58 protein-coding genes and 2 tRNA genes (2 of these 60 running past the window's edge) are annotated in these 56701 nt (G+C 67.8%); 27 read left to right on the top strand and 33 right to left on the bottom strand.

Annotation, left to right across the window (positions count from 1 at the left end; translation table 11 throughout):
• The 3 genes from JK358_RS30810 to JK358_RS30820 form a co-directional block, all read right to left on the bottom strand.
• Positions 1-1534, bottom strand: the 5' portion of a protein-coding gene (locus JK358_RS30810) for a serine/threonine-protein kinase (RefSeq protein ID WP_201954662.1). The gene continues 587 nt to the left of window position 1, outside the view; only the first 1534 of its 2121 coding nucleotides appear in the window; it begins with the start codon at positions 1532-1534; its stop codon lies off the left edge, out of view.
• Between the two features lie 259 nt (positions 1535-1793).
• Positions 1794-2186, bottom strand: a complete 393-nt coding sequence (locus tag JK358_RS30815) for a VOC family protein (RefSeq protein ID WP_201954664.1) — start codon at positions 2184-2186, stop codon at positions 1794-1796.
• A 22-nt stretch (positions 2187-2208) separates the two neighbouring features.
• The gene (locus tag JK358_RS30820; RefSeq protein ID WP_201954665.1) at positions 2209-2802 is read right to left on the bottom strand and encodes a hypothetical protein; all 594 of its coding nucleotides are present in this window, start codon (positions 2800-2802) and stop codon (positions 2209-2211) included.
• A gap of 197 nt (positions 2803-2999) precedes the next feature.
• Between JK358_RS30820 and JK358_RS30825 the strand changes: the two genes are divergently transcribed.
• Positions 3000-3875, top strand: coding sequence for an enoyl-CoA hydratase-related protein (locus tag JK358_RS30825; protein ID WP_201954667.1), 876 nt, complete (start codon positions 3000-3002; stop codon positions 3873-3875).
• Here the strand turns inward: JK358_RS30825 and JK358_RS30830 are convergent.
• A complete protein-coding gene (locus JK358_RS30830; protein ID WP_201954670.1) occupies positions 3846-4439 on the bottom strand; it encodes a TetR/AcrR family transcriptional regulator in 594 nt (197 codons plus the stop codon). The genes JK358_RS30825 and JK358_RS30830 overlap by 30 nt on opposite strands.
• The gene (locus JK358_RS30835; protein ID WP_201954672.1) at positions 4436-6046 is read right to left on the bottom strand and encodes an FAD-binding oxidoreductase; all 1611 of its coding nucleotides are present in this window, start codon (positions 6044-6046) and stop codon (positions 4436-4438) included. The genes JK358_RS30830 and JK358_RS30835 overlap by 4 nt, the downstream gene beginning before the upstream one ends.
• 199 nt (positions 6047-6245) lie before the next feature.
• Between JK358_RS30835 and JK358_RS30840 the strand changes: the two genes are divergently transcribed.
• The gene (locus JK358_RS30840) at positions 6246-6530 is read left to right on the top strand and encodes a hypothetical protein (RefSeq protein WP_201954673.1); all 285 of its coding nucleotides are present in this window, start codon (positions 6246-6248) and stop codon (positions 6528-6530) included.
• A gap of 8 nt (positions 6531-6538) precedes the next feature.
• Here JK358_RS30840 and JK358_RS30845 read toward each other — a convergent pair whose 3' ends face one another.
• The gene (locus JK358_RS30845; protein ID WP_307817818.1) at positions 6539-7606 is read right to left on the bottom strand and encodes a fatty acid desaturase family protein; all 1068 of its coding nucleotides are present in this window, start codon (positions 7604-7606) and stop codon (positions 6539-6541) included.
• Positions 7607-7896: 290 nt separating this feature from the next.
• Here JK358_RS30845 and JK358_RS30850 point away from each other — a divergent pair, with 290 nt between their 5' ends.
• The gene (locus JK358_RS30850) at positions 7897-8352 is read left to right on the top strand and encodes a MarR family winged helix-turn-helix transcriptional regulator (RefSeq protein WP_201954677.1); all 456 of its coding nucleotides are present in this window, start codon (positions 7897-7899) and stop codon (positions 8350-8352) included.
• Entirely contained in the window at positions 8345-10150 is a 1806-nt protein-coding gene (locus JK358_RS30855) for an AMP-dependent synthetase/ligase (RefSeq protein WP_201954679.1), read from the top strand. The genes JK358_RS30850 and JK358_RS30855 overlap by 8 nt, the downstream gene beginning before the upstream one ends.
• A 47-nt stretch (positions 10151-10197) precedes the next feature.
• Here JK358_RS30855 and JK358_RS30860 read toward each other — a convergent pair whose 3' ends face one another.
• Positions 10198-11100: a LysR family transcriptional regulator gene (locus JK358_RS30860; RefSeq protein ID WP_201954681.1), complete on the bottom strand. Its 903-nt coding sequence runs from the start codon at positions 11098-11100 to the stop codon at positions 10198-10200.
• 122 nt (positions 11101-11222) lie between these two features.
• Here JK358_RS30860 and JK358_RS30865 point away from each other — a divergent pair, with 122 nt between their 5' ends.
• Positions 11223-11519 (top strand): DUF1330 domain-containing protein, encoded by a 297-nt coding sequence (locus tag JK358_RS30865; RefSeq protein WP_201954683.1) that lies wholly within the window; start codon positions 11223-11225, stop codon positions 11517-11519.
• 551 nt (positions 11520-12070) lie between these two features.
• Here JK358_RS30865 and JK358_RS30870 read toward each other — a convergent pair.
• Positions 12071-12802, bottom strand: a complete 732-nt coding sequence (locus JK358_RS30870; RefSeq protein WP_201954685.1) for a DUF6301 family protein — start codon at positions 12800-12802, stop codon at positions 12071-12073.
• Positions 12803-12896: 94 nt separating this feature from the next.
• Here JK358_RS30870 and JK358_RS30875 point away from each other — a divergent pair, with 94 nt between their 5' ends.
• A complete protein-coding gene (locus JK358_RS30875; RefSeq protein WP_232852176.1) occupies positions 12897-14162 on the top strand; it encodes an IS256 family transposase in 1266 nt (421 codons plus the stop codon).
• Between the two features lie 631 nt (positions 14163-14793).
• On the opposite strand, the gene JK358_RS30880 is transcribed toward JK358_RS30875, so the two are convergent.
• Positions 14794-16230, bottom strand: coding sequence for a hypothetical protein (locus JK358_RS30880; protein ID WP_201954687.1), 1437 nt, complete (start codon positions 16228-16230; stop codon positions 14794-14796).
• A gap of 507 nt (positions 16231-16737) precedes the next feature.
• Here JK358_RS30880 and JK358_RS30885 point away from each other — a divergent pair.
• Together JK358_RS30885 and JK358_RS40700 are read left to right on the top strand one after the other, a co-directional pair.
• Complete coding sequence (locus tag JK358_RS30885) at positions 16738-17271, top strand: ribonuclease FAU-1 family protein (protein ID WP_201954689.1); 534 nt, start codon at positions 16738-16740, stop codon at positions 17269-17271.
• A 357-nt stretch (positions 17272-17628) separates the two neighbouring features.
• Positions 17629-18162, top strand: a complete 534-nt coding sequence (locus JK358_RS40700) for an ADP-ribosylglycohydrolase family protein (protein ID WP_201954863.1) — start codon at positions 17629-17631, stop codon at positions 18160-18162.
• Here JK358_RS40700 and JK358_RS30895 read toward each other — a convergent pair.
• The 3 genes from JK358_RS30895 to JK358_RS40165 form a co-directional block, all read right to left on the bottom strand.
• Positions 18118-18194, bottom strand: a tRNA-Arg gene (locus JK358_RS30895). The two genes, JK358_RS40700 and JK358_RS30895, sit on opposite strands and share 45 nt — an antisense overlap.
• A 69-nt stretch (positions 18195-18263) precedes the next feature.
• Positions 18264-18337: transfer RNA gene (locus JK358_RS30900), tRNA-Leu, on the bottom strand.
• Between the two features lie 87 nt (positions 18338-18424).
• Complete coding sequence (locus JK358_RS40165) at positions 18425-18547, bottom strand: hypothetical protein (protein WP_269811944.1); 123 nt, start codon at positions 18545-18547, stop codon at positions 18425-18427.
• A 228-nt stretch (positions 18548-18775) separates the two neighbouring features.
• Here JK358_RS40165 and JK358_RS30905 point away from each other — a divergent pair, with 228 nt between their 5' ends.
• Together JK358_RS30905 and JK358_RS30910 are read left to right on the top strand one after the other, a co-directional pair.
• The gene (locus tag JK358_RS30905) at positions 18776-19249 is read left to right on the top strand and encodes an ImmA/IrrE family metallo-endopeptidase (protein ID WP_201954693.1); all 474 of its coding nucleotides are present in this window, start codon (positions 18776-18778) and stop codon (positions 19247-19249) included.
• Positions 19250-19253: 4 nt separating this feature from the next.
• Positions 19254-20285, top strand: a complete 1032-nt coding sequence (locus JK358_RS30910) for a DUF6545 domain-containing protein (RefSeq protein WP_201954694.1) — start codon at positions 19254-19256, stop codon at positions 20283-20285.
• Here JK358_RS30910 and JK358_RS30915 read toward each other — a convergent pair whose 3' ends face one another.
• Complete coding sequence (locus JK358_RS30915) at positions 20286-20753, bottom strand: helix-turn-helix domain-containing protein (protein ID WP_201954695.1); 468 nt, start codon at positions 20751-20753, stop codon at positions 20286-20288.
• A 184-nt stretch (positions 20754-20937) separates the two neighbouring features.
• On the opposite strand from JK358_RS30915, the gene JK358_RS40495 reads away from it, so the two are divergent.
• Complete coding sequence (locus tag JK358_RS40495; protein ID WP_201954696.1) at positions 20938-21885, top strand: winged helix-turn-helix transcriptional regulator; 948 nt, start codon at positions 20938-20940, stop codon at positions 21883-21885.
• Here the strand turns inward: JK358_RS40495 and JK358_RS30925 are convergent.
• From JK358_RS30925 to JK358_RS30985, 13 genes are all read right to left on the bottom strand, one after another.
• Positions 21840-22553, bottom strand: coding sequence for an alpha/beta hydrolase (locus JK358_RS30925; RefSeq protein ID WP_307817819.1), 714 nt, complete (start codon positions 22551-22553; stop codon positions 21840-21842). The two genes, JK358_RS40495 and JK358_RS30925, sit on opposite strands and share 46 nt — an antisense overlap.
• A gap of 90 nt (positions 22554-22643) precedes the next feature.
• Entirely contained in the window at positions 22644-23291 is a 648-nt protein-coding gene (locus tag JK358_RS30930) for a TetR/AcrR family transcriptional regulator (protein ID WP_201954697.1), read from the bottom strand.
• A complete protein-coding gene (locus JK358_RS30935; RefSeq protein WP_201954698.1) occupies positions 23281-24144 on the bottom strand; it encodes an alpha/beta fold hydrolase in 864 nt (287 codons plus the stop codon). The genes JK358_RS30930 and JK358_RS30935 overlap by 11 nt, the downstream gene beginning before the upstream one ends.
• A gap of 42 nt (positions 24145-24186) precedes the next feature.
• Positions 24187-25437 (bottom strand): acyltransferase family protein, encoded by a 1251-nt coding sequence (locus tag JK358_RS30940; RefSeq protein ID WP_201954699.1) that lies wholly within the window; start codon positions 25435-25437, stop codon positions 24187-24189.
• Between the two features lie 2 nt (positions 25438-25439).
• Positions 25440-26378 (bottom strand): SGNH/GDSL hydrolase family protein, encoded by a 939-nt coding sequence (locus JK358_RS30945; protein ID WP_201954700.1) that lies wholly within the window; start codon positions 26376-26378, stop codon positions 25440-25442.
• A 41-nt stretch (positions 26379-26419) separates the two neighbouring features.
• On the bottom strand, positions 26420-26803 hold the full coding sequence (locus JK358_RS30950) for a hypothetical protein (RefSeq protein WP_201954701.1): 384 nt from the start codon (positions 26801-26803) through the stop codon (positions 26420-26422).
• Between the two features lie 61 nt (positions 26804-26864).
• Positions 26865-27971, bottom strand: a complete 1107-nt coding sequence (locus JK358_RS30955) for a DUF3419 family protein (protein ID WP_307817820.1) — start codon at positions 27969-27971, stop codon at positions 26865-26867.
• Between the two features lie 31 nt (positions 27972-28002).
• The gene (locus JK358_RS30960) at positions 28003-29577 is read right to left on the bottom strand and encodes an MFS transporter (protein ID WP_201954702.1); all 1575 of its coding nucleotides are present in this window, start codon (positions 29575-29577) and stop codon (positions 28003-28005) included.
• Positions 29574-31052: an FAD/NAD(P)-binding protein gene (locus JK358_RS30965; RefSeq protein WP_201954703.1), complete on the bottom strand. Its 1479-nt coding sequence runs from the start codon at positions 31050-31052 to the stop codon at positions 29574-29576. Before JK358_RS30965 ends, JK358_RS30960 begins: the two co-directional genes overlap by 4 nt.
• Before the next feature lie 39 nt (positions 31053-31091).
• Positions 31092-32195 carry an acyl-CoA dehydrogenase family protein gene (locus JK358_RS30970; RefSeq protein WP_232852177.1) on the bottom strand — a complete coding sequence of 368 codons (1104 nt, stop codon included), beginning with the start codon at positions 32193-32195 and terminating at the stop codon, positions 31092-31094.
• A gap of 40 nt (positions 32196-32235) precedes the next feature.
• Positions 32236-34854 carry an aminotransferase class III-fold pyridoxal phosphate-dependent enzyme gene (locus JK358_RS30975; protein ID WP_201954705.1) on the bottom strand — a complete coding sequence of 873 codons (2619 nt, stop codon included), beginning with the start codon at positions 34852-34854 and terminating at the stop codon, positions 32236-32238.
• A 25-nt stretch (positions 34855-34879) separates the two neighbouring features.
• Positions 34880-35920, bottom strand: a complete 1041-nt coding sequence (locus tag JK358_RS30980; RefSeq protein WP_201954706.1) for a 3-oxoacyl-[acyl-carrier-protein] synthase III C-terminal domain-containing protein — start codon at positions 35918-35920, stop codon at positions 34880-34882.
• A 1-nt stretch (position 35921) separates the two neighbouring features.
• Positions 35922-37997: an AMP-binding protein gene (locus tag JK358_RS30985; protein ID WP_201954707.1), complete on the bottom strand. Its 2076-nt coding sequence runs from the start codon at positions 37995-37997 to the stop codon at positions 35922-35924.
• A gap of 299 nt (positions 37998-38296) precedes the next feature.
• Here JK358_RS30985 and JK358_RS30990 point away from each other — a divergent pair, with 299 nt between their 5' ends.
• From JK358_RS30990 to JK358_RS31000, 3 genes are all read left to right on the top strand, one after another.
• Complete coding sequence (locus JK358_RS30990) at positions 38297-39775, top strand: amidase (protein ID WP_201954708.1); 1479 nt, start codon at positions 38297-38299, stop codon at positions 39773-39775.
• 110 nt (positions 39776-39885) lie between these two features.
• Entirely contained in the window at positions 39886-40749 is an 864-nt protein-coding gene (locus tag JK358_RS30995) for an SDR family oxidoreductase (RefSeq protein ID WP_201954709.1), read from the top strand.
• Positions 40750-40892: 143 nt separating this feature from the next.
• Positions 40893-41087 carry a hypothetical protein gene (locus JK358_RS31000; RefSeq protein WP_201954710.1) on the top strand — a complete coding sequence of 65 codons (195 nt, stop codon included), beginning with the start codon at positions 40893-40895 and terminating at the stop codon, positions 41085-41087.
• Here the strand turns inward: JK358_RS31000 and JK358_RS31005 are convergent.
• The gene (locus JK358_RS31005; protein ID WP_201954711.1) at positions 41052-41438 is read right to left on the bottom strand and encodes a VOC family protein; all 387 of its coding nucleotides are present in this window, start codon (positions 41436-41438) and stop codon (positions 41052-41054) included. The genes JK358_RS31000 and JK358_RS31005 overlap by 36 nt on opposite strands.
• A 135-nt stretch (positions 41439-41573) precedes the next feature.
• On the opposite strand from JK358_RS31005, the gene JK358_RS31010 reads away from it, so the two are divergent.
• The 5 genes from JK358_RS31010 to JK358_RS31030 all read left to right on the top strand — a co-directional run bounded on the left by JK358_RS31010 (position 41574) and on the right by JK358_RS31030 (position 45608).
• The gene (locus JK358_RS31010) at positions 41574-42356 is read left to right on the top strand and encodes a class I SAM-dependent methyltransferase (protein WP_307817821.1); all 783 of its coding nucleotides are present in this window, start codon (positions 41574-41576) and stop codon (positions 42354-42356) included.
• Positions 42357-42445: 89 nt separating this feature from the next.
• Positions 42446-43051: a TetR/AcrR family transcriptional regulator gene (locus JK358_RS31015; protein ID WP_201954712.1), complete on the top strand. Its 606-nt coding sequence runs from the start codon at positions 42446-42448 to the stop codon at positions 43049-43051.
• Positions 43052-43145: 94 nt separating this feature from the next.
• Positions 43146-44126, top strand: coding sequence for a flavin monoamine oxidase family protein (locus JK358_RS31020; RefSeq protein ID WP_201954713.1), 981 nt, complete (start codon positions 43146-43148; stop codon positions 44124-44126).
• Between the two features lie 96 nt (positions 44127-44222).
• Complete coding sequence (locus JK358_RS31025) at positions 44223-44540, top strand: DUF222 domain-containing protein (protein ID WP_307817822.1); 318 nt, start codon at positions 44223-44225, stop codon at positions 44538-44540.
• A 141-nt stretch (positions 44541-44681) separates the two neighbouring features.
• Positions 44682-45608 carry a DUF808 domain-containing protein gene (locus JK358_RS31030; protein ID WP_201954715.1) on the top strand — a complete coding sequence of 309 codons (927 nt, stop codon included), beginning with the start codon at positions 44682-44684 and terminating at the stop codon, positions 45606-45608.
• 259 nt (positions 45609-45867) lie between these two features.
• On the opposite strand, the gene JK358_RS31035 is transcribed toward JK358_RS31030, so the two are convergent.
• The 3 genes from JK358_RS31035 to JK358_RS31045 all read right to left on the bottom strand — a co-directional run bounded on the left by JK358_RS31035 (position 45868) and on the right by JK358_RS31045 (position 47155).
• Entirely contained in the window at positions 45868-46272 is a 405-nt protein-coding gene (locus JK358_RS31035; RefSeq protein WP_201954716.1) for a PPOX class F420-dependent oxidoreductase, read from the bottom strand.
• Between the two features lie 30 nt (positions 46273-46302).
• Positions 46303-46779 carry a DUF1772 domain-containing protein gene (locus tag JK358_RS31040; protein ID WP_201954717.1) on the bottom strand — a complete coding sequence of 159 codons (477 nt, stop codon included), beginning with the start codon at positions 46777-46779 and terminating at the stop codon, positions 46303-46305.
• Between the two features lie 175 nt (positions 46780-46954).
• Positions 46955-47155, bottom strand: coding sequence for a DUF4236 domain-containing protein (locus tag JK358_RS31045; protein ID WP_201954718.1), 201 nt, complete (start codon positions 47153-47155; stop codon positions 46955-46957).
• A gap of 320 nt (positions 47156-47475) precedes the next feature.
• On the opposite strand from JK358_RS31045, the gene JK358_RS31050 reads away from it, so the two are divergent.
• Complete coding sequence (locus JK358_RS31050) at positions 47476-48159, top strand: hypothetical protein (RefSeq protein WP_201954719.1); 684 nt, start codon at positions 47476-47478, stop codon at positions 48157-48159.
• Between the two features lie 11 nt (positions 48160-48170).
• On the top strand, positions 48171-48749 hold the full coding sequence (locus JK358_RS31055) for an NAD-dependent epimerase/dehydratase family protein (protein WP_201954720.1): 579 nt from the start codon (positions 48171-48173) through the stop codon (positions 48747-48749).
• Here JK358_RS31055 and JK358_RS31060 read toward each other — a convergent pair.
• A complete protein-coding gene (locus tag JK358_RS31060) occupies positions 48736-50460 on the bottom strand; it encodes an N-acyl-D-amino-acid deacylase family protein (RefSeq protein WP_201954721.1) in 1725 nt (574 codons plus the stop codon). The genes JK358_RS31055 and JK358_RS31060 overlap by 14 nt on opposite strands.
• A 148-nt stretch (positions 50461-50608) precedes the next feature.
• On the opposite strand from JK358_RS31060, the gene JK358_RS31065 reads away from it, so the two are divergent.
• Positions 50609-51259: a hemerythrin domain-containing protein gene (locus JK358_RS31065; protein ID WP_201954722.1), complete on the top strand. Its 651-nt coding sequence runs from the start codon at positions 50609-50611 to the stop codon at positions 51257-51259.
• A gap of 12 nt (positions 51260-51271) precedes the next feature.
• Here JK358_RS31065 and JK358_RS31070 read toward each other — a convergent pair whose 3' ends face one another.
• On the bottom strand, positions 51272-51556 hold the full coding sequence (locus tag JK358_RS31070) for a YciI family protein (RefSeq protein WP_201954723.1): 285 nt from the start codon (positions 51554-51556) through the stop codon (positions 51272-51274).
• A gap of 35 nt (positions 51557-51591) precedes the next feature.
• The gene (locus tag JK358_RS31075; RefSeq protein ID WP_201954724.1) at positions 51592-52134 is read right to left on the bottom strand and encodes an amino-acid N-acetyltransferase; all 543 of its coding nucleotides are present in this window, start codon (positions 52132-52134) and stop codon (positions 51592-51594) included.
• A 75-nt stretch (positions 52135-52209) separates the two neighbouring features.
• Here JK358_RS31075 and pgsA point away from each other — a divergent pair, with 75 nt between their 5' ends.
• The 5 genes from pgsA to pspM form a co-directional block, all read left to right on the top strand.
• The gene (gene pgsA / locus JK358_RS31080) at positions 52210-52935 is read left to right on the top strand and encodes a CDP-diacylglycerol--glycerol-3-phosphate 3-phosphatidyltransferase (RefSeq protein ID WP_201954725.1); all 726 of its coding nucleotides are present in this window, start codon (positions 52210-52212) and stop codon (positions 52933-52935) included.
• The gene (locus JK358_RS31085) at positions 52925-53464 is read left to right on the top strand and encodes a CinA family protein (protein ID WP_372440762.1); all 540 of its coding nucleotides are present in this window, start codon (positions 52925-52927) and stop codon (positions 53462-53464) included. The genes pgsA and JK358_RS31085 overlap by 11 nt, the downstream gene beginning before the upstream one ends.
• Positions 53465-53545: 81 nt before the next feature.
• The gene (locus tag JK358_RS31090) at positions 53546-54028 is read left to right on the top strand and encodes a helix-turn-helix domain-containing protein (protein WP_201954727.1); all 483 of its coding nucleotides are present in this window, start codon (positions 53546-53548) and stop codon (positions 54026-54028) included.
• Between the two features lie 184 nt (positions 54029-54212).
• A complete protein-coding gene (locus JK358_RS31095) occupies positions 54213-55031 on the top strand; it encodes a PspA/IM30 family protein (protein ID WP_201954728.1) in 819 nt (272 codons plus the stop codon).
• A 1260-nt stretch (positions 55032-56291) separates the two neighbouring features.
• Positions 56292-56701 carry the 5' portion of a phage shock envelope stress response protein PspM gene (gene pspM / locus JK358_RS31100; RefSeq protein ID WP_307817823.1) on the top strand. Its footprint extends 409 nt past the window's final position, so only the first 410 of its 819 coding nucleotides appear in the window; the start codon lies at positions 56292-56294; its stop codon lies beyond the right edge, outside the window.

The raw sequence follows: 56701 nt of genomic DNA on the forward strand, positions 1-56701 counted from the left end.
CGACCACGAAGACCGCGTGCGTACTGCTGTCGACGGCGATGCCGATGGAGTTCTTGCCGGTGGGAATGGTGGCCGTGACGGTGTTGGTGGTCAGGTCGAGTACCGAGACGGTGCTGCGATTGCCCACCGGCGCAACGGAGTTGAGGACGAAGGCCGTCCTGGTGGCCGGATCCACCGCCACGCCCCGGGGATACTCGCCGACCGGGACCGTGGTGGCCACCGTATTCGTGCTGGTGTCGATGACCGTGACCGTGTTGTCGACACTGTTCACGACGTAGGCGCGCTGGGCCTGCGCGTCGATGGCGATATCGCCGTCGCTGCCGTTGCCGACCGGGATGGTGGCGGCCTGGACGACACCGGCTCCGTCGCTGGGGCCGCCGTCTCCGCCGGACAGCGCGTCGACCGCGAGGACGGCTCCGCCGGTCGCGATGACCGCGGCGACGGCAGCCGCGACCAGGGGCTTCCGATTCCGTTGCGGGGGGGTCGTTTCCGTTCGTGACGTGCGCGTGGACGTACCGCGCGGCACCCGGGGCACCGCGGTATCCGTGCGGGGCGCGGCCCATTTCAGGGGGGTCTGTGCGCGGGCGGGCGCGGGTGGCGCGGTCCGCCGCGAGATGGTCGCCGGTGTGGTCGGTTCCGGCGCGCTCGTCAGTGCGGTGGTGAGTGCCGCGACTCCGGACACTCCCGTGCCGGTGCTCCCGGGGCGGACGGCTGCCCGTGCCGCGGCGGCGAATTCGGTGCAACTGCTGAACCGCTCCCCGCGGTCCTTGGACATGGCCCGCAGGACGACTTCGTCCAGGGGGCCCGGAATCTCGGGGCGTAGTTCGCTCAATCGTGGCGGCGGCCGCCCGATATGCCCGGCCACCACCTGTCCCGGGCTCAGCGCATGGAACGGCGCGACCCCGGACAGCAGCGCGAAAAGTGTGCAGGCCAGCGAGTATTGGTCGGTGCGAGCGTCCACCGATTCGCCGAGCAGCTGTTCGGGGGACGCGTAATCCAGTGTGGCGGTGAAGGTCCCGGTGGAGGTGACGGCGGTGGTGGCGGTGAGCAGCCGCGCGATGCCGAAATCGGTGAGGATGGCCCGTTCGGCCCGTCCCGGTTCCGCTTCGGACAGCAGGATGTTCGCGGGTTTGATATCCCGGTGCAGGATGTCGCGGCTGTGCGCGTAATCCAGGGCGGCCGCGGTCTCGGAGATGATCCGCACCGCCCGTTCGGGCGTGACGGCGTTGCCCGCGAGTTTGGAGGCGTCGCTGCCGTGGATGTACTGCATGGCGATCCACAGCAGATCATCGTGTTCGCCGCAGTCGTACACGCTCACGATCCCGGGATGATCGAGCCGCGCCGCGATCTCCGACTCCTGCTCGAATCGCCGCCGCAGATCCGGATCCGCCGAAATATGTGTGTGCAGCAGCTTCAGCGCGATCAGCCGGGGCAGCCGAGGGTGCCGAGCCAGGTAGACGGTGCCCATTCCTCCGGTCCCCAGCACCCCCTGGATGGTGTACCCGGCGAACGAGTCGCTTTCCACCAGCTGCACCGTGGCCCCCTTGTCCAATTCACGCGCGCAGCCCACAACTGTCTGGTACGGGCCTTCACTAGGCGCGGTCGCATCGTACAGTCTCCGGGAGGTAACTCGCGCGTAGTTCCGGGCCGGGTGAAGCCACCAAATCTCTTGCCCGCGGCTGTGACTCGAACCAGTTGCCCGGCCCTCCCGATCTGGGGCGTTACACAGTTCCGTCCGGTGTCACGAATGTGTGCTGCCGCCACGCTGTCTCATGTCCGGCAGCAGACTCCGGTCAGCCGCCGCGCCGCGCCGCGACCAGGCGGCCGATGGGCAGGCTCAGGCAGAAGGGGTGTCCGGCCGGGTCGAACAGGACCCGGCACACCTCCGGATTCGCCTGGTGCGCAGCCGGACTCGCCCCCAGCGCGATGGCGGCGGCCTGCGCGGTCTCCAGGTCGTCTACCGCGAGGTCGAGGTGGATCTGCTTGGGCGGGTTCTCCTCCGGCCAGGTGGGCGGGCGGTAGCCCGGCACCCGGTGGGCGGTGAGATAGCCCTCGGGCAGCTGCACGATGATGAACTTCTCGTTCGTGAGCACGGGGGTGCCGCCGAGCATGCCGGCCCAGAACGCGGCCAGGGTGTCGATGTCGTCGCAGTCGAGGGTGATGGATCCGAGTCGCGCCACAGCCACCCTTCGATCCTAGCGACGCGGGCTAGGGCAGGATGTTCGGAATGATCTGCGGGGCCTGCTGACCCACGGCCGATCCGAGCAGCGAGCCGCCGTAGTAGCCGACGTAGGTGCCGATCACGCCGCCGATCACCGCGCCGCCGACGACCGCGATCGGCAGGGCGATCCCGGCGGTCGGCAGGGCCAGGGCGGTGCCGAGCGCGCTGCCCAGCGAGCCGCCGATGACCGCGCCGCCGACGCCGCCGATGATCTGCCCGGCGGTCGATCCGATGACGGTGGCGTTCTCGATCGGCGTGGCGATCGGCGCGGCATAGGCGACGGGCGCGAGATTGCGCACCTCGGCCCCCGGCGCGATGTGCTCCTCGGTCTCGAACGGCTCCACCACCGGATTCGACACGGCCGCAGCGGGAACGAAGCCGGGCAGGGTCGCGGCGATCGGCTGGACGGCCGCGTCGGCCCGCTGGACGACGCCCGCCGACAGCACCGCCGGCGCGGGCGCGGCCTGCACGGTCGCGGTCGCCGCGAATCCGGTCGTCACCCCCACGGGCAGCGCCGCTGCCACGGGAATCGCCCACCGAGCCCTGCTCCGCTCGCTCACCGCACGATGCCGACCTGCCATCCGCTCATCCTTCCGGGTCACCGACTGTCGACCCACTATCGGCGACTTCCGCGACGGCGCAACGGGACTGTGATCGGCTTCTCCTCCGGACCGGCGGTGATATGAGCGCGGCGCGACACCATTGACCCTGCCTGTGAGATGTTGAGACACTACGGGTTCCATTGTCTTGGAGCGTCTTGCAGTGAGGAGTGGCAGGGATGGGCACAGGGTCCTATTCGACGATCACCTACGCGGTGGCGGAGTCCATCGCGACCATCACCTTGAACCGGCCGCACGCGCGCAACGGTTTCACCCTGGCCATGGCCGATGAGCTGGGCGCGGCGATCACCGCCGCCGACCTGGACGACGAGGTGCGGGTCGTGCTCCTCACGGCGGCGGGTGACTACTTCTGTGTCGGAATGGATTTCGCGGAGCCGTCGATCGGCGACACCGAGGATCCGGATTGGGACGAGCCCTCCACCCGCGTCGCCCGCCCGATGGTGAACGCGAACAAGCCGGTGATCGTCGCGATCCAGGGCCCCGCCGTCGGTGTCGGCATCTCCATGACCCTCGCCGCGGATTTCCGGCTGGTCAGTGAGCGGGCCAGATTCGGTTTCGTCTTCGCGCGCCGCGGGTTGTTCCCGGAGGGCGGTTCGACCTGGTTCCTGCCGCAGCTGGTGGGTTTGGCCAAGGCCAAGGAGTGGATGCTCACCGGCCGCGTCTTCGATGCCGACGAGGCTCTCGCCGCCGGGCTGGTGACCAGCGTGCACCCGCCCGAGGATCTGTTGCCCGCCGCCTACGCCCTCGCCCGCGACCTGGCGGTGCATATCGCGCCCACTTCGGCTGCCGTCATCCGGCGAGCCCTGGTGGCCATGACCGCGCACGGCTCTCCGGAGGCCGCCTTCGCGCTGGACCGCCGCACCATCCCGCACGCCGCCAAGAGTTCCGATCTGGCCGAAGGCATTTCCTCCTTCCTGGAGAAGCGCCCACCCCGCTTCACCGGCGTACCGCGCACCGACCTGCCGGAGCTGGAGGACTGGCTGGGTTTCGAACGCCCGCGCGGCTCACTGCCGGATCGCGGTGATCACCCGTAGGCAGCGTTCGGTCATGGCGTCGGGGGAGTGGTGCGGATGCTCACCCCACCAGGCGACGGTGGTGGAGACGATGCCGAACCACAGCGCCACCAGCAGTGAATGATCATCCGGATCGGAATCGGCTGCCGCGCTGAGGATTTGACCCACACCCTGGGATCCCATGGCATTGAGTTCCTGCTGATACCGCCGTGCGGTCAGGTGCGCGTCGCTCTCGCGGGGCAGGGTGGTGTCGTAGATGAGCGTCCATCTGCGCGTATGTCCGTCGAGCGCGTGGAAGATGGCCGACAGCGTCGCGATCGCGCGATCCGGTACGCCGGAGGCGGTTTGCGCGGCGGCGACGGCCTCGGTGAGCACCCGCCCGGCCCGGTGCACGCAGGCCGCGTGCAGGCCGTCGCGGGAACCGAAGTACGTGTAGATCAGCGGCTTGGAAACGTCTGCGGCGGAAGCGATCCGGTTCATCGACGCGTGGGCGTAGCCGTGCGTGCCGAACTCGTCGGTGGCGATATCGAGGATCTGCTGTTCGCGTTGTTCCCGCGGAACGCCCTTGCTGCCCGCGCGGCTCATCGTTTCTCGGGGTCGACGAGGACGCCGGGATTGAGGATGCCCGCCGGATCGAGCGCCGACTTCGCCGCCCGCAGTGCGACGGCGAAGGGTTCGGGCCGCTGCCGGTCGTACCAGGGCCGGTGATCGCGTCCGACCGCGTGATGGTGGGTGATGGTGCCGCCGCGGGTGTGCAGGGCCTCCGAGACGGCGGCTTTGATCTCGTCCCACTGTTCCACGGTGCGGCCCCACTGTCCGGCGGCGTAGATGCCGAAATACGGTGCGGGACCGTCCGGATACACGTGGGTGAAGCGGCAGGTGAGCAGTCCGGTGACGCCCGCCGCCTGGAACGCCGCGGACGCCGCCGCCTGCACCGCGGCGCGCAGGGCGTCGAAATCGGACCAGGTGCAGGCGGTTTCGAAGGTTTCGGTGATCATCGACTGCGCGGCCAGCGCATCGCGCTGATACGGCATGCGCAGGAACGAGTTTCGCCAGGTGCCCGCCGTATCGGAGCGATCCCGTTCCGCGGTGGCCTCGCTGCCGCGCACGTCGTCGGGTGCGGTGCCGCCGTGGTCGCGGCAGATTTCCAGGGCGCGCCGCAAGGATTCGTCCACCGGATGGTCGGCGGATTCGAATCCGAGCACCAGCACGCCGCCCTGGGTCGCGGTGCCCGCGTTGAGGAAGGCCTCCACCGGATCCAGCAGCCGGCAGTTGGCGGGGAACAGCCCGGCCTGTGCGATCACGCGGGTGGCGTCGACGGCCCTGCCGTAGTCGTCGAAGACGACCGAGGCTCCCGCCCGCCAGCGCGGCCGCTCCTGCACCCGCATCCACGCCTCGGTGATGACGCCCAGAATGCCCTCCGAGCCGAGGAACATCCGATCCGGCGACGGTCCCGCACCCGAGGCGGGCAGCCGCCGTGACGCGCTGACGCCGACCGGCGTGACCACCCGCAGGGATTCGACCATGTCGTCGATGTGGGTGTACACGGTGGCGTAGTGCCCGCCGGCCCGGGTCGCGAGCCAGCCGCCGAGCGTGGAGAATTCGAACGACTGCGGGAAGTGCCGCAGGGTCAGCCCGTGCGGTCGCAGCGAATCCTCCAGTGCCGGACCGAGAATGCCCGCCTGGATCCGTGCGGCCCGGCTGACCCGATCGATCTCGGCCACCGTGTTCATCCGCCCGAGGTCCAGGGCGATGGTGCCGGCGAACTCGGTGCCGCAGCGTGGTTCGACGCCGCCGACCACGGAGGTGCCGCCGCCGAAGGGGACGGCGGCCACTCCGGTGCGCGCGCACCAGTCCAGGATGTCGATCACGTCCTGTTCTCCGTGCGGCCGCACCACCAGATCGGGCACATGATCGATGCGCCCCAGCAGATTTCGCACCACATCCCGGAACGCCTGCCTGTGCCCGTGCGCGAGCCGGTCGACGAGATCGTGAGATCCCAGCTGGGCCAGTGAGTCCGGCAGTTGGACGCGCGGTTCCGGTACGGCCAGATCGCGGGGATCGGGGGCCTCGTGCACGCTCAGATCGGCGTCGGGCAGCAGCGCCGCCACCCGTTTCGTCAGTGCCGCGCGTTCGGCTCCGGTCACCGCGTCCTCGACGGTTCCCCATCCCCACCACGACCGTGTAGCCATCCGCGCGACCTCCACCTCTCGAATTGACCGAAGAGTAAATTAACCGCGAGTCAATTGGCAATGCGCTGTCCGGAATTCGCGCCGTGCGCGCTGATTCGTAGCCGAGTCGATGCGAATAGGTTTTCGCTATCACCGCAGGTGAGGCGTAGCGTAGTCCTGTCAGATCTTGGTTATGTCAGTGAGTGGTGGGATCAGGCCCGTGTTTCCGAAGTCCGGGCGGTGGTGGCTCGGCACCGTCCTGAATCAGCTCTCCCGATCGCCCGGAGTCAGTGCCGCGGTGGTGTTCCTGGTGCTCGACGACGGCACCGAAACCTTCACCTTCCCGCGCCTCAACTGGGCGGTGGTCATGATCGCCCTGCTCACCATCCTCGGCGCGGCCGCCGCCGTCATGATCATGGTCAGCGCGGCGCATTTCGACGACGCACCGCCGCCGGTGCCCACCGCACCGACGGCCTGTGAACCGTTCTGCCCCGTGACCCCTTGAGCCGCCCGCTATTTCGCCGCGTGCCTGCCGACGGAGTCGAGGTGGCGCAGCGCGTGCCGATAGGAGTCCAGCACCCCGGTCTGCACGTACGGCACCCCGAGCCCGGCGCAGAAGTCCACGACGATCGGTTGTGCTCGGTGCAGGTTCGCCCGCGGCATGGTCGGAAACAGATGATGCTCTATCTGATAGTTCAATCCGCCGAACACCAAGTCGTTCAACCAGTTTCCGCGCACATTGCGTGAGGTGAGCACCTGACGCCGCAGGAAGTCGACCTGATCGTCCGCCGAGAGAACTTCCATCCCTTTGTGATTGGGCGCGAAGGTGCATCCCATGTAGAACCCGAACAACCCCTGCTGCACCGCGATGAACACCAGCGCCTTACCCGGAGGCAACACCAGGAACACCAGCGACAGATAGCCGACGGTATGTGCCAGCAGCATCATCCCCTCCAGCACGCGATGCCGGATCGGCCAGCGCAGCACCGCCCGCACACTCGAGTAGTGCAGGCTGCCCGCCTCGAGCAGCAGCATCGGGAAGAACAGCCACGCCTGATACCGGAATATGAACCGCCGCCACCCTTTTCCGGCCAGCGCCCGCGCCCCCGAATGCGCGAGGATCCCCGACACATCCGGATCCGCGCCCTCGGTATTGGGATGGGCATGATGCCGATTGTGATTGCTGGTCCACCACCCGATGCTCAGCCCGATCGCGAGATTCCCCGCGATCAGGCCGTACAGGTAGTTGGCCCGCCGGGTCCGGAAGATCTGCCGATGCCCCGCATCGTGCCCGAGAAACGCGAACTGCGAGAACACCGCCGCCAGCACCACCGCGCACCCCAGCGACCACCACGAGTCCCCGAGAGCCGAAAACGCCACCCACGCAGCCACATACACCCCGCCGGTGGCAGCGGTCTTCCACCCGTAGTACCGCACCCGCCGATGCAGCAGCCCCGCCTCCCGCACCTGCCGTAGCAGCACGGCATAGGAGCTGCCGCGAACAGGTGCGGGCCCAGGCACCAGGGGAAGACGATTCTCCAGCGTCAGCGCGGGCCCGCGCTGCGCGATATCAGCCACCACGGCTACACAGCATGCACTGTCCGAATCACTCCCCGGTGAACGGATGCCACGAAGGACAACACATCTGCGTGACGATTGCGCCGTTGCGCGGGCCTGCGGACGATCCGCCCGAACCGCTGCTGCAGATATCGCGCGTGATCCAGGCGACGGAAGAAACAGGTGGTTCACCGGCCGCGCGAGGCATGTCGTCCGAGGGGAATGGCAGCTCGGCTGGTCGGTGGACGCCATCGCGCCGAAACGCGGCGCGCCCGGAAGGAACCGTTCGGTCGGTACAGGGTTATAGTTGCGCTATGCAACACCCATCCGGTCGGTCGGCTCCCGAGGTCGCCGCGGTCCACGACGAGCTCACGCAGATCGTTCGCGAGATCATTGCCGGGCGGCCCGGCGTCGAGGGGCTGCCCTCGTTCACGCAGCAGTCGACGCTGTCGTTCATCGACCGGAATCCGGGCTGCCGGGCCACCGAGATCGCCGAGGCGTTCGGTGTGCATCGGTCGACGGTGTCGCGGCAGCTGCGCGGATGCGTGGACGCGGGGTGGGTGGCATCCGGTGCGGGGAGTCTGCGCGCCGGGTATCCGCTGACATTGACCGATGCGGGCCGCCGGGCGCTCGCGGCGGCGGCCGACCGGGATCTCGCCGCGCTCGGCGAGCGCATGGCCGGCTGGACCGCCCGGGAGATCAACGAATTCGCTTGCACGCTACGACGATTCCGCAACCCTGATCAGACGACTGGAGACGAGCATGCGTGAATACACCGCCGCGCCCACATTCACCATCGCCGACGAGGACACCATCGTCGGATCGGTGTTCGGCCAGGCCGAGCAGGCGCCGCGGCGCGTGCTGTTCTCCCGCCCCGTCGGCGACGACTGGGTCGACGTCACCGCGGCGGAGTTCGCCCGCCTGGTCTCCGAGGTCGCGAAAGGCTTGATCGCCAACGGGATTCAGCGCGGCGACCGCGTTGTGCTGATGTCGGCGACCCGCTTCGAATGGACGCTGCTCGATTTCGCGATCTGGGCGGCGGGCGCGGTCACCGTCCCCGTCTACGATTCGTCCTCCGCCGACCAGGTGCGCTGGATCCTCGAGGACTCCGGCGCCGCGCTGGCCATCGTGGAGAAGGTCCGGCAGAAGGACATGCTCGTCGGCGTGCCGGACACGCTGCGCCGGCTGCTGGTCATCGACGACGGCGCCGAGGCCCTGCTGATCGCCGACGGTGCTAGCACCCCCGATGCGGACCTGCGCGACCGTCTCGACGCCCTGCGCGCCGACGACCTCGCCTCCCTGGTCTACACCTCCGGCACCACCGGCCGCCCCAAGGGCTGCATGCTCACCCACCGCAACTTCCTCTCCGAGGTCCGCGGCATCCTGAACGCCACCATCGGCGACGTGGCCCGCCCCGGACAGCGCATGCTCACCTTCCTGCCGCTCGCCCACGTCCTGGCCCGCGCGGTGTCCCTGGCCGCTCTCGAAGGCGGTATGACCCAGGCCCACTGGTCGGACTTCAAAACCATCACCGGCCAATTCGCCCGCTTCGCGCCGCACACCATCCTCGGCGTCCCCCGAGTGTTCGAGAAGGTTCGCGACGGCGCCGACAAGAAGGCCCGCGAGGGCGGCAACCTCAAGGGCGCGATCTTCCGCTTCGCCGAGCAGACCGCCATCCGCTGGAGCGAAAACCTCGGCCACACAGGCGGATTCGCGCGCCGCCCCAGCCTGCTCCTGCGCGCCCAGTACGCTCTCTGCGACCGCCTCGTCTACGCGCCGCTCCGCGCCGCGCTCGGCGGCCACTGCGAATTCGCCATCTCCGGCGGCGGCGCTCTGGCCCCGCGCCTCGGCCACTTCTTCCGTGGCGTCGGCGTTCCCATCTACGAGGGCTACGGCCTCACCGAGTCCACCGCCGCCCACTGCGTCAACGTCCCCGGCGCGATCAAGATCGGCACCGTAGGAAAACCCTTGGGCGGCAACGCGGTCCGCATAGCCGAGGACGGTGAGATCGAACTTTCCGGCGGGGTCGTCTTCACCGGCTACTGGCACAACGACGATGCCACCGCCACCGCCCTGTCCGACGGCTGGCTCCGCACCGGCGATATCGGCGAACTCGACTCCGACGGCTTCCTCTCCATCACCGGCCGCAAGAAGGATCTCCTCGTCACCGCGGGCGGCAAAAACGTCTCCCCGGGCCCCCTCGAAGACCTGATCCGCTCCCACCCGTTGATCTCCCAGGCCATCGTGGTGGGCGACGCCCGCCCCTACATCACCGCCCTCATCACCATCGACCCGGAAGCCTTCGACTCCTGGAGGGCTGAAAACGCCCACCCCGCTACCACATCCATCGCCGACCTACACACCGACCCCACCCTCCGCGCCGCCGTCCAACAGGCCATCGACGACGCCAACACCACCGTCTCCCACGCCGAGTCCATCAAGAAGTTCGCGATCCTCGACCGCGACCTCACCGAAGAATCCGGCGAGCTGACCGCCACCCTGAAAGTCAAACGCCACGTGGTGTCCACCCGCTTCGCCGACGCCATCGAGGCTATGTACCGCCACTGACCTCGCCCCGCATCCACCTAGGCCCGTCTCGCTCGAGCTCTCGCGTGTCAGTCCGGCAGCCAGTGCAGTTCATCCGCAAGGGTTTTGGCGACGGCACGGATGCGGCGGTGCAGTGGCGACTGCTCGCGGGGGAGGACCAGGTGCAGCGTCATGCCTGGCGCACCGCGCAGCGGTCGCCAGGTGAGACCGGCCGACAGTGACGCGACCGCGGCTTCACTGGCCGGGGCGAGGGTGAGCCCGTCGCGCAAGTCGTACTGAGACAGGTCGAAAGAGACTGTGGGCGTGCGGAATCGGGGGCTCGGAACGGCGTCTCGGAACAGTCCGGACAACTGATCGTAGATGACGGGATTGGCCGCACGATCCGGCAGCCGCAGCGGATACGCGGCCGCGTCGGCGATCTCGATCTCCGAGTGTTCGGCCAGCGGATGATGCTGTGCCAGTTGGACTCCGACGCGCGCACGCCGCAGCAGGAACCGGCGCACGCCCCGGCCCGGCTGTGCACCGCGGGTGATCCCCGCATCGAGTCGCCCGTCGGCCACCGCGGGGGAGATCTCCGGTGTCGCCATCGGGACCGCACTGACCTCGAGCCCCGAGCTGCCGCGAATCAGCCTGTCCACCAGTGCCGGTGCCGTCTCGGCCCCGGCGCTGAGGCTGTATCCGATACGCACCGTGCCCACTTCACCGGCCGCCGCGCTCCGGGCACTGTCCCACGCCCGGTCCAGCGCCGCCAGCGCGGGCGGCGCGGACTCCGCCAAAGCCGCACCGGCCGCGGTCAATACGACGCTACGCGTGCTGCGAACCAGCAGAGCCGCACCGAGTTCCGCCTCCAATCGGCGCATCCGGGCACTGAGCGCGGGCTGCGCGATCCCGATCCGCGCGGCCGCGCGAGTGAAGTTCAACTCCTGCGCCAGCACCAGAAAGTACCGCAGGCTCACCGTATCCGGCGCCACACGCCCTCCCCACCAATTGATAACGATCCGTTCTGAGTCTATCCCGAACCGCTCTTTCCCCCGACCACCCATCAAGCCCTAACCTGCGGATATGGCAATCCAACCGACAGCAGGAGGCTTCCATGCCTAAGGGTTACTGGGTCAGCGCCTACCCCGACCTTCCCGACCCCGAGAGTCTGACCACCTACAACACCCTGGCCGGTCCGGCCGTCCAGGCCGCAGGCGGGCGCCTTCTCTCACACATCGACAGTCGAGTCGTCGCCCACGAGGCCGGAATCCCGCAACGCGTCATCCTGATCGAGTTCGACAGCTTCGAACAGGCCGTCGCAGCCTACGAAAGCGAGGCGTACCAAAAGGCCCTGCTGTCCCTCCCCAACGACGTCGAGCGCGACTTCCGCATCATCGAGGGCATCAACTGACCAGCGCGCCCCGACTGCCACCACGAGTCCGGTCGGGGCCATCCGTCGGCAGCCGATCGCCGCAGCCCGCAACGATTCCCGCAGCTCACGACCACGATCTCCATGCGCTGGCCTCGGCCCTCGGCTATCTCGACACCGATCCCCGATTGTCCGGGCTGTTCATTGCATACTGTCCGGCGTGGATATCAATTCAGGTGGCACCGAAGGCCCATCCCTGAACGACGCCACGGCGGCCTCGCCCAACAACGTGTACGGCAGTGTGCAGACAGCCCCGCGGCCGGAATCCCTCGCGCGACTCTTCGCCGCGGCGGGCTGGCGGGTCCGACAAGCCACTTGGACCGATTACGAAGTCGGATGTACCTGGGCGGAAATCGAATTCGCCTGTGACGATCGAGTCCGGACATTCGCCGGCGTCGTGGATCCAGGCCACCACCGATGGTCCACACCGCAGCACGTGAAGGCCGAGACACCGAACGCACTCTCCTGCCGCTTCCCGAGCGGACCGAACCGGCCAGTGCGACGCGGCAGAAGATCAAACCGCCGTGGCCAACTTAGCTGGCCGAACACACTGAACTGGCCGGGATCCGATCCCGACACCAGTCTCTAACTAACTTAGTCATCTGATTCGCCGTTGGAATGTCGACGAGTCCCCTCCCCAAGTCTGGCGAACAGCGCTGATTCGATTTTGAAAGACACTCATCTGTCGCGGCACGCTCAGTTTCACTGACCCCCTCGCTCTGCGCGATGAACACCACGATCTCCACGAGCTCCTGGTCGTACACTCCTAGATCAGCCAGTGTCACCGCATCGAAGTACGCCTCTGCCTCCGGTGCGGCAATCTCGAGATCGGTTACCAGCGCGGCTCCCCTTTCACCCATCTCGGAAACGCTCCATCCTGCCTTCTCACAAAGGCGGACAGGATCCGTTCGTCGCCAGGTCCAATCGAACGCAGCCGCCAAGATTGCAGTGCGAACTGCGCCGTCGACATCGGCGCGCATGGTCCACGCCACTTCATCGCCCGGATCGACATCACGTCGAGTCCACGTCTCAGGCCAGGAGTCGAACTCACCAGCAGGGATACCGTCCACCAGTAGTGTGTAGGCGGCCTCCACCGGGAAGTCTCCGATCGAAAGTTCCAAGGACGCACCGCCTTCCACCGGCCGGTACTGCCGCTTCGGATCGCCGCCGACACGATCCCAGAACAGCTCGTTACCTCCACCAGAGCCGTCCGATGCTCGCATCGGATTGGCCAACACTCGCTTGCGTAGGTACTGCTCATTCAACCGGGCACCGTAACAAAGGAGTGTCGGGATAACGGCGGATCTTGATCTCGGTCCGATCGGCCGAACCTGATGGTTCGGCAGGAAGGACCGACGAATGTCGGAGACACTGACCGTCGTGACCAACGACGCGGTGGACACCAAGAAATTGGCTCAGCAACTGCTCGCTCAGGCCAAGGAACAAGGCATCGATCTGGTCGGGCCCGGTGGGCTGCTGGGCCAGCTGACCAAGACCGTGCTCGAAACCGCTCTGGAAGCGGAGATGACCGAGCACGTCGGCTATGAGAAACACGACCCGGCCGGTCGCGGAACGGGCAACTCCCGCAACGGAACTCGCTCCAAGACCGTGGTCACCGAGATCGGTCCGGTAGAGATCGATGTCCCGCGCGATACGAGTTCCTCGTTCGAACCCAAGATCGTCAAGAAGCGGCAGCGACGCCTGTCGGGAGTCGACGAGATCGTGTTGTCGTTGACCGCGAAAGGCTTGACCACTGGGGAGATTTCGGCGCACTTCGCCGAGATCTATGGCACTTCGGTGTCGAAGGACACGATCTCGACGATCACCGAGAAGGTGGTCGCGGAGATGGTGGATTGGTGCAACCGGCCCCTCGATCGCGTCTATCCGGTCCTGTTCATCGATGCCATCCACGTCAAGATCCGGGATGGTCAGGTGGCCAACCGCCCGATCTATGTGGTCATCGGCGTCACCACCGCCGGCGAACGCGACATCCTCGGGCTCTGGGCCGGCGACGGCGGTGAAGGCGCCAAATTCTGGCTGCAGGTGCTGACCGAACTCAAGAACCGCGGCGTCGCCGATGTCTGTATCGCCATCTGCGACGGACTCAAAGGCTTGCCGGAGGCGATCAACACGGTCTGGGCGCAAACGATCGTGCAAACCTGCGTGATCCACTTGCTGCGCAACAGTTTCCGCTACGCGGGCCGCCAGCACTGGGCCGAGATGAGCCGCGACCTCAAACCCGTCTACACCGCGGCGACCGAAGCCGCGGCTCGTGAACGGTTCGGCGAGTTCACCGCGAAGTGGGGCGGCCGCTATCCGGCGATCGTGAAGCTCTGGAACAACGCCTGGCCCGAGTTCGTGCCGTTCCTGGACTACGACGTGGAGATCCGGCGAATCATCTGCTCCACCAACGCGATCGAGTCGTTGAACACCCGCTACCGGCGCGCGATCCGCGCCCGCGGGCACTTCCCATCCGAGCAGTCGGCCCTGAAATGCCTGTATCTGGTGACCCGTTCCCTGGACCCGACCGGGCAAGGGCGGGCACGATGGGCGATGCGGTGGAAACCGGCCCTCAACGCGTTCGCCATCACCTTCGAAGGCCGGATCCACCCGACCGGGAACTAACCCACACCGAGGTCGGATCCACCGTTAATCCGAAACTCCCGCGCGGTTCGAAACGGCCATGCGGCAGGTCCGAAGATCAACGTGCCGAGGCAATCTCGGCCGGAACGAATGCACTGATCTGCCGATGAGCGCGAGTGTGTTGGTGCGCTTGACGCGACCGGTTCGAGGCTGGCGCTATCGGGAGCGCCAGGAACCATCCGGGTATTGAACCCATTCCGTGTCGTGGGGGCGGACAACAAGTGGGCTCAGCATTTGGTTCAGCGCGTCATCGGACAGCGTGCCGCCGTCCCCGAGTCCCACCCAGTTATAGGCGTTCTTGAGAACCGGTATGGGTGTATCGAACGCCTCGCGCCAGTAAATGATGATCTGGAAAGACGTCGGGCTCCCGAGCTCCTGGATCAACCAGGTCGCTATCTCAGCCGGAGTGTCTCCTCGCTGGGCCCGTGTACGCAGCTCGCTGACGACGGCTTCTCTGAGCGGGCCTGATCCCATGATCAACCTCCTGAGCTGAGATAACGATCATGTCCTAACCATCGGCTAGCGTATCCGGGTAACGCAGGGAGGTACTGCCGAGAGCACGATTCGCGACGTCTGTACAGTGCGCTCGTCGGATGGGGAGAACCCGGCTTCGTCATGGTTGGTTCGAGGTGGGCCGGGCTGTGCGGCACAGCAGGATTCCGGCAGTAGCGAGGGCGACGACGGTGCCGAATCCGCCGATCAGGGTCGGGGTACTGCTTTCGGAGTCGAGGATTGCGCGGATCAGGGCGCCGCCGAAGACGATCAGAATGAGGATGTAGCGCCCAGCCAGGCTATCGGCAGCACCGGGTTCGCCGCGCAGAAGGCGAAGCGCAGTCCGCACCATCGCCACCCCGTAGAAAAAGGCGAGCAAGCAGAATGCGCCCGCGAGAATGCCACCGAAGGTTCGATTCTCGCCGGGTGCCGAGTCGACCGTCCACAGGACGGACGCGACCAGGCCGACGGTTCCGATGCCGAGAATGATCGCGCCAATGATCAGACCGAAGCTCCCGGCCGCCGTGGCGACATCCGACCGCGACCGAGCAGTCGCACCAGGTTGGCGTCCGTAGTGGTGTGTCGCTGCCTCATCCGGTGTGGACTCGCGGCACGCCAGGACGGCGGCCAACAAGGCAGGTATCGACAGGATCGCCGACGCCAAAAGAGTCCAGCACCCCGGGCCGAGATCGGCGATAACGCTGTATTCCCAGAGGAATTCGACGCCGAGGCCGATGATGCTCCACGCTGCCGCGGCACACCCACCGGTGACGAACACCGCACTCCAGCCGATCCAACGCCGCCTGGCACCCATACCCGCGATCAGCGCAACACCGGTCAGTACCGAGCCCACCCCGCCGAGTGCCACGACCAGCCCGCTCGCCTGTGGCAGGAACCGCCCGTCGTCGGCCAAATCGACCAGGTACAAGGGCAGTCGTTCGTCCAACGCGGTCAAGATTTGGAAGGGCAGGAATTGGCTTGCCAGGACAAGGAAGCCGGCCACCAGCGACAACACTCCCGCGACACGGGCGTGTCCCGCACGCGTTGAGTCTGCGAGGTAGAGAAGGACCGGGGCGCCGTGCGGGCCGGGCACCGGCGCGGGCCCCGCGCCGGCCGCGCAGGTGAATACCGCCGCCAGCGCTGCCCCCGCACCCACCAGGAGCACCCAGAAACCAGACCCGTAGAAGCCCCCAGGTTCGAAGTGGTTACCGGTCACGACCGTGGCGAGCATCGTCGCCAGCGTGCCGAAAAGGATCCCCGCAGAAAGGAATCCGACCACAGCGCGCTCCGGACGACGTCCCCATGCACCGCGCAACCTCACCACACCGATGGACCCCGCGACCGCACTGAACACCAACGGAACCAGTGGCGCCAGCGGACGGAGACCATGCAACGGCGCCCCGGTGAAACGCGCAGGGAAACAGATCACACCATTGCAGTCAGCGCGGTCGCCGAACCACATCAACACCGATGCGACAAGCGTCGCCGCCACGGCGACGCCCAGCAGGATCTCCGTGCGACCGACACGACCGGTTGCGGCTGGTGTCTCGGTCACCACGACCGGCGTGTGCCTGGTCGCATACTGCGGCCCGGAGGTGGCCCCATCGGGTCCTATCGGACCACCGTGGGGTCGAAAACTCATGGCATTCCCCAACCTTCATCTGTCCCGCAGTGCCAGCGGCGGCGGTGCCGACACGGACGCCCGGCATCCCAGAACAGCAATGCTCACCGCAATTCCGTACGCGCGCTGCGGGATCGCCCCGCAGCCCCCTGAAACCGCCGTACTGACGTCGACACCCTACTGGGACAATTCCGGACACCGCAATTGCGGAGTCAGATCGATTGCCGTGGTCTAGTGGCCGGGAGATGTGGCGGGCGTCGTGTGGGTCCGCATGATCAACAGTGACACCGAACAGCTCTTCGATGAGCCTCTTCTTCTCGTGGCGGCCCGGGATCGCAATGCGCCTCGTCTTCCGGCTGGACACCTCATCCGGCCCGCCAGAATTGTCCGGTTGCCGAACGCACCGCGGCGATGACCGCCTTACGGGGACCTACTGTGTCCGGTATGGAGAGGTTTGTCATCGGATCCACTGTCCGAAAGCGCGAGGTGCTGCACGGTCAGGTGTGGATGTCGATGCCGGTCGAGGTGGTCGCCGATGACGACGTCCTCGCGGTGTGGTTGAAAAGCGGTACCCCTCTTGAGTTTCCACCGCATCCGTTCGGCCCACATCCATGGTCGGATCATGAGAGGTGGGTCGGCAGCAGCGTGTTGCAGCTGCATCGGCCAGGCATCAGGTACTCGGTGTGGGCGTTCTTCGTCGACGAGAGCTTCGATCGTTGGTACATCAACTTCGAAGAGCCCTACAAGCGCGGCGAAGCTTGTTTCGACACGGTTGATCACGGTCTCGACATCGTCATCGAAGACGGTCGCTGGCGGTGGAAAGACCGCGACGATGTCGCCGGGCAGGTCGCCGGCGGACGCCTTACCTCAGAGGAAGCCGCGGAGGTGTGGGGCGAGGCTGAGCGTTTGGCGGCCGCGCTGGATCGTGGAGACTGCTGGTGGTTGCCTCGCTGGCAAGGCTGGCAACCACCGCAGTAGAGCATCCGGTTCTGCCGCGCGGCGCGCTGACCCAACTGGCCAGCGCGGGCGGGTCGAAGGTCAACGGGCCGAGCCGATCTGACGACGGCCGCGAGCGCCGTGGTGCTGATCATGTTGCGGGAGGATTGATTCTGCGGTGCGGATTGTGGTTGCTGCCAGACTGGTCGGATGAGGTTTGGCGGGCGGTCGTTGGCGCTGAGGTCGCTGCGGGGTCTGGCGGTGGGGGACGCGTTCGGGTCGTGTTTCGATGATCCGATCAACTATGGCGCGCTTCGGGAGCGGAGGGTGCTGCCCCGGGCCTTGGTTGTGGACCGACGATACGCAGATGGCGTGTTCGATTTTCGCAGTGCTGAGTGAATCAGTGAGGCCGCGGCTTCGGCGGAGGTCACCCATGCGCACCCAGAGGGGGTGGCCGGGGCGGTTGCGGTGGCGATTGCCGCCGCGTTGTCTGCGACGGAACCGCAGCTGTGTGGGGCGGAGTTCCTCGAGAGGGTAGCCGATCGGATGTCCGAGGGGGCTGTTCGAGACAAGCTCAGGCAGGCGGCGGGGATCGACGATTCTGGAACTGCCGCTGGGGAATTGGGCGTCGGGCATGACACCTCCGCGGTCGATACTGTGCCGTTCGGCCTTTGGGTTGTCGCTCACCACGGGCATGATTTCGCCGACGCATGCTGGACAGCTGTTGCGGCCGGCGGTGATATCGATACCACCTGTGCGATCATCGGCGGGATCCTCGGTGCTCGCGCAACCTCCGATGGCCTACCGCTCGACTGGCTCGAACGTTGCGAACCGCTACCTGAGTGGGCGATCACTCATCGGGTTGCGGTGGTTCAGGAGGTCGAATGGTGGTGTGCCCGGGAGGATTCGAACCTCCGGCCTCCTGCTTCGTAGGCAGGCGCTCTGTCCGGCTGAGCTACGGGCACTCGGCCCCGCGCGGATGTCGCCGTTGACATCTGCTCTGCGCTGAGGTGCGCGGGGCTGTGAAAAGTGGGTTCCCTCGGTGAGATTCGAACTCACACCGTCCGGTACCTGACGCCGGTGCCTCTGCCGATTGGGCTACGAGGGAGTGCGGGGGAGACGGAAAAGGGGCCGCTCCTGGCGTAATGCCTTGGAGCGGCCCCTTTTCCGGAGATCGACGGACGAACCGGATCTCTCAGGGGGTGCTCCGCAGGCGTACGCGGACGAGTCGGAAGCGGGCACGGTCGAGGGTGCCCAGGAGCTGGTTGAGCTTGATCACGGTGCCGCCTTTCCTGTCCTGCTGGGGTGTTGTGTTCACGGTAGCAGCGGGGTGGTGGGGCGGTAAAACGATTAAACGCGGGCCTCGCGGCGGGGTGCGGCCGGGCTTTCCGGGCGGAGTCGGCTACCGGGCGGAGCGGTGAATGCTACCGTCCCGGAAAGGATATCGAGGGAGGTCGCCATTCGCTGTCGTCGGCGAGCTCGCGATGCCGGTGCGGGGGATGCGCCGCGACCGTCGGTTCGTGTTTCGCGCCGGACGGTGCGGGCGGTGCAACGGGAGCTGACCCGGCTGCACCCGTTCGACCTGCCCGAGGTCGGCCGAATTCTGTCCGCTGCCAGCGGGATTCCGGTGCGTATCGAGGCCAGTGCCATGCTGCCGCCGGGCGTGGCGGGGCGCTGGCTGCGGGCCGGGGCGGGCGACATCATCGAATACCATGCCGGGCTGCCGGAGATCGCGCGCATCAATACCGTGCTGCACGAGGCCGGTCATATTCTGCTCGGGCACAGCAGCGTCGACGATCAGCTCGCCGCCGATGAGGCGATGTGCTCGGTGCTGGATCCCTCGGTGGTCGCGCATTTCTCCCGGGTCCGCTACCGGTCCGCGTACTACTCCGACAGTGAGCGCGAGGCCGAGGCGTTCGCGCGGCGGACGCTGCGCGCGCTGCTCTGGAGTGATATCGAGACCAGTGAGGCCGCGGAACTGCGTGCGGCGCTCGGCTTTCCGCGCACCCGGATCGGCTGATCCGATGGTGGCGGTCAGTTCGGTCGCGGCGCTGCTGATTCTCGCGGGCGCGCTCGCGCTCGTCCGGCAGCGCCTGGTGCAGGGTGCGCGCGGACGGTGGACGCCGGTCGCCATTCTGGCTTTGCTCGCGGCGAGCTTCCTGCTGCCGACTCCGGTGTCGGATGCGGTGCTCGCGCCCCTCGCGCCCAATGCCGCCTATCTGGCGGGCCATCTGTGCGCACTCTCGGCGATCATGGTGACGACGCTGTACTGGCGCAGTCTGGTGCCGGGTATGCCCGGACAGCGCTGGCGGCCGGCGGTGTGGGTGTGCTACGGGTCGGTGCTGGCCGTGCTGATCTACCTGTTCGCGACATCGGAGCAGCAGCCGCACGGTCTCGGGTTCTCCCGGGGATTCGAGGACTCGCCGCGGATTCAGCTGTACTGGATTGTTCAGGCGGTGGTGGCGATTCCCGTGGTCGCGGTGGTGGCGGCCGCGGCCGCGCGGGCGACGGCGCGGGAACGCCGTTCACGCCGAGGTCTTTTCGGCCTGCTGCTGGGTTCGGCCGTCATGTTCACCGTCTACGAGATCTGGGTGGTGGTCGTGGTGGTGTGCTGGCCCGATCTGCCGCCGGTGTGGGCGCAGCAGGTCACCTACTCGCTGCAGGGCGCGGTGTACGTCCTGCTGGTGGGCGGGACGATCGGCCCGGTGCTGCTGGGGACCGTGCGAGGTGCGCGTCTGGCGCGTCGCTACCTCGAAGAGCTTGCGCCCCTGCATGATTGGCTCACCACACGGTACCCGCAGGTGCGCCTGGAGGTGAAGCGCGGCCGCCGCGCCGAGTTCCGGGTCGTCGACATGCTGGTCGAGATCAGCGACGCGCTGCGGCTGCTGCAGCATGCGGAACCCGCGCTGGCCGTGGAGTACCGGCTCGACGACGCCGCGCTGGCCGGAGCCCTCGAGGACCGCGTCACCTTCGTCGCCTACGAGCTGGCGGCAGCGCGGAACTTCCGCCTCCGGATGGGCGCAGGGGGGCTTCGGGCGTACAGCGCCGCCTGCTGACTACGGTTCCGGGAGATCGGGCAGGTCGGCGGGAAGTCCCTCCTGGACGCGCAGGAATTTCAGGTAGTCGATCAGCGAGGCCAGGGACTGCTGAGACAGATCCATGGCACGGAATGCCACGGCTTCGAGTCCGGGCGCGTTGCGCAGCCGCAGGTATTCGATCTCCTCCTGACCGCGCCGCCAGACCTCGTCGTGGGTGAAGAATCGGATGTCGACACCGAAGGCCGCGGCCAGCCCGGTCGCGTGTTTGAGCGACGGATTCCGCTTGAGGCCCGAACGCAGCTGCGACACATAGACAGCCGATATCGGATAGCCGCATTCGGTGGAGCGCCGGGCGATCTCCTCCGCGGTGTATCGACGGCCCTTGGGGTTCGGCATGGTTCGGAAGAGATATTCGAGCCGGTCGGAGAAGGCGGCGTCGCCCATATCGCTCCTCACCGACGGGTCCTGCTGCGATGCGCTGCTCATGCTACCGCTTCGCGCGGGGTTCGTATGTCACAGCATCATTGCTATGCTCTGGCATAGTCGAAGGGGGGTGTCTTCGAGAGGGAACCGTGGCAGCCTGCATGATCGCCGAGGTTCGGCCGTGAATACTTTTCCGCCACGAGAATGGCTGAGCGACATAGCATCCGGCGCTGTCGAGTCGGTGCCGGTGCGATCGATTGTGCCGGGCGCGTCGCCGCGCACGGATGGCGAGCACTGCGCGGAATACGTCCTCATGCTGGCCGGAACCGATAATCCGTTGCCGCCCATCATCGTTCACCGGCCGACCCGGACGGTGATCGACGGCAACCTGCGCCTGCGGGCGGCGATCGCGGTGGGCCGGACCACCATTCCCGTGCACTTCTTCGACGGCAGTGCCGCCGACGCCTTCGCCCTGGCCGTGTATGCCAATGTCCGGCACGGTATTCCGCTGTCGCTGGCCGAGCGCAAGACGGCCGCCGAGCGGCTGCTGCTGACCCATCCCGAATGGTCCGATCGCTCGATCGCCGCCACCTCCGGGCTGTCGCACAAGACGGTCAGCGCGCAGCGGCGGCGTGCAAGTGGGGAAAACGCTCAGTCGCACATGCGGTGGGGCAAGGACGGCCGGCTGCGGCCGACCGATACTTCGGCGGGCCGGCTCGCCGCGGCCCGGATCCTGCGGGAGAATCCGCGCGCCTCGCTGCGGGAGGTGTCCAAGCACGCCGGGGTGTCGCCGGGAACCGTGCGCGATGTCCGCGAACGCCTGAAGCGGTCCGAGCATCCGGTACCGCAGGCGGTGCGAAATCGACCGTCGCCCAGTGCGTCTCGGAATCCGGTGCCGACGCCTCCGGCGGATGAGGCGCTCGCCGTGCCCATCCAGCAGACGCTGCTGCGCAGTCTCCGCAGCGATCCCGCGCTGAAGTTCAACGAGCGCGGGCGCGTGCTGCTGCGGAGTCTGGCGCATTCGGCCATCGATCTCGACCAGTGGACGAAGATGACGACCGACGCACCCGACCACTGCCGGGCGACGCTCGCGAAGCTGGCGCGCGCCAACGCCGAATCCTGGAGCGCGCTGGCCGCGCGGTTGGAAACTCACGGGATCGGCGCCGATATCGGCCGTTCGAGCGCCGGCGGGTGATGCCCGAGGGCTCGCAGCCGCACCGGCGGAACTGTTCCGAAGGTGCGGCCCGGCCGGGTTCGCCGGACGAATTCGATTATCAGGGAATGTACTTCGTGCCGTACCGGCTCGTGTAGCAGGTCGTGTCCCGCGTCGCCGAACTCCCGGAATTCGATGGCGGGGGAGTGGGATGCCCACCGGCGCACCGGCTCTATGGCGGCGATCCGGTCATCGGCGCCGTGGACCAGCAGGGCGGGCACCGGCGGGCCGGGCAGCTCCATGATCACCTCGCGCGACGGGGTGCCGGTGAGGGCGAGCGCGCACACCTCCTGTGCGCCTGGACCATTCGCGTGCATGGCGAGCAGTGCGACGCCCGCGCCGAGCGAATGGCCCGCCAGGACCAACGGCGCGGTCGGTCGGGCGGCGCGGGCCATACTCAGCAGGATCTCGGCATTGGCGACCAGATGCGGAATCGGCGGCAGCGTATCGGGTTCGCCCTCGCTGAGCCCGTGCCCGGGATGGTCGAGCCCCCAGACCTCGATGCCGTGCCGATTCATCGCCCGGCCGTATCGGTGGTAGTCGGCGCTGCACTGCCCGATGCCGTGCAGGAAGACCAGCACCGCCGTGACATCGTCGTCGACACGCCAGATTCGATAGTTCATGCGGCCACCCGCGCCGTCGAAAAACACAGTGGATCCTTCCCGCCGCGGAACGCGTTCTGCCGGAACAGCGGTCGAAATAAATGGAGGGGCAGCGTGTTCCGGCGGCCGCCGCAGCGGTTACCGGATCGGCTGTGCCGCGCCGAGGGTGTCGGCGGGCGTGCTCACCCGGTCACCGCGCACGACGCCGGACACGATCGCCATCAGCGCGCGCAGCGCGTGCTCGCCGGCCGTGACGGGGTCGGGGGCGCTCGCGACGACCATGCCCGCCTCAGTGATGGCGCTGAGCAGGAGTTGGGCCAGGACGGGAATGTCGACATCGGCGAGGCGTCCGGCCGCCCGCGCCGCCTCCAGCGGGGGAATGACCAGGCCGAGGCCGTGCCGGATCTCGAACTCCCGCCAGGTCTGCCTGCCGAGCACCGCGGGGCCGTCCGAGAGCGCTATGCGCACCATCTCCGGGCGCAGGCAGATGTCGAGGAATGTCTTCAGGGCGATCTCGATCAGGACGATCGGATCATCGGTGTTCGCGGCGGCGGTCGCCGCGCTGATCTCCTCGCTGTTCTCTCTTTCCAGTTGTTCGAGCACCACGATGAACAGACCGCGTTTGTCGCCGTACTGGTATTGCAGAGCGCCACGCGTGACCCCGGCGACGGCGACGATCTGATCGGCCGACACGGCGGTGAAACCGTGTTCGGCGAACAGTTGGCGGGCCGCGCACTCCAGGGCGAGTCTCGTACTGAGCGAACGCTTTTCGTGGCTACTGGTCATGCATTCGAGTGAACTCCAGAATCATCCTGGTCAGCAACTCCGGCTGATCCTCGGGACTGGCCGTGTAGGAGTCGTCGATCAGCTTCAGGGTCGCGTTGGGCAGATCCGCGGCGAGCCGCTCGGCCAGCGGCACCGGGAACAGCTTGTCCTCGCGCGCCCAGGCCAGCAGGATCGGGATATCGATCTTCGCGTACCGGGTGGCCGCGTCGAGGGTGTACTTCCGGTTGGCGGTCTTGAGGAATCGGCGCAGATCCGCGCGGATGGCGGCCGAATTCCGGCTGGGCAGCAGGTAGGTGTCGACGATCTCGTAGGGCACCTGGTGCTTGGCCACCCAGCCCAGCGCCACCGGCAGCGGATGCAGCGCCCGGATGCGCAGCAGCTCGGTGAGCGGCCGGATGGAACCGGGAATCCGCGCCAACGGCGGCAGCAGGTTGAACGGCGGCGGCAGGAACCGCTCGTAGCAGTCCACCGAGGCCAGTACGACCCGGCCGATCCGGTCGGTGCTGCGGCTGAGCAGCACCTGCGTGATCGCGCCGCCGGTGTCGTTGGCGACCAGCGTGACATCCTCGAGGTCGAGCCGGGTCAGGAAGGCCGCGATCATGTCGGCCAGACCCGTGGGTGTGAGATCGGCCTCGGGCACGGGAATCGAATGCGCGCCCAGCGGCCAATCCGGGGTGAGGCAGCGGTAGCCGGCGGCGGCGATGTCCGGCACCATCTTTCGCCACAGATTGGCATTGACCAGCAGCCCGTGCACGAATACGACCGGTGCGCCGGAGCCGGTCTCGTAGTAGCGAATCCGGCCGCCGGGCAGGTCGATTTCGTGCGGTTGACCGAGCGATGCGCTGAGAGCCATGATTTCTCCGAATTCGTTGTCGTGCGATTCGTTCTGACGCGATCAGGGAAGTGTCGCTTGCGATTTCACGCCCGCTCGCCGTCCGGCGAACCTGCGCATGAGGGGCTCGTCGAGCCAGTGGTAGAGCAGTGCCGCCGCGGCCGTCGCGGCCACCAGGCTCAGTGTGGCGAATCCGAGCCAGCCGAGCGGGCCGAACTGCCGTCCGCCGATGAACCATCGGGTGATCAGGACCATGACCGGGAACTGGATCAAATAGAAGGCGTAGGAGATCTTTCCGAACCACACCATGGTGCGCGTCGAGTTGAGCCCGCCGCTACCGGCGAGATCCCGCGCGGCCAGGGTCGCCACCACAGCGACCATGGGTCCGACCAGCAGCGCCGACATCTTGTAGTTCACCGGCACCACCCAGGTCGCGAGATACGCGATGGCCAGCGCGGCCAGCGGCAGCCGGATGCCGGTCACCCGCCAGCGTCCCTCGTGCACCAGCCGCCCGGCCAGCACCCCGAGATAGAACTCCGGCAGCCGCGACAGCGGGAAGTAGTAGCTGAGCCAATACGAGTGCGGCACCGGGATATCCGCCTGCCGGAACCACGCCTGCGAGGCATGCAGCTCGTAGTACGGCGAGGTGTCGCCGGGCACCAGGCGCGGCGCGAAGGCGTTCTCGATGCCCTTGGGTCCGGGCACCCCGAGGTAGTAGACCGTGTGCAGTACGAGGATGAACGCCAGCAGTCCGCCCAGCCACCACCACAGCCGCGCGCTGCCGATCCGCAGCACCAGGGGCAGCAGCAGCGGAAAGCTGCAGTAGAACAGGATCTCCGCGCCCAGCGACCACGCCGGCACATTGAGCCCGCCGACGGTCGTCCACTTCGGCACCCAGGTGTGCACCAGCAGCAGATTCGGCACCCACACCACCAGCCGGTGCAGTGGCACCGAGGCGGCGACGAGGAACACCGCGGCCGCCGCCAGATGCGTCGGATAGATCTTCAGCACGCGCCGCCAGTAGAACATCCGCACCGAACTGCCCGGCGTGAACGACCAGTAGATGATGAATCCGGACAGCACGAAGAAGAACGTCACCCCGGCCGCGCCCAGCTGCATCGGAATCACCTGGTGCAGTTGCCGGAACAGCTCCGACTTCTGGAACGGGTACACCGGCAGGAACACCAGCGCGTGCAGGATGAACACCGCGAACGCCGCCCACCACCGCGCCCCGGTCAGCGACGGCAGGGCGGGACGCTTGCCACCGGGTTCGGGCGGGGCCTGCGGCTGTGTCGCGATGATCTCGCCGGTCATGATCAGCCCGCGATCATCCGCTGCAGCCCCGCGGCCACCTCGGCGTCACCGCGGGCCGACGGGTGCACCGGTGTGCCCATGAATTCGCTTGCGGGATCCAGGATTCCGGCCAGCCACGGTTCGGCGGTGCACAGGCCGTGCCCCGCGGTGACGGCCCTGGCATCGAAGAATTCCACGCCGAGTTGCTGCGCGCCCTCGCGCTGCGCGATATCGACCCGGTTCCACAGTTCGATCGCCGACCCCGCGCGCTGCTGCACGATCTGGCCGACGCCGAGCACATTGATGCACCACGTATTCGAGCCGGGCGCGTTCATTTCCGGGTAGCCCACGAAGATGATGCGGGCATTGGGCGCGTAGAAGCGGACGTAGTCGACGACGGGCTTGACGCGCCGCACGTATTCGGCGGTGGTCAGGCCCCGATAGTCGGTCGCGCGACCTTCGGCCGCGGCCTCGGGACCGCAGCCCCGGATCACGTCGAGCACGCAGTTGAGCAGCGTCTGGCGCAGCTTCACCTGGTTGTCGCCCCAGGAGTCGTTGAGTCCGGTCTGGATCAGCACGGCCTTGGTGCGCGGCCCGAACGCGCCCTGGGCGTCGACCTCCCGGGCCTCGTGCACCAGCGTGTATCCGGGGCCGCTCACCAGCGTCGCGCCACGGCAGGAGGCGTCGACGAAATCGCTGGAGTCCCACAGCCCCATGCCCTGCGCCAGCTGGGTGGGCCAGGAGGTGGCACCGTGTGAGCAGTCGGGCTGTGCGCCGGGCGCGGTGTTCTCCAGCGCGGCCGCGATATCGCCGTTGGCGGTGAAGGAATCACCCATCACCACAACGGATTTCCCGCCGTCGACGGGTGCGGCTCCGGCGTATGGCGCGGGTGCGGACAGCAGGGCCGCGGCCATGGTGACGGCGGCAGCGCCCAGCATGGCGGGGCGGGTCGAATTCGTCATGCTCTTCCTTGTCGAATGCACCGGATGCGATCTCCGGTCGATCAGTAGCCGGCCCTGGGTTCGAAGCCCGGATCGGGCAGCGTCGGCGCCTCGGCCGCGGGCGGCTCCGGATTCCGGGTCGCCGGATTCTGCGGGGCCGGATTCTGTGGCGCGACGGTCTGCGGCGCGACGGTCTGCACCGGCGGCGCGGGCGCGACGGCCTGCGGTTCGGTTGTCGCGGCAGGCGCGGTGGCCGGCGGCTCGGACGCCACGGTGGACACCGGCGCGGTCGTGGTCGTCGGCGCGACCGTGCTGCCGACGGTCGTGGTGGCCGGACTGTCCGAACTGTCCGAGCCGCAGGCCGCGGTCCCGGCGGCGATACCGCCCAGGGCGGCGGCGGCCACGATGATCCGCAGCGTCCGCGAATGAATGATGTTCTGTCTCATGGCAACTCCCGCACGATCCGTCATGGCTGCTCCCGGTTCCGTAGGTGTGGTTCGCACGCCGCTACCGCTGATCCGCGCCGACGGTGTAGATCTCGAACTGGTACACGAAGGCGTAGTCGTCGAAGTACAGCTGGGCGCACAGCTCGTCCTCGCGGTGCAGCAGCTGTCGCAGGTCCGCGGCCGGGGTGTGCCGGGACAGGAAGTTGCGGTAGCAGATTCGCGCACCCGGTCGCGCCACCCGCACCACCTCTTTCATGAGGGTGGCGAACTGGTCGCGGTCGATGCAGCTGGTCACGTCGGACAGCGAGAACTTGTCCACGGATCCGTCCGGCAGTGCCCGCAGCCGCTCCATGAGATCGCCGCGCACCACGTTCACCTTGGTGGTGGCCGCGCGAATGGCCTCCACGTTCTCGCGAAGCAGGTAGTGCGGCAATACATCCCGGCGCGGGTACCGGCCGTGGAACATGAACGACACCCAGTCGTTCTCCCCGGCGAGATGGTTCTCGAAGGTGTGGTCGAGGCGCTCCAGAACGTAGTCGCCGCAGGACTTCTCGTCGGTGACGACATTGTAGGAGTCGTCGTTGAGCACGGCCTTGAGCGTGCGCTCGGTGAAGCCGTGGCGAATCATGGTGCGCCACAGCACGCCGTCGACCCGGCCGCGATAGATCCGCCGCTGCGTCGCGAGGTCGGTGGCGGCGAACAGATCCCGCATGGCGCGGCCGTAGAGCAGCTTCATGGCCGGGGCGACCAGGCGCACGTAGAGCTGTTCGTGCCGGCCCGCCAGCAGTACGCCGCCCACGATGGCCTTGCGGTAGCGGGTGAAGTAGGCGACCGCGCCGTCGGACAGGTGCGGTTTCAACTCCTCGAAAAGCCGCCAGCGACTGGTGGATTCGTCGACGCCCAGGAATTCCAGCAGGGTGTCGTAGGAGAAGTGCCGGATGGCGGCCAGCTTGAGCTCGAGCAGGTAGGTCTGGCCCGGCGAGCTGTCGATGGAGGTGACCGTGTGCGGGTTGTTCACCACCAGGCTCAGGGCCCGGCAGCCGCTGCCGGTCACCGCGAGCACATCGTCGTTCTCGGTGATGTCGAGCGCCCGCATCTCGGAGCGGGAATCTTCGTCACAGGTGCTGTAGAGCAGCCAGCGGTCGTTGGTCGTCTCTGCGGTTGTCACTGTCGTTCACCCTTCGCGGAGCGTGCGCGGCTCAGGCCTGCGTCGCGTCCGTCAGATCGGATTCGGGGTCGTCGGAGGTCACCGGCGGCGGTGGCGGCGAGGACGGCAGCAGGGCGGCGGCGATCACCGCGGCGACCGCGCACACCGCGGTCACCACCAGGCAGGTGATCTGGAAGCCGTGCACGAACGCGTCCCGCACGGCGGTGCGCAGTGCCTCGGCCGCGTCGGTCTGGCCGCGTCCGAGCAGCCCGGCCGCCTGCTGCAGCGCCGCGCCCAGGGAATCCCGGGCGGCGTCCAGAACCGTTGCGGGAACGCCCTTCACGCTGCCGTCGGAGAGTTCGCCGGTGTAGAGCGAGTGGTGCACGCTGCCCACCACCGCGATGCCGAGCGCGCCGCCGAGCAGCCGGGTGGCATCGTTCATGGCGGAGCCGACACCGGCCTTGGCGGCCGGCACCACGCCCATGATGGCCTCGGTCGCCGGGATGGCCACCGCGCCGATGCCGAGGCCGATCACCACCATCTGCGCGGCGATGATCGGGTAGCCGGTCGCCGCGTCGTCGAAGGCGAACCAGGCGTAGGCGATTCCCATCAGGATCAGCCCCGCCGTCACCACCGCGCGGGTGCCGAGCTTGACGGTCAGCTTGCCGCCGAGCACCGACCCGATGATGATCGCCACCGCGACCGGGATGAGCCGCACGCCCGCGCCCAGCGGCGTATAGGACTTCAGGAACTGGAAGTACTGCGTCACCAGGAAGGTGAAGCCGTTCAGCGTGAAGAACGTGATGGTGATGATGCCGCAGGCCGCCGAGAACCGGAGGTTGCCGAACAGCCGCACATCGAGCATCGGCGCGCGAGCCGTCAGCTCCCGCCAGACCAGTCCGGCCAGCAGCAGCACCGCGCCCGCGAACCCGAGCAGCGTCCGGGCCGAGAGCCAACCCTGTTCCGGCGCTTCGATGATGGTGTACACGAGCACGCCGAGCCCGGCCGTCGAGAGCACCAGACCGGGCAGATCCAGCCCGCGCCCGTGCGGATCCCGGGAGTCGGGCACCAGCAGCGCCACCAGCACCAGGCACACCACGCCGACAGGCACCACGACGACGAACACACTGCCCCACCAGAAGTGGTCCAGCAGCAGCCCGCCCACGATCGGCCCGAGCACCACGCCGATCCCGGACACCGCACCCCACACGCCGATGGCCGCCGCGCGTTCCTTGCGCTCGGTGAACACGTTCGTGAGGATCGACAGCGTCGACGGATAGATCATGGCCGCGCCGACACCCATCACCGTGCGCGCCGCGATCAGCTGCTCGGTGCTGTCGCACAGTGCGCCCGCCCCGGTCGCGACGGTGAACACCACCAGCCCGCCCAGCAGGATGCCGCGCCGGCCGAACCGGTCGCCGAGGCTGCCCGCGACCAGCACCAGGGCCGCGAAGGTGAGCGCGTACGCGTCCACGATCCACTGCAAACCGCTGGTGCTGGAACCCAATTCGCGTACCAGGCTGGGCAGTGCGAGGTTGACGATCATCGCGTCCATGTAGATCGCGATGACGCACAGGCAGAGCACCGCGAGGACGGGCCCCTTGGCGCGGGTCGGCGTGGTGGTCATGACGGTCGCACTCCTTCGTCGTCGTTCGTGCGCAGAGCGGTGGCGAGCAGCACAGCTTGGAAGGACAGCGCGATGACATCGTTGGTCACGAGCACCGCGCCGCGGATCAGGTCGCCGAGGATGTGCAGTCCCGGCACCGGCGTCCCGGTGCGGTCGAGCGCCTCGAAGGTCGGGACATGCACCCGCACGCCGCCGAGCGGATGCGCGTCGAGCAGCCCGGCGTCGAGCAGGCCTGCCAGCATCGGCTGGGTGCGCAGGGCGGCGGCGTCGGTGCCCGCGCCGGTGGCGTTGATCACGACGTCCGCGAATTCCGTTGTGTCACCGAGGTGTACGGCGAAGCCGTCGCCGGTGTGCCGGACATTGTGCAGGCCGTCACGCACCCGGAGCTGCCCGGCGTCCATGGCGCTCACCAGGCGGCGTGCGGTCTCGGCTGGGATGGGTGCGCCGTGTACCAGCAGCGGGGTCAGCCATTTCTCGAAGAATTCGGCGCGATCCGGTTCGACCAGGAGCTGCCAGGCGGGCAGCAGGGTGGGGGAGGCCCCGTTGACGATCTGCTGCCAGCCGCGTTCGATCCCGGCCTCGACCTCGGCCAGTTCATGAGCGAGGTGATCCCGGGTGGTCGGGCCGCCGTCGCGCACCTCGGTCCAGTCCGGCGGTTGCGCGGAGGCGGCTTCGATATCGGCCATGAGCGCACGCCCGAAGTCGGTGAGCCGCAACGATCCCGCCGCCGCGGCCCGGCCCATGCACGCCTCGATGTGTGGAGTCGGCGCGGTGGTCTCCGGGCCGCGCAGCCGGGGCAGCCGACCGGAGCGCGAGGCGAGCAGCACCGGCCCGGTATGCCCGCGTGCGGCCAGGGTGAGCGCGGTATCGACGGCGGTGAGCCGGGTGCCGAGCACCGCGACCCGCGCCTCGGCGGGAAGCTGCGGCAGCTGCCACGGATCGGTGAAATACCCTGCCGCCCCGGCGATCCCGGGGTACGGGTCCGCCTGCGGCAGCATGCCGATCCCGAGGACCACCCGGTGCGTGTCGAATACCTGCCCGCTCGCGCACTCCACCCGCCAGCGCCGATCACGGCCCGGCCGCACGCCGACCACCTCGTCGGTGACGACATCGACCGTGACCCCGGCCGCCGTCGCCTCCTTCACCGCCTGGTCGAACATGTCGCGCACATAGCGCCCGAACCAGTACCGGGCCGGGAACTCGGTGACGGATTCCCCGGCGGCCGCGGCCTGTTCGGTGACCCAGCGCGCGTACTCGTCCGGATCGCCCAGGTTCAGGCTGGATTTCGCGGCGCGCGTATTGATCAGATGCGTCGGCTCCGGCGACCCGAACGGCAGCTGGTGTGCCGCCGGATCCCGGTCGATGACGACATAGCGGGATCCGGGCGGCATGGCAGGCAGCAGCTGCCGCGCCAGGGCCGTGCCGGTGGGCCCGCGCCCGATCTGGACGACCGCGCTCCCGACGTCGATGGTCATGGGGTGTGAACCTCGAATCCTGTTCTGCGGCAGTACCGGTCAGGCGACGATCAGCGGCTCGCCGGCCACGAATCGGTCCAGCGGCTCGGCGATGTTCATGCGTGACGGCGGATGGAAGGCCAGTGCCCGGCAGCCGGTGTAGAGCTGCGCGGAGTCACCGGTCATGAAGGCGATGCCGCCGAGCAGTTCGGTCGCCAGGCCGGAGGTGCGCTCGATGGCGCGCTGGGTGGCGAAGCGCAGATGCAGCGCGCGGGCCACTGTGCCGGGATCGATTGCGCCCTGGGCGATCTCGTTCGCCACGGCTTCGATGGCCGCCATCGCCGTATCCAGATCGCCGACCATGGCCATCCGGTCGGCGGCGGTGCCCTTGCGGCCGTCGAGCACCCGCTCCACCAGCCCGCTGGCCATCCCGAGGTAGCAGGCCGAGACCAGGACGCTGAAGGTCAGCCACGCCGCGCTGAGCGCGTCGTTGAGAGTGTCGTCGGAGCCGCCGAAGAACGAGATCGCGTCCTCGGCGACCGCCACATCGGTGAGCACCACCTCGTGTGTCTCCGAGCCGGGGAAGACCGCGACGCCGGGTAGCGGGCGCACCTCGATACCGGGCGAGGCCGCCGGAATCACCGCCAGCGCAAGCTGATCCGCGGCTTCGCCGTCCGGCCGTAGCCGCACGCTCGCGGTCAGGATGTCCATGGACTTGGACAGACTGCACGGCTTCTTGCTGCCGCTGATCTTCCAGCCGCCCTCGACGCGCTCGCCGTGCAGCTTCGGGGTGATGACGCTCGCCCCCGGAATCCCTTCGGCGAAGGCCGAAGCCAGGTACAGCCGCGCCTGGGCGACCATATCCAGCATCATGTCGCCGGCCGGACCGGGCGGCATGGCGGCGACCGTGCACGAGTGCATGTTCACCGCGATGGCCAGTGACGGCGAGCGCGCGCCGAGCGCCCGGTGCACCCGGGCGGCCTCGGCCAGATTCGCGCCGCAGCCGCCGCGTTCCGCGCCGATGAGCAGTCCGGTGCCGCCCGCGTCCCGGAACAGCGCCAGTGCCGGGGTATCGGCCGATTCGAGCAGCTCCAGCGGCATAGCGGCGAGCTTGGCGTCGAGGCCGGGCAGGAAACGCTCCGTCGTCTCCCGTTCCCTGGTCATGAAATTCATTGCGATCCTTAGAAATTCGTGGGAGGTGTGGTCAGACGACGAAGAGCTGATCGGCGAGCATCTCGTCGAGGCTCTTCTCGAACGCGTGCGCCACCTGATCGAGGTCCTCGACGGTGTGCGCCGCGCTGATCAGGAAGCTGTGCAGTTCCGGCAGGTACACCTGGTGCTTGCGCATGTAGTACGCCAGCGCGATGGTGGCCTTGAAGTTGCTGCCCGCCATACGTTCCCGGTACAGGCCCGCCTCGCGGTGGCTGAAGTTCAGCGAGAAGATGGAATTGCGGGCATTGATGCGGCAGGCGACCCCCCGCTGTTCGGCCGCCTCGCGCATCAGATCCGCCAGCCGCTGCGTATTCTCCTCGAGCTGGGCGTAGATGTGCTGGTTGTCGCGCAGATGCCGCAGTGCGCCGAGCCCGGCCGCGCAGGTGAGCGAGTTGCCGCTGAGCGTGCCGCCCGCGAAAACCTTGTTCTCGTAGTCGTAGTAGGGGTCCTGCGAGCTCTTGGCCGTGTCGATCAGGTGGGCCTTGCCGATCACCGCGCCGCACGGCAGCCCGCCGCCGATCACCTTGCCCAGGGCGGTGATATCGGGTTCGATGCCCGCCATCACCTGGACGCCGCCGTAGGCCACGCGGAAGCCCGAGACCACCTCGTCGAAGATCAGCGGAATGCCGAGTTCGGTGCACAGGGAACGCAATTCGGCCAGGAAGTCGTGGTGCAACGCGACCACCGAGGTGGGCATCGGCTCGAGCAATACGCAGGCCAGGTCGTCCGCGTGCTCGCGCAGCCGGGCCAGGCCGGGGATGTCGCCGTACTGCAGCACCACCGTGTTGGACACCGCGCCCGGGTCCACGCCCTGGGAACCGGCCACCGGCTCGGGCCGGTGCTTGTCCCCGGCGAACCGGAACCACGAGCTGACCATGCCCTGATCGGAGAAGCCGTGATAGTGGCCCTCGAACTTGGCGACCATGGTCTTGCGCCGGTAGCCGCGGCACATGCGGATGGCGAACTGGATGGCCTCGGTGCCCGAATTGCACAGCAGCGCTTTGTCGGCCGCCGGGAACGCGTCCACCAGCAGTTCGGCCAGTTCGATCTCGGCGCGGTTGCCGATGCCGTTGACCAGTCCGCGCGCCGTGCCCTCGGCGATGGCGGTGTTGATCGCCGGATGCGCGTAGCCGAGCAGGTGCGGACCGTAACCGCCGGACAGGTCGATGTACTGGTTGCCGTCGTAGTCGGTGACGCTGCCGCCGGAGGCCTCGGCGACGAACACCGGGAACCCGCTCGGGAAGAAGTACCGGTCGATATGGGTCGGCGCGACGAGCGTATCGCGGGCGCGGTCACGCAGTTTCAGCGAGGCGGGCATCTGCCGTTCGAAGTCGACGGTGAAGCGGCGCTCCACCTCCGCGTTCATATACGGCGAGTACCGGTCGGTGAACTTGCGGGCATTGGCCCAGATGTCGATGTTCGGATCGATCTGGGTGGCGAAGCCCTCACACGACAGGAAGACCAGCTCGACCTTCGTGAAGTTGGTCGTGTAGCGCGAATCGTACTGGCGCAGAATCGCGTTCACATCATTGAAGTAGGAGATGGTGGACCACTGACTGGAGCTGACGTCGAAGTGGAACTTCAGCACCTCGGCCATCTGCGCGTCGTAGGCGGCGCGTTCGCGTTCCAGCTTGTCCCCGGCGATCACGAAGTACCGGGTGAAGCGGTCGATCGCGATATCCCACTCCTTGCGGGTGCAGGCGTAGTAGAACGACGACAGCCCCCACTTCTCGTCCTCGGTGAGCTCCACCGTGACGCCGTAGTCCAGCAGCACCAGCCTGCCGTCGGGCGTGAACAGCACATTGCCCGGATGCGGGTCGCCGTGGCAGACGCCGTGCATGTACAGCATGGTGTAGATGACGTCCTGCAGCCGGCGCGCCAGCTGATCATCCGGGAAATCGACTGTGCGCGACAGCTTTCCGGGGATGCCCTCCATGAACTCCATCACCAGCATGCGCGCGGTGACCAGTTCCGGGATCACCGACGGCACCAGCACATACGGGTGGGACTTGAAGTTGTGGTGGATACGCTGCTGCTGGCGGGCCTCGTAGGTCATATCGGCCTGGGGGCGCAGCAGGCGCGCCACCTCCTCGAAGCGGCCGGGCAGGCCGAGCTCGCGCACCGGCGGGGTGACCCGGTGCACCAGCTTCACCAGCGAGCCTATGGCCGTGAGGCTTTGGTCGATCTGCTCCGGCACGGCGTTCTTCACCAGTTTGACCGCGACCTTGCGCCCGTCGGGCAGCTCGCCGATATGCACCTGCGCCACCGAGGCACTGGCGATCGGCACGAGATCGATGGAGCGGAACGTGGATTCGAGCGGCCCGCCCAACTCCCGCTCCAGCGCCGCCCGGGATTCGGCCGGCGACATGTGCGGGGCCTGATCCTGCAGCACCCGCAGGGTGTCGACCCACGACGGCGGCAGCAGATCCGACCGGGTGGCCGCGATCTGCCCCATCTTGATGTAGATGGGCCCCATACGCAGCAGGAACGCCAGGATGGCGTCGGCGCGCCGCTGCTCGGCGTCCACGTTCCTGCGCAGGATCGACCCCACCGAGTACTCGGCGGCGCCCAGCGCGGTGTACGCGGTCGCCTTGGCTAGATGTCCGAACACTGAACTCACCTGATCCGATCGCGCGTCAGAAGACGAAAGTGAAAGCGCCGAAGGACATTCCGGCACTGCCGACCCAGCCGACAGCGCGATCGCCGGGCCGCACCAGGTCCTGCTCGAGCGCCGAGGCGATGGCGGTGGGAACCGAGGCGGACACCACGTTGCCGGTCCGGTCGAAGACGTGATGGATGGCCGAGCCCAGCCCGACCTTGTCGGCCATACCCTGCCAGTAGCGCTTGCTGGAGGCGTGCGTGAACAGCGCCTTCACCTCGTCCACCGGCGGGTCGAGCCGTTCGAAGACCGCGAATCCGTCGTCGGCGTGCTCGTGCATCTCGAAGCCGTAGGAGGTGAAGTAGCCGACGCCGTTCGCGGCCAGCTTGTCCGACGGATCGCAGAAGCCCTCGTACCCCTCGATGGTCACATTGCACAGCGGGGCGAGATCGGGGCGAGAGGCGAAGCGGAACTCCCACGGCTCGTGCTCCTCGGCGGTGAGCACCGTGGCGGTGGCCGCCTCGCCGAGGGTGTAGGCGGGGAAGATCGATTCCAGCGCGGCGAGTTCCGGGATGCGGAACAGGTGCGGGAACACCACGCCACCCGAGCGCAGGTTGAACTCGGCGTTCACGATCAGCGCGGTGCGGTACTGCCCACTGCGGAACAGGGATTCGGTGACCTGCACCGCTCGCGTCCAGCTCATGCAGGCGTCCAGGATGTCGAAGCAGTGCGCGTTGTCCAGCCCGATCGCCGCGGCGGTGTGGTACGCCCCGCCCGGTTCGATGAAGCCGCGGCCGATGCCGGTGTAGATCAGCAGATCGACGTCCTGAGGCCGCACCTCGGCCTGGGCGAGCGCCTTGTTCGTGGCCGTGCGCAGCAGGTCGATGGGACGCTCGCCCGCGTCGAGCCAGCGGCGGGAATCCGAACCGGCGAACTTCAGATAGTACTCCACCTTGCGCAGCGCGTCATCGAGATCGCCGGTGAAACCGGCCGCGCTGTGCTCGGCGATGAGGGCGGTGATATCGGCATTGGTGACCGTGCGCGAGGGCAGGCCGGCGACGGCGGATTTGAGCCTCATATCAGCGGGCCCCCACCGCGGGATCCACGGATTGCGCAGGCGCGGTGATGCTCTCGGCGATCGCGGCGGTCATCTCGGTGATCGACGGCGCATCCCACATCAGCTCGGGCGGGAACCGCTTGCCCGACCAGGTTTCCAGGTGTTCGTGCAGGGTCATCTGATCCAGCGAGCTGAGGCCGAGTTCGGCCAGCGAACGGGACTCGTCGACCGTCGCGTGCCCGGCGCGCTCGGCGATCCAGGTCCGCGTCGTCGCCAACAGGCCCTGCTGTACCAGCTCACGCATGGAGGGCATGCCGGTGGATCCGGATTCGGTTGCCGCAGAGGTTGTTTCGAGAGCAGGGCTGTCCATGGGCACGGTGGCCTCCCATCGGTAGACCTCGCTGAGCGCACCCGCGAGGTAGTCGGTTCGACATCGCTGCCTGCGGAGCTTGCCGCTGGTGGTTCGGGGCACGGTGCCCTCGGCGATGAGTACGATCGCGCTCGGCGCGATCCCGTGTATCCGGGCGACGGCGTCGTGGATCACCGCGACCAGCTGTTCCGGATCCAGATCCTCGGCGCGGGGTTCGGCGGCCACGACCAGGCTCTCCTGGCCGTCGCGGTCGACCGAGAACGCGAGAACGGCTCCGGCGCGCAGGGATTCGTCGCAGTTCACCACGGTGGCCTCGAGATCCTCGAGGTAGTAGTTGACGCCGTTGACGATCATCAGGTTCTTGATGCGACCGCAGATGTAGAGCTCGCCCTGATGGATGAACCCGAGGTCGCCGGTGCGCAGGTAGGTGCGGTCGTCGTCGGCGCCGGTGATCCGGGCGCGGAAGACGGCCGCGCTGTCCTGCTGTTTGTTCCAGTAACCGGGGGCGACGATCGGGCCGCTGGCCCAGATCTCGCCGACTTCACCGTCGGCCACCCGCAGCCCGGATTCCGGTGTGACGATGGCGATTTCGGTGGGAAGAGTGGCCGTGCCGCACGCGACGAGTTCGGTCGCGGGGGACATGCCGCCCGGCACCACCTTGCGCCGTCCCAGCGCCTCGTTGTCGAAACGGGTTGCGACGTACGGCGATTGCGAGGTGCCCGAGGCGACCTTGAGGGTGGCCTCGGCCAAGCCGTAGCCCGGCGTCACCGCGGTCGGTGGCAGGCCGCACGGCAGGAAGGTCTCCTGGAAGCGGTCCAGGGTCGCCTTCCGCACGGGTTCCGCGCCATTGCTGACCATGCGCCAGCTGCTCAGATCGAGCTCGGCGCGCTGCTCGGGCGTGGTCTTCTCCGCGCACAGGTCGAACGCGAAATTCGGTGAACCACTGTGGGTTCCGCGGTACATGGAGACCGCGGACAGCCAGCGGATCGGATTCTTGACGAAGGTGGCGGGTGCCATCAGCACCGCCCGGATGCCGCTGTACACGGGTAGCAGCACGCCGCTGACCTGCCCGAAGTCATGGAAGTGCGGTAGCCACGACACCACCACGCTGCCGGCGTCGACACCCCAGGTGTGCGCCAGTTCCGCACACTGCTGCAGCATCATGCCGTGCGTGATGATGACGCCCTTCGGGGCCGATGTGGACCCCGACGTATATTGCAGATAAGCGATACTCGACGTATCGGGTTGAATTATGGAAATTAATTCCCGATCTACTGCTTCGGTGTCCGAAGCTATTCTCGGCAGTGACTCCAGATATGTGTCACCCGGAGTTTCCCGCATTCCGGACAAGACATTCGAGGTGCTGATCACCACGCTCGCCGCGCAGTCGCGAGCCACCTCATCGATATGTTCGATACGTGAGCGCTGCGGCGGAAAAAGCGGTACGGCAATGACACCGGCATATAGGCATGCGTAGAACGACACCACATAGTCGAGCCCCGGCGGATGCAGCAGCAACACGCGGTCACCTGCGGAAACTGTGCAGTTCAGCTGGTGTGCGAGCGCTCGGGCGCGCTCGTCGAGTTCACGGTAGGTGAGTGCGTCGGCTTCCCGGCCCTCGTCGTCGAGAAATGCGAAGGCTACTTCCTCGCCATTCTTCGTGGCACGCGCGTCCAGCAGTTCGATCCAGTTTTCGAACACGGCGGACGAAATTGACGGTGAATTCATCGACTACTCCCGTTGGTCCCCCCACACGGAACTGAAGACTTCACCACGGCGATGCACTGCTGCGTCGAAGATGCAGTACGTGGATTGAAATCTGAAACAGACGGTAGACGAGGCCGTGGGACCTCGTCAACCGATGTTAATTAAATTCGAAAATATGACATCCATGTTAACTGGGCGCGGAAACCCCGCGCACGCTGCGGGTTTAAGAGGGTCGAAGCTGTTGCGTAGCAACGTATTCGACTGCTCGTAACCTGAAAAAGGCTCACCTTCAGCATGTTTCGCCGCTACCGTGTGCCAGCATGTCCGATGCCTGTGCCACAGATCTGGTCCTTCTGCCCGCCACCGAACTAGCCCAGCGGATCCGCGCCCGGCGGGTGTCGCCCGTGGAGGTCGTCGACGCGTACCTCGCGCGTATCGACGCGGTGAACCCCGCACTCAACGCCTATGTCACGGTGCTGGCCGACCGCGCCCGCGCCGCGGCGAAGGTGGCCGAGCGGGAGGTGAGCGAAGGCCGGGTGCGCGGGCCGCTGCACGGCGTCCCGATCGCGGTGAAGGATCTGTTCGACTTTCTGGAGGGCGTGCCGAACACCTTCGGCGTCACCGAATTCGCGGGCTATGTGCCCGAGGAGACCGCGCCGCATGTGAGCCGTCTCGAGCAACTCGGGGCGATCATCCTCGGCAAGACCAACACCCCCGAGTTCGGGCACAAGGCCACCACCGACAACCGGCTGTACGGCCCGACCAGCACCCCCTTCGCCGCCGGGCACAATGCCGGCGGATCCTCGGGCGGCAGCGCGGCCGCGGTCGCCGCCGGGATGTGCGCGCTGGCCCAGGGTTCCGACGGCGGGGGATCGGTGCGCATTCCCGCCGCACTGTGCGGCGTGGTCGGGCTCAAACCCAGTTTCGGTCTGCTGGCCGGGGTGGTCCGTCCCGACGCCTTCTTCGCCTTCAACCCGTTCATGGGCAACGGACCGCTGGCCCGGTCGGTCGAGGACTGCGCGCTCATGCTCGAGGCCATGGCCGGCTTCGACGCCCGCGACCCCGGCAGCGTGCCGCTACCGGTGAAGTCCTTCCGGGAGGCCATCTTCCAACCCGCACGGGGTCTGCGCGTCGCCTACCTGCCCACCCTCGGCGGCTTCCCCGTCGCCGCCGATGTCGCCGCGGTGATCGACACCGCCGCCCACGCCCTCGAATCCGCGGGAGTGGTGGTCGAACAGCCCGACTTCACCCTGCCCGCCTCCCACACCGAGGTCACCGACCTGTGGCTGCGCTGCACCGGCTCGGCCATGATCGGCCTCATCGAAACCTTCCGCGACGCCGGCCTCGACCTGCGCGCCGTCTCCTGGGAGACGCTGCCCCCGCACCTGCGCGAAGCCACCGAGCGCGCGACCACCTTCACCACCGCCGACACCCGCCGCGACCAATTCCTCCGCACCGCGATCTTCGACGCCCTCGCCGCGATCTTCGACCGGTACGACGCCATCATCACCCCGACCACCGGAGTCGCCGCCGTGCCCAATGCCACCGACGGCTGGACCGTCGGCCCGACCACCATCGACGACGAACCCGTCGACCCGGTCCTCGGCTGGTGCCTGACCCATCCGTTCAACTACACGGGCAGCCCGGCCATTTCGGTCCCGGCGGGTATGACACCCGCGGGCTTTCCGGTCGGCCTGCAGATCGCGGCACCGCGCTTCCGCGACGACACCGTCCTGACCCTGGCCGCGGCCTTCGAACGAATTCGCCCCTGGCACGGCGAGCTTCGCTTCCCGCGCTGAACCCGGCAGGGATCACACGGGCGAGGTGCTTGCCGAACCCTATACGCTGTCAATCCCGACACCAGCGGTAACCGCGCGATTGCGCGAGCCGTCGCACTGTAAGGAGAACCATGCCCGGAGTAACCGATCGGGTCGTCATCGTCACCGGCGCGGGCGGCGGCCTGGGCCGCGAGTACGCCAAACTGCTGGCGAGCGAGGGCGCGCTGGTCGTGGTCAACGACCTGGGTGGCGCACGGGACGGCTCCGGCGCGGGCACCACCATGGCCGACTCGGTGGTGGAGGAGATCCGCGCCGCCGGCGGCACGGCCGTCGCCAACTACGACAGCGTCGCCACCGAAGAGGGCGCCCAGTCCCTGATCAAAACGGCCGTCGACGCCTTCGGCGCCGTGCACGGCGTGGTGAACAACGCGGGCATCCTGCGCGACACGTCCTTCCACAAGATGACCACCGACCAGTGGAACGCCGTCCAGCAGGTTCACCTGTCCGGCGGCTACCACGTCACCCGCGCCGCCTGGCCCTACTTCCGCGAACAGGGCTTCGGTCGCGTCGTGGTGGCCACCTCCACCTCCGGCCTGTACGGCAACTTCGGCCAGGCCAACTACGGCGCGGCCAAACTCGGCCTGGTGGGCCTGATCAACACCCTCGCCATCGAGGGCCGCAAATACAACATCACCGCGAATGCCGTTGCGCCCCTGGCCGCCACCCGCATGACCGCCGACATCGCCCCCGCCGAAGTCCTCGAACACCTCGCCCCCGCCCACGTCGCCCCGGTGGTCGGCTACCTGGTCAGCGAGGAGTGCACCGACACCGCCACCGTCCTCGTCGTCGGCGGCGGCTCGGTCCAGCGCGTCCAGCTCTTCGCCAACAAGCCCGTCCTGTTCGCCCAGCCACCCACCCTCGACGAGGTAGCCGCCAACTGGTCACGCATCACCGACATGACCGACGCCGAACCCGGCCGCAACCCCCTCGGCTGAACATCCGCCTCGACCGCAGCCCGCGCACGACCCCAACCCCGAAACAACCGCCGCCATGCCCGGTTCGAGAACAGCGTTGAGGGCCGTAACGGGCTGGCGGCGAGCACGATTCAGATCGAGTGCGGCAAGCTCGGAATGACCGATTGAACGAGCCACCTGGCCGACAGCTGTGGCCGGTGCGCGTCGTGGCGGGTGCCGTGGCGGCCGTTGCCATCGTCGCGGGCGGTCTGGCCGTGTTCCTGTCCGCGGGCCCGGAGCACGAACCCGAACCGCCCACTCCGTTGCCGCCGATCATGGTGCCACTATCGACGACCCGGTGGCTCGACGGCGCGAACTGACTGCCTGTGGGCCAGCACGTTGATCACGGCCCCTCCCGGATCCTCGACGAAGAATCGCCGGACTCCCCAAGGCTCGTCGGTGAGGGGGTAGACGATCTTGGCCCCGCGGCGTACCGCTTCGGCGTGGGCCGCGTCCACGAGGGCTGGATCGCCGACGTCGATGCCGAATCGTGGTGTGGGGGTTTCGGTTCCGGGCTTCAGTACGATTACCTGTGCGGCCGGGTTGCCTGGTGCCCGCAATCCGAGGACGGGGGCCTCCATGGCGACCTCGAGGCCGAACACGCCGGAGTAGAAGTCCGCGGAAGCTGCCGGATCGTCACCGTCGATATAGGGGTGGATGCGTTCGATCATCTGATGATTTTGGCCCCTGTTGGGCAGCGATCGCTTGTACGAATCGGAACTGATCCTGGGGTGTGTTCGGGGACTGGGGATCGAACCCGTATCAGGATCCAGAATTGCTGTCCGGCAAGGGTTTACAGCGAATACGTGTGTTGGCGTGTCAGGATGGGGTGCATGACTCCAGTTTCGGAAGGTACTGCGCTGCCCGCTGATTCCGCTCGGGCGTACGACTATGACGGCATCGCTGAGGGGTATGCGGCCGAGAACGAGAGCAGCCTGCTGAACGCTTATTACGAGCGGCCCGCGATGCTGGATCTCGCCGGTGACGTAGCGGGGCGGCGGATTCTCGATGCGGGCTGCGGCTCGGGTGCGCTGTTCGCCGAGTTGCGTGATCGTGGGGCGAGCGTGAGTGGAATCGATGCGAGCGCCGCGATGGTGGAGCTGGCTCGGCGGCGTCTGGGGTCCGATGCGGATGTGCGGGTCGCCGATCTCGTGGACCCGCTGCCATTGCCCGACAATGCATTCGACGACGTTGTCGCCTCGCTGGTGTTGCACTACCTGCAGGACTGGGGTCCTACGCTGATGGAGCTGCGGCGCGTTCTGAAGCCTGGCGGGCGACTGCTCGTCTCGGTCGAGCATCCCTTCGCCATCTGGATCGCCGAGCGCTCCGCCGGGGCGCGAACCGACTATTTCCAGACTCGCGATCGAACCGAGGAATGGACTCTGGGTGGTCAGACCACCCGGCTGAGGTTCTGGGATCGGCCACTCCACGCGATGACCGACGCCTTCACCGCGGCAGGATTTCGCATCGGCGTCATCAGTGAACCAGCGCCCGCTCCGACCGCTCGCGATCTGTTTCCCGAGTCGTTTCGCGAAGTCGTCGGTGAACGGTTCCTGGGGTTTCTGTTCTTCGTCCTGGAGACGGACTGACTTCGCGACCCGGCGGCGCCGGGCCTCGTACGAAGCGGCTTCGGTGCTGGTGGCATGGGAAACTCGAGATCTCGTGCTAGGAGGTTGTGGTGGCTTACGTCAAAGCGGCGGAGCGTGAGGGGCAGATTGTCGCGGCGGCGATTCGGGTGCTCGTCGCCGACGGGGTTGCCGGGACCACGTTGCGGGCTGTTGCCGCTGAGTCGGATATCGCGCTGGGAACCATGCACTATGTGTTTGCGACGAAGGACGCGTTGCTGCGTGCGGTTATCCGTGCGGTCGCCGCGGATGTGTCCGCCGCCCTGCGAGCCGGGGCAGAGGTCGATCAGGGGGTGACGCATGCGCTGCGGCGCAGCGTCGGCAACTTCTGGACCACGCTGGTCGAGCACGAAATCGGTTTGCAGATCATGCAGTACGAGCTGGCGATGTACTCCGCTCGGACGGAGGGGCCGGGCGGGTTGGCGCAACTGCTCTACGAGCAGTACACCTCGCTGGTCGCCGAGTTCTGTGAGCAGGCCGCGCGCGCGGCGGGTGAGCGCTGCGCCGTCGATTTCGAGACGCTGGGGCGGCTGTCACTCGCGGTGATGGACGGTCTGATCGTGCAGTACGTCGCGAATCCGGATCTCGAGCGGGCCCGGCGAGATCTCGACCGCGCCGTGGACATGGTGGTTCGGTACGCGGATCCGCGACCTCGCTGATCCGGCCCTTGCGCGGATGCCGGGGGTGTGGCTTACTGAAAAAGTCGGTCGGTTGTACGACTTAGTGATGACCCGGTGCCCGGAAGGAGCCAGGATGCACGAGAACCCCCAGCATCCGACGCAGCGAGAAGACGCGGACGCCCCCGTGGTGGTCGTCGGCGCGGGACTCTCGGGACTGATCGCGGCCCGCGAACTACACCGCAGCGACATCGACGTGATCGTGCTCGAGGCGGCCGAACGCCTCGGCGGCCGGGCGCTGAGCGAGACCACCGCGCTCGGCTCCCGGGTGGACCTCGGCGGCCAGTGGATCGGCACCCTCGCCGACCGCCTGGCCGATCAGCTCGGAGCGCGAATCCGTCTGGGCCACAAGGTCGTATCGATCACGCGCACCGAAACCGGCGTGCTCGTGGGAACCACATCGGGTGTGGTGCGGGCCGCGAAGGTCATCCTCACCGTCCCGCCGCCGCTGCTCGACCGGATCTCCTTCACGCCCGCCCTGTCCGGAGCGCATGCCGAGCTCGCCCACAACACCTATATGGGATCGGTGTACAAGGCGATCGCGGTCTACGAGCGCCCGTTCTGGCGGGAGCGGCGCGGTGGCGAGCTCTTGATACTGGATGCTCCCGCCCGCGCCGTCTTCGACACCACCCCGCCCGGCGGTCCGGGGCACCTGTGCATCCTCATCGGCGGCCCCCAGGCCCGCGAACTCGACCGCCTCGACGCCGACACCCGCGCCACGACGGTGCTCGACGCGATCGCCCGCCACCTCGGCCCCGAGGTCTCGAAACCGGTCAGCTGGCACGAAAAGTCCTGGCAACTGGACGAATACGTGGGCGGCGGCTACACGGCGCTCGCCGATCCGGGCGTCACCGCCGGACTGCCGCCGGTGCTGTCCACCCCCGTCGGCGATATCCACTGGGCCGGCACCGAACGCGCGCAGGACCACGCGGGCTATTTCGAGGGCGCCATCGAGTCCGGCACCCGGGCCGCGCGCGAGGTGACCCGGGCCTTGCTTCCTCGTACCCGCACGACCGAAACTCGGTGCGCGACCGATCAAGCCGCGCAGCAGCACTGAACAGGCCGCCGCACCCCTACGATGACACCGACGCGGACGCGTCCGGCACGCCGATTTGTCGAACATATGTTCTATTCCTGGGGTAGGCTGCTGCGTGTGAACACACATTCGACCGCGCTGGCGCCGAATGCTCCAGCACCGGGATGGCCCGACCTGGCCGATGTCGACCTGCTGCGCACCCTCGTCGAAACCGAACGCCGCCGCAAACGGCTGGACGCCGCCATGCGCGCGGCCGTCGCCGAAGCCGAGCGCCGTGGTCTCGCCGCGGACACCGGCTATCGAGACACCGCGGACCTATTGACCGACCTATTGCGGATCAGCGTCCACGAAGCCCGCCGTCGAATCGAATACGCGGCCCCGCAGGCTCGTTCGCGATCTCGAAAGGTGTGGCGGGCGCTGGCCGCCGCGAGCTGACGCCGGACCGACTATCGGGCCGAGCCCGCCGCGGCCCGAGGTCGCACCGCGATCGCGACCGGGCCGAAACGGCCCGCCGCCTCGATGTGATCGAAGGCCGGCATTCGTGCTCACCGTCGCCTGCCCGGTAATCTGCCAACCATGAGCGCAGGCCTGTTCGGACTCCTCGATGACGTGGCCGCGCTGGCCCGGCTCGCGGCAGCCTCCATCGACGACATCGGCGCGGCCACCGGCCGCGCCACCGCCAAGGCTGCCGGTGTGGTCATCGACGACACCGCCGTGACCCCGCAGTACGTGCACGGCATCACCGCCGACCGCGAACTTCCGATGATCAAGAAGATCGCCATCGGCTCGCTGCGCAACAAGCTGATCTTCATCCTCCCGGCCGCCCTGATCCTCAGCCAGTTCGCGCCGTGGCTGCTCACGCCCATCCTGATGATCGGCGCCACCTACCTGTGTTTCGAAGGCGCCGAAAAGGTACTCGGCCGGTTCCTGCACCATGACAGCCACGGCCCCGAATCCGGCGCCGCCGCCGACGAGAAGTCGATGACCGCGGGCGCCATCCGCACCGATTTCATCCTGTCCGCCGAGATCATGGTGATCGCCCTCAACGAGGTTGCCCACCAGTCCTTCTTCCCCCGGCTGATCATCCTCATCATCGTCGCCCTGGTCATTACCGCCGCGGTCTACGGCGTCGTCGGGCTCATCGTGAAGATGGACGACGTCGGCCTGGCGTTGGCCCAGCGCTCCTCCCGCTTCGCGCAGGTCCTCGGCCGCGGTCTCGTCACCGGCATGCCCAAACTGCTGTCGGCCCTGTCGATCATCGGTACGGTCGCCATGCTCTGGGTCGGCGGCCACATCCTGCTCACCGGCACCGACACCCTCGGCTGGCACTCCCCGTACGAACTGGTGCACCACGCCGAAGAAGCCGTCCGCGACGCCGTCCAAGGCATCGGCGGTCTGCTCGCCTGGCTGACCAACACCGCCGCATCCGCGGTCATCGGATTCGTCGTCGGCACCCTCGTCGTGCTGATCGTCCAGGCGCTGCCCTTCAAGAAGAAGCACTGATACCTCACCAGCCGGTCTCCGGCCGCGCGTGCCTGATCACGAACGCAGGCCCACCACAGCGCAATGCCGCCGGACAGGGGGTTCCGGCGACATCGGCGAGCGCGGTGCTCATCCGTCGACCTACCGCCGGGACCACCGGGTCGCAGCGACAGGCACCAGATGCGACCGACGCCGACGGTAGACCCGCGTTCGACTACGCGGGTGGACGATCGGGGTCGGGCACATGACCGCTTCGTGAAATACGTAGTTGCGGGCGGAGCTACGCGTCGTGGGTGCGGCGACTGGTGAAGTCGAAGGGGCCGCCGTCGATGCCCCAGGAGATGACGCGGTCGGGGTGGATGCGGATGATCGTGCGTTCCTGGTGCGGGAACGGTGGTTCCTCGTCGTCGAGCACCTCGGCGGCGCCGCGCACTTCCACGCCGCGAATTACGTACGGCTCCAGGGAAACCTGCTGGTCGATGACGAAGGACACCCGGCTGCCTCCCGCGACGTTGCGGAATTTCCGGCTGGTGCGCATTCGCATGCCCCCGATATCGATGGTGCCGTCGGCGTTCACCCGATAGTTGGTCGGATTGTTCTGGATGACGCCGTCGGGTGAGACGGTGGCCAGGCGGCCGATTCCGGCCTCGGCGAGGAACTGCTGTTCGTTGGCGGTGAAGGTCATGTCGGGTACTCCCTCGTCGGTGTTGCGGAATCAGAACAGGATCAGGGCGGCGCACAGGCCGGCGACGGCGATGAACTGCAGGGCGATGCGGTACTTCAGGATGCTGTCCCACCTGTCCTGCAGCGCACGGGCATTCGCGGGGATGATGCCGGTCCGGGCGGCGGTGGTCTGCTGGGTGTTGATCGGCTTGGCGACGCGGACGTAGAAGGCGAGCCAGGTCGCCAGCGCCGCCACCGCGACCCCCGCGGCGACGGCCGCGCCGAACTGCCCGGCCCACAGTGCGATCACCAGCGTGAGGACGGCGGCGACCACACCGCCCGCGCCGAAGATGGGCATGCGCCGATCGCCGTAGTAGTGCCCCCACCCCGCGCTGATCGTGACGGTCGCGTCATCGAGTTTGCGGTAGACCGACCGCATGATCACGGCACCGCACACATCGGTGCCGTAGATGACGGCATTGGCGAGAACAGCGGAGGCGGCAACGATCTGGCCGGTGACAACGAGCATTTCCAGCTTCCCTCTTCTTGTAATCTAGCAGCGCTAGAAGCTGGAGCAACGATAACATTGGCTCGATAGATTGTCTAGCGGCGCTAGATTTTGATCGCGGCCGCAGGCCCCGCCACGTCTCGATGCCGGAACATCGGACGTGACAGGGGAATTCGACGTGGTGAACCCGTGGCGGTCAGCGCCTGCGGCGGCGAGTGCGGGTGCGACGCCAGCCGAAGGGGCCGGGGAGATCCATGGAGGTGGTTTGCCGGCCGGTGGTGCTGGTGGTGTGCCGGGGGCCGCCGCGCCCGCCGGTGGTGATCGACAGGGAACCGCGATTGATGTTGAGGCGCACACCGGGGAAGATCGTGAAACTCTTGCGGAAGGTGAAAGGCATTCGAGCCTCCTTTCTGTGGAGGCGAATACCCACGAAATGCCTGGTAAATCTGTGGATTTCGGTGTAACCGACAGGTTGCCCGGCCGTGGCATCCGCGGCGGTGTGGCGAATCATCCTGGTGGATAACGCATTCGGAGTAAGATCGGCGGGCAGCGTGGCCATCGCAGGTTCGGGTCCGCTCCCGAGAGGCTCGACGGTGGTTCGCCGGATCGAGGGATGTGCCTGTGTCCGACCTGCGCGCCTACGCGGCATTGACTGCGGTACCCGCCCTTCTCGCATTCGGATCCGGCACTGCCGCAGCGGATTCCAGCGTCTTGCGGGTGGGTTCCGAAACTGTCCGGCTGCCGGAGGGATTCGACCCTCGGCTCCGGGAACAGGCCCAGGATTACGTGGACGGTGTGCAGCGGCAGATCGACACCGCATTCGACGGAATCGGCCTGCCCGGTGGCGAATCCGATCGCCGCACCGCCGCGACGGTGGCCGGGGGAGTCATCGGCGCCGCCATCGGCAAGGTCGTCGTCTTTCCGCTGGAGATCGTGGGATGCGGGGTCGGTGCGACGGTCGGCGCGATCGCGGGCGGCATCATCGGCGGTCTCCCGACGGTGGGGGCGGGCGCCCCGGTCGGTGCGGTGGTCGGCGGCGTGGCCGGTTGCCTGCTCGGCGGGCTGGCAGTGGCCATCCCCGTCGATGTGATCGGGCTGGTCGGCGGAGCCGTCATCGGCGGCGCTGTCGGCGGTGCGCTGGGTTCCGGCGGCGACTCGACTCCGGCGGACGCATCCCTCGCCGGGGCGAACATCCCAGCGCCCCAGGCTGATCCGCCGGCCATCGAGCCCATCGCCGCGGCCGCCGACGCTCTCGCGGCGGTCAGCCCGGACGCCGGTGCGGCGGTCACCTCTCTGCGCTCCGCGATCGACGCGATGCCTCCCTTGGCTCCCAACGCCCTCGGCCCGCTCACGCAGCCCGCCAACGACCTGCTCGCAGCGGTGCAGGCGGCATCCCGTTAGCCTCGGTAAGTATGCGGATATTTGTGGCGGGCGCCAGTGGCGTGCTCGGAGTTCGGTTGGTGCCGTTGCTTGTTGCGGCGGGCCATGAGGTGGCCGGGATGACTCGCTCGCCGGGGAAGGCGGGGGCGATTGCCGCCGCGGGAGCGGAGCCTGTGGTGTGCGACGCGTTCGATGCGGTGGGGCTCGCCGCGGCCGTTGCCGCATACGGGCCGGATCTGGTGATGCATCAGCTCACCGATCTTCCCGATGATCCGGATCGGCTGCCGGAAGGGCGGGTGGCGAATGCTCGTATCCGGCGGGAGGGCACGACGAATCTGCTGGCGGCGGCTCGTGCCGCCGGTGCCGCACGGTTCGTTGCCCAGAGTGTCGCGTGGGAGATGAGCGGAGAGAGCCTGGCCGCCAAGGAATTTCTGGAGGAGGCCGTACTGGCGGCGAACGGGGTGGTGCTCCGGTACGGCCAGTTCTACGGTCCCGGAACGTATCACCCCACCCCGCCCGCGCCGCCCTACATCGGGGTGGAGGAAGCGGCGGCGCGGACGCTCGATGCCCTCGATCTGGCTTCGGGCATTTATGAGGTCACGACGCGGTGAGGAACGTTCCCGCGTGCAGGGTGCTGCCGAAGCCGGGCGCGAATTCGCCGTACTCGTAGACGATATGGCCGCCGACCATGGTGGCGGCCACCGCCGCGTCGTTGCGATTGACCATGCGGTGCACGCCGGTGCCGGGGAATCGGGATTCGGCGTATCGTCCACTGCTGCCGTCGAATCCGGCCGGGTCGATGACGGCGAGGTCGGCGCGCTTGCCCACGGCGAGGCGACCGGCGTCGAGACCGTACCAGTCGGCCAGTTCGGCGGTGACCCGGTGCACGGCCTGTTCCAGGGGCATGAAGCCGCGGGCATGGACGCGTTCGAGCAGCCGGAGGTTGGCGTTGTAGAAGGCCATATTGCGCAGGTGCGCACCGGAATCCGCGAAACCGATCTGCACCATGGGGGAGGTCTGCAGCCAGTCCAGGACATCGTCGCGATCATTGGCGATGGTGGTGCGCCAGCGGAGTTTGTCGCCGTGTTCGACGGTCAGATCGAGGAGGGCGTCGGGGGCGGTGATGCCGCGCTCGGCGGCGATATCGGCGAAGGACTTGCCGACGACGGCGGCGTCGGGACAGCCCACGATCTCGGCGTCGGCGAGATCGCGGTGCCAGACGCGCGGGCCGAAGCGCTTGGACAGATCCTTGCGGAAACTACGGCGGTACTGCTCATCCGCCAGCAGCTCATTGCGGGCGAGCACCTCGCGAATATTCAAAGCCGCTGAGCCCGAACCGAATTCCTCGAAGATCACCAGATCGATGCCGTCGGCGTAGACCTCGAACGGGACCGGCAGATGCTGCCATCGCAGGTTCGCCCCGCCGAGCCGATTGGCCGCCCACGCCGCACCCACGGCCGCCCGCGCCACCGTGCGGTCGGCCTTGATATCGGCTGCCGAGAGCAGTGAGGTCTTCAACGGCCTGCGGCGGAACAGCCGCCCGGCGCTCTGTGCGAAGTACCGCACCATCTCGACCCGGGAGGTGAGGTTCGGTGTGCTCTGATGCACCCGATTCCGGGTGCGCAGAACAGTATTCAACCGCCGATACTCGGCCCACGTGGCATACGTCGACGGCAGCTGCCGGGTCGGGAAACGCTTACCCTCCAGCTTGGAGAAGGAACTCCGAATGGTGGAGAGCCCCACGAATCCGGCGTCCAGCGCCTGCTCGAGCATGGCCGCCATCCGATCCAGCTCGGACGCGCTCGGCCGCACATCGGCGTGCACGGCCCGGCCCAAACCCATGACGGCGACCCGGATGTCGGAGTGCCCGATGAACGCCGCGACATTGATACCGAGCGGCTTGGACCGGATGGCCTCGGCGTAGGAGCGCGGATCGGTCCAGGTCCGGTGCTCCTTCACCGCGTCGTTCACCACGTCCCACGGCAGCGCCTCGACCCGGGCGAACATATCGGCGCAATCCTCGGCTTCGGCGAAAACCGTTGACAGTGAACAGTTTCCGAACACAACCGCGGTGACGCCGTGTCGTGCCGACTCTCCTAGTCCAGGGCTGGTCAGCACCTCGGCGTCGTAGTGGGTGTGCACGTCGATCATTCCCGGGATCACCCAGGTGCCGGTGGCGTCGATGGTGCGCCGCCCGTCCGGCAGGTTCGGTTCGATCGCGACGATCGTGCCGTCGCGCACCCCCACGTCGCTGGACACGGGCGCGGCGCCCGTGCCGTCGTATACCGATCCACCCCGAACGACGACATCGAAACCGGCCATCACATGCTCCCATACATATGTGTATCGAAATCCAGAGTATCCGCTTGCCAGCCCCCGCGGAACCGGTGACGATTATTCGAATGCGATCCAGCGCGGATTCCCGGCTGGGAGCATGTCGACGGACACCACCATTGGGAGGAGTGGGGACGTGGGGACAACTGTGCAGGCACCGGCCATCGGGCAGATGGCGGTCATACACCGGGGATTTCGTAAAGGACTGGCAGCCGCGCCCGGACTGGTGCGCGGGCTGCGGGCCGGTGATCACGGGCGGATCGGGATCGTCACCGACCACGTGCGGGATCTGATGGACACCTTGCACATTCACCACAGCGGGGAGGACGAATTGCTGTGGCCGCTACTACGGGAGCGAGCGCCGGAGGATGCGGCCCGCATCCAGCTCATGGCCGATCAGCACGGGCAGGTCGATGAGCTGGTGCGGCAGGTGACCACACTGTTGCCGCTGGTCACCGCCGATCTCGGCGTCTATCGCGAGGATCTGGCCGGGCGGCTCGAGGAACTCGCCAAGGTGCTGGACGAGCACATGACCGTGGAGGAGACCGAACTGCTGCCGATCGTCGCGCGGCACATCACCGCCGCGGAGTGGAACCGGCTGGGGGAGCACGGGCTCGCCAAGACGGCCAAGAGCAAGCGGTTGCTGACCCTCAGCCGAATTCTGGACAACGCCACCCCCGAGGAACGGCGGCTGTTCCTGAAGGATGTGCCCGCGCCGATCCGCATCCTGTGGAAGCTGGTGGGGAAGCGGCAGTTGGCGCGGGCCGACGCGAAGCTCTACGGCTGAGCTGTCCGGGAACTATTCGGCGAAAGCGCCCATGGTGGGCAGCCACTCGACGATGCGCACGGCCTCGAGCAGGTTCTGCTGCGCGAACGGGTCCTCGGTGAACAGCTTCTCGACGCTGTCCAGGCTGTCCAGGCGCACCAGGATGAGCGCGCCCGAACCATCGGCGTTCGGGCCGCTGGTCAGGACGACACCCTCGTCCACCAGGTTGTTCAGCCACGCCCGATGCGCCGGGCGATGCTCGTTGCGGGACTCGACGGTGGTGTCGGAGTAGGTGTAGTGCACGGCGAAAACAGCCACGGATCACGCTTTCTGTTCGGGAATCGGTGAATGGGTCAGAGCGTCAACAGCATTCGGGTGTTGCCGAGGGTATTCGGCTTCACGTAGCTGAGATCGAGGAATTCGGCGACACCGGTGTCGTAGGACCGGCACATCTCGGCGTACACCTCGGCGGTGACGGGCGTGCCCTCGATCTCCACGAAGCCGTGCCGACTGAAGAAATCCACCTCGAAGGTCAGCACGAACAGCCGCTTCAACTCCAGCTCGCGAGCCACCGTGATCAGCTGGTTGACCAGCAGCGCGCCTGCGCCCGTGCCCTTGATATCGGGATGCACGGCCACCGTGCGCACCTCACCGAGGTCGGCCCACAGCACGTGCAGCGCGCCGCAGCCGAGCAGTTGCCCGTCGCGCTCGGCGACCCAGAACTCCTGAACGGATTCGTACAGCGTGACCAGGTTCTTCTCCAGCAGAATCCGGCCGGCGTAGATGTCGATGAGGTGTTTGATGGCGGGCACGTCAGAGGTTCGGGCGCGGCGAACGATCGGCTCGGCCGCCGTCCCGCCGTCGACCGAACCACTGTGGGGCACCCGTGTTGTCATGGGGTGCACAGTAGTCGGCCCCGGTACCGATAGGCTTGTCGGTGTGTCGCACATCCAGTCCCCTCGCATACCGGAATGGTCCGGGAACCATGGCCGGTTCGACGGCTGGCGGGGGTGCTGGTGACCGTGCAGCGTGACGAGGTGGAAGGGCGCTGGGCCGAGGCCGCTCCGGCGCGATCCGGGTTCGCCGCCGCGGGCCCTCCGGAGCCGGCGGGATTGGTGGAACCGGCGGCCGTGCCGCTGATGAACATCGCCAATGTGCTGACCGTGCTGCGGATCGTCATCGTGCCGATATTCCTCATGGCGTTGTTCGCCGGCGGCGGGCACGACACCGAGTGGCGGTGGGCCGCGGCCGCGCTGTTCGGCGTCGCCGCCATCACCGACCGCATCGACGGGCAACTGGCCCGCAAGTACGGGCTGGTCACCGATTTCGGCAAGCTCGCCGATCCCATCGCGGACAAGGCGCTGATCGGCGCCGCCCTGGTCGGACTGTCCATGCTGGGCGATCTGCCCTGGTGGATGACCATCGTGATCGTGGCCCGCGAACTCGGGGTGACCCTGCTGCGGCTGGCGGTCGTGCGGCGCGGAGTGATCCCGGCCGGGCGCGGCGGCAAACTCAAGACACTGGTGCAGTCGGTGGCCATCGGCGTGCTGCTGCTGCCGCTGTCGGGCGGATTCGCTTCGGCGGGAATGGCTTTGATGTATGTGGCCGTGGTGCTGACGGTGGTCACCGGTCTCGACTATGTGGCCCAGGCGGCCCGGCTCTGGTTCGGTTCGCCCGGCGGCCGCCGTGCCGCCTGAGCCCGGCACACCCGAGACCTCCGGCGCGGTGCTCGCGCCGAACGATCCGCTGACGGCCGCCGTGCCCGCCGCCGAACTGGTGGCCGCGCTCAAATCCGCCGGGCAGACCGTGGCCACCGCGGAATCGCTCACCGCGGGTCTGCTGGCCGCCGCCATCGCGGGAATTCCGGGTGCCAGCGCGGTGTTGCGGGGTGGACTGATCGTCTACGCCACCGACCTCAAGCACTCCCTCGCCGATGTGAGTGCGGACACTCTGACCAGCGACGGACCGGTGGCGGCAAGCACCGCCGAACAACTGGCGGTGGGTGCCCGCACACGCTGCGGCGCGGACTGGGGCGTCGGGCTCACCGGCGTCGCCGGACCCGATCCGCAGGACGGACGCGAGGTAGGAACGGTATTCCTGGGTATCGCCGGACCGGAGGGCACCGAGGTCATCCGGTTGAAACTCGCGGGAGACCGGTGGACGATCAGGGTGAGCGCGGCCCGCGCTGCTGTAACCGAACTCGTCCGCAGTGTCAGCGGTGGGTGAAAGACTCGGGAACGCGGGGCCGACGCCGGACGTTGACCAGTCAGACGCTGGGTCCGGCGAGACGAGTGTGAGGAGAACGAGATGACGCTGCTGCGAGAAGCGATCGGGGAAAGCCTGCGGCGCGCTCGGGTCGCCCAGAGCCGGACTCTGCGCGAGGTCTCGACCTCCGCGCGAGTGAGCCTGGGCTATCTGTCCGAAGTCGAGCGCGGGCGCAAGGAAGCCTCCAGCGAGCTGCTGGCCGCCATCTGCCAGGCACTGGATGTGCCGCTGTCGCAGGTGCTCTTCGATGTGAGCGCCGCCATGGCCGACGCCGATCAGGCGCGTGAGCGCGCGGTGCCCATCGCGGTACCGGTGCCGGCCCGGAACGCCAAGGCGAGCGTGGCCGGCGTCAAGGCGAATGTGTCTGCGGCCAAGGCGAATCCGGCGCTGGCCGTGGCCTCGGCGGCGGTCACCCCCAAGGGTGGCGACGGCGACGCCGTGCGAGGCACCGAGGGAGGTTTCGGCCCCCGCATCGTCATTCCGGCCCCCAAGTCGGATCGATTGGTGCTGGTGGCCGCCAAGTGAACACAGTGCGCGTGAGCCGAAAGGGATAAATTCTCTGTAGGCTTCGTGCCGGAGGCGTCGTGCAGCAGCTGTCGGAGTCCAGCTGCTGCGCGGCAGTGGATGATAGGGACAACCGGGTGCGTGACGGTCGCGCACCATGTCGTGTGAAGGCACGCGGCACGTCACATGGAGGCGGGATCAATCGATGGCTAATCCGTTCGTGAAGGCCTGGAAGTACATGATGGCCCTCTTCGACTCGAAGATCGAAGAGCATGCGGATCCGAAGGTGCAGATCCAGCAGGCCATCGAGGAAGCTCAGCGCCAGCATCAGGCTCTGTCCCAGCAGGCCGCGTCGGTCATCGGCAACCAGCGCCAGCTGGAGATGAAGCTGAACCGGCAGCTCGACGAGGTCGAGAAGCTCAATGCCAATGCGCGCCAGGCGGTCATGCTGGCCGACCAGGCCGCCGGTGCGGGCGACACCGAGAAGGCGATCCAGTACACCAACGCCGCCGAGGCTTTCGCCGCGCAGCTGGTCACCGCCGAGCAGGCGGTCGAGGATCTGAAGGTGCTGCACGACCAGTCGCTGCAGGCTGCCGCCCAGGCCAAGAAGGCCGTCGAGCAGAACGCCATGCTGCTGCAGCAGAAGGTCGCCGAGCGCACCAAGCTGCTGTCCCAGCTGGAGCAGGCCAAGATGCAGGAGCAGGTCTCGGCCTCCCTGCAGCAGATGGACTCCACCCTCTCGGCCCCCGGCACCACGCCGAGCCTGGACGCGGTGCGCGAGAAGATCGAGCGCCGCTACGCCAACGCCCTCGGTGCCGCCGAGCTCGCGGGCAATTCGGTTCAGGGCCGCATGATGGAGGTCCAGCAGGCCTCCATCCAGATGGCCGGCCACAACCGCCTCGAGCAGATCCGCGCCTCCATGCGCGGCGACGCCCTGCCCGCCGGTGGCCAGGCGCAGCAGCAGGCCGTTCCGAACCCGGCCGCCCAGCCGCAGATCAACAAGGGCCAGGCCGCCCAGCAGTAACCGGCGGTAAGCAAGGCGCTGCACGAAAGGCATTGCACGATGGGGAGATCGCGGACAGACAACCGGTCCGCGGTCTCCCCTGCCCGTTTCCTGCGCCGCACCCGCACCGAACCGGCAACCGACCCCACCGCCCTCTTCCCATCGCCCTTCCCCGCCCCGGCCGAACCGTCCCCGGACGCCTCGGCCACCGCGCCCCAATCCTTCAGCGCGGCAACGGCTCCCGCCGACCCGCAGCATGCCGCGCACCCGGAAGCTCCCGGCGCGACCGCGTATTCCGGCTGGACCGGCACCAATTCCGCCCCGGCGCAGCGGTTCTCACCGACGCCCAGCTCCCAGCCGCAGTCCCCACCCGCTCCCGGTGCTCAGCCGCCGTTCGCGCCCGAATCTGTCGGTGGGGTCGGCTACGGTAGCCGCGTGAACGCACCTGGCGATCCGATATCCGCAGCACCCCACGGATCTCGCGCTGTCCCCGGTGCGTCGGCCGCGCGGCCCAACACTGAGCTGCCCACCGGCCGTGTCAGTTCCACAACAATTCCGCTGACACCCGTCGGAGGTCGGCAGGCGTCTGTAGACCCTTCGCCCGATCCGTCCCCGGCTGATCTCGGTGCCCACAACGCAGCTGCCCCCTTCGACACCGTCCCATCGAAGCCGACCAAGCGGCTGTGGCGGCGCAAGCCCGCGACCACGGGTGAGGCTGCCGGTAGGGAGGGCTCGGCGGCGGCCTGTTCGGACGAGTCGCACACGGAACCCCCTGTCGCGGTCGAGCCGCGTGGCGAATCGGACTGGCGCGGTGGTGCCGAAGGCTATGCGGCGGGTGGTCGGACGGCGTACGGACACGCCACCTCGGCGAACGATGGCGCGAGATTCGATCAGCCGAGCGCATATTCGCCATCCGCTCGGTACCCACAGGTCGGTTATCCGCCCGGGTATTTCGACGACAAGGTCGATCCGGCTGTCGGCGGAGTCGGGCACGGAGCCGCCCCGGAGGCCCGCGCTGGTGAGGCGTTCGGAACGCCTCCGACGCCGCGAAGCAGACGTGGTGAGACCGCATCCGCCGGCAACGACCGCGAGACCGGTGCACGCAGGCGCGGTCGTGCGGAAGGCACGTATGCGGGAACCGGTGCGTGGGATCCGCTGGGCGCCTACGGGATTCCCGGCGGGTTCGATTCCGGTCGGGCGGATGCGGCAAATGCGGGCACGCCCCACGGCGGGCAGGACGCCGGTTCCCGGGAGACGTTGAGCGGTCGTGCCGGTCGGGCTGTGCGGGAAGCGCTCGCGCCCACCGGGGTCGAGCCCGAGGAGTTGGCGCGGCGGCTGCCGGATACGTTGCGGGGGATGGGGGAGCAGGCCCTGGTGGCGGTGCGGAAGTGGGCTGATCCGCGGGAGCGGGAGCTGCGGCGTCGGCGGCGGACCCGTCGGCGTAGTCTGCGGCTCGGCACCGCGGGCGGCGTGACGACCGTGGGAACCGTTGGCCTGGTGCTGATTTCGGCGCCCGCCTGGGCTGTCATCGTGGTGGGTGGCGGTGCGGTCGCACTGGTCACCGGCACCGCGGTCACCGCCAAGAAGTACCTGCAGATGCGGAAGGAGCCGCTGCCGCAGGCGGCCTTCGTGCCGCGCAAGATGCCACCGATCCGCTCTGCCGCGCGCGCCTCGATTTCCCGGCTGATCAG

This window comes from Nocardia acididurans, from assembly GCF_016741815.1.
GTDB classification, from domain to species: Bacteria; Actinomycetota; Actinomycetes; order Mycobacteriales; family Mycobacteriaceae; genus Nocardia; species Nocardia acididurans.

What these genes read in the sequence shown, in the direction of transcription:
- JK358_RS30855 (WP_201954679.1), top strand. Translation starts at nt 8,345, where the DNA reads ATGCGTGAATACACCGCCGCGCCCACATTCACCATCGCCGACGAGGAC.
- JK358_RS30965 (WP_201954703.1), bottom strand. Translation starts at nt 31,052, where the DNA reads ATGACCATCGACGTCGGGAGCGCGGTCGTCCAGATCGGGCGCGGGCCC.
- JK358_RS31090 (WP_201954727.1), top strand. Translation starts at nt 53,546, where the DNA reads ATGACGCTGCTGCGAGAAGCGATCGGGGAAAGCCTGCGGCGCGCTCGG.
- JK358_RS30865 (WP_201954683.1), top strand. Translation starts at nt 11,223, where the DNA reads ATGCCTAAGGGTTACTGGGTCAGCGCCTACCCCGACCTTCCCGACCCC.
- JK358_RS30980 (WP_201954706.1), bottom strand. Translation starts at nt 35,920, where the DNA reads ATGAGGCTCAAATCCGCCGTCGCCGGCCTGCCCTCGCGCACGGTCACC.
- JK358_RS30820 (WP_201954665.1), bottom strand. Translation starts at nt 2,802, where the DNA reads ATGGCAGGTCGGCATCGTGCGGTGAGCGAGCGGAGCAGGGCTCGGTGG.
- JK358_RS30970 (WP_232852177.1), bottom strand. Translation starts at nt 32,195, where the DNA reads ATGACCAGGGAACGGGAGACGACGGAGCGTTTCCTGCCCGGCCTCGAC.
- JK358_RS30995 (WP_201954709.1), top strand. Translation starts at nt 39,886, where the DNA reads ATGCCCGGAGTAACCGATCGGGTCGTCATCGTCACCGGCGCGGGCGGC.
- JK358_RS30915 (WP_201954695.1), bottom strand. Translation starts at nt 20,753, where the DNA reads ATGAGCAGCGCATCGCAGCAGGACCCGTCGGTGAGGAGCGATATGGGC.
- JK358_RS30825 (WP_201954667.1), top strand. Translation starts at nt 3,000, where the DNA reads ATGGGCACAGGGTCCTATTCGACGATCACCTACGCGGTGGCGGAGTCC.
- JK358_RS31005 (WP_201954711.1), bottom strand. Translation starts at nt 41,438, where the DNA reads ATGATCGAACGCATCCACCCCTATATCGACGGTGACGATCCGGCAGCT.
- JK358_RS31055 (WP_201954720.1), top strand. Translation starts at nt 48,171, where the DNA reads ATGCGGATATTTGTGGCGGGCGCCAGTGGCGTGCTCGGAGTTCGGTTG.
- JK358_RS30850 (WP_201954677.1), top strand. Translation starts at nt 7,897, where the DNA reads ATGCAACACCCATCCGGTCGGTCGGCTCCCGAGGTCGCCGCGGTCCAC.
- pgsA (WP_201954725.1), top strand. Translation starts at nt 52,210, where the DNA reads ATGGTCCGGGAACCATGGCCGGTTCGACGGCTGGCGGGGGTGCTGGTG.
- JK358_RS30885 (WP_201954689.1), top strand. Translation starts at nt 16,738, where the DNA reads ATGGAGAGGTTTGTCATCGGATCCACTGTCCGAAAGCGCGAGGTGCTG.
- JK358_RS31075 (WP_201954724.1), bottom strand. Translation starts at nt 52,134, where the DNA reads ATGACAACACGGGTGCCCCACAGTGGTTCGGTCGACGGCGGGACGGCG.
- JK358_RS30830 (WP_201954670.1), bottom strand. Translation starts at nt 4,439, where the DNA reads ATGAGCCGCGCGGGCAGCAAGGGCGTTCCGCGGGAACAACGCGAACAG.
- JK358_RS30990 (WP_201954708.1), top strand. Translation starts at nt 38,297, where the DNA reads ATGTCCGATGCCTGTGCCACAGATCTGGTCCTTCTGCCCGCCACCGAA.
- JK358_RS30935 (WP_201954698.1), bottom strand. Translation starts at nt 24,144, where the DNA reads ATGGCTCTCAGCGCATCGCTCGGTCAACCGCACGAAATCGACCTGCCC.
- JK358_RS30875 (WP_232852176.1), top strand. Translation starts at nt 12,897, where the DNA reads ATGTCGGAGACACTGACCGTCGTGACCAACGACGCGGTGGACACCAAG.
- JK358_RS30985 (WP_201954707.1), bottom strand. Translation starts at nt 37,997, where the DNA reads ATGAATTCACCGTCAATTTCGTCCGCCGTGTTCGAAAACTGGATCGAA.
- JK358_RS30950 (WP_201954701.1), bottom strand. Translation starts at nt 26,803, where the DNA reads ATGAGACAGAACATCATTCATTCGCGGACGCTGCGGATCATCGTGGCC.
- JK358_RS30930 (WP_201954697.1), bottom strand. Translation starts at nt 23,291, where the DNA reads ATGACCAGTAGCCACGAAAAGCGTTCGCTCAGTACGAGACTCGCCCTG.
- JK358_RS31095 (WP_201954728.1), top strand. Translation starts at nt 54,213, where the DNA reads ATGGCTAATCCGTTCGTGAAGGCCTGGAAGTACATGATGGCCCTCTTC.
- JK358_RS30910 (WP_201954694.1), top strand. Translation starts at nt 19,254, where the DNA reads ATGGTGGCGGTCAGTTCGGTCGCGGCGCTGCTGATTCTCGCGGGCGCG.
- JK358_RS30835 (WP_201954672.1), bottom strand. Translation starts at nt 6,046, where the DNA reads ATGGCTACACGGTCGTGGTGGGGATGGGGAACCGTCGAGGACGCGGTG.
- JK358_RS30945 (WP_201954700.1), bottom strand. Translation starts at nt 26,378, where the DNA reads ATGACGAATTCGACCCGCCCCGCCATGCTGGGCGCTGCCGCCGTCACC.
- JK358_RS30940 (WP_201954699.1), bottom strand. Translation starts at nt 25,437, where the DNA reads ATGACCGGCGAGATCATCGCGACACAGCCGCAGGCCCCGCCCGAACCC.
- JK358_RS31040 (WP_201954717.1), bottom strand. Translation starts at nt 46,779, where the DNA reads ATGCTCGTTGTCACCGGCCAGATCGTTGCCGCCTCCGCTGTTCTCGCC.
- JK358_RS31045 (WP_201954718.1), bottom strand. Translation starts at nt 47,155, where the DNA reads ATGCCTTTCACCTTCCGCAAGAGTTTCACGATCTTCCCCGGTGTGCGC.
- JK358_RS31030 (WP_201954715.1), top strand. Translation starts at nt 44,682, where the DNA reads ATGAGCGCAGGCCTGTTCGGACTCCTCGATGACGTGGCCGCGCTGGCC.
- JK358_RS30960 (WP_201954702.1), bottom strand. Translation starts at nt 29,577, where the DNA reads ATGACCACCACGCCGACCCGCGCCAAGGGGCCCGTCCTCGCGGTGCTC.
- JK358_RS31035 (WP_201954716.1), bottom strand. Translation starts at nt 46,272, where the DNA reads ATGACCTTCACCGCCAACGAACAGCAGTTCCTCGCCGAGGCCGGAATC.
- JK358_RS31060 (WP_201954721.1), bottom strand. Translation starts at nt 50,460, where the DNA reads ATGGCCGGTTTCGATGTCGTCGTTCGGGGTGGATCGGTATACGACGGC.
- JK358_RS31020 (WP_201954713.1), top strand. Translation starts at nt 43,146, where the DNA reads ATGCACGAGAACCCCCAGCATCCGACGCAGCGAGAAGACGCGGACGCC.